The organism is Mesorhizobium sp. M1143, assembly GCF_040318435.1.
In the GTDB taxonomy this organism is placed as follows: Bacteria; Pseudomonadota; Alphaproteobacteria; order Rhizobiales; family Rhizobiaceae; genus Mesorhizobium.
Genome location: NZ_JAMYMJ010000005.1, coordinates 1 through 53,589, shown reverse-complemented (window position 1 = coordinate 53,589; position 53,589 = coordinate 1). Strand labels below are relative to the sequence as shown.

Here is a 53,589-nt window from a genome sequence, read left to right as displayed (position 1 = left end):
AGCCGCTGCAAATCGGCCTCGATGCTGGCGATGAGATCGAGGACGGGTTTCGGATCGAAGTGGTCGTGCGGCTTTGCCGTCATCTTGCTCATGCCTTTCGCTTGCGTGTCGCGACCGATATAGGCGAACATTTGCCGATAATGAAGGGCGCGCTGCAATTCGGCGCTTCAACATTTCTTGACTGGTGATTGACCGGAGAGACCGCAGCGCCTAGTTTAGAATTGTTCTAAACTGGGGTGAATTTCTCATGCTTTCCCGTGTCTTCGGTTTCGGCCGCCGTCCTTTCGAAACGCTGTCGGAACAGGAGATCCTGGCCCTGGCAATTTCATCCGAAGAGGATGACGGGCGCATCTACCGCGCCTATGCCGACGGGCTGGCGGACAGTTTTCCGCAATCGGCGAAAGTGTTCGAGGCGATGGCGGAGGAGGAGGACGGCCATCGTGATTCCCTGATCGAGCTCTACCGCAAGCGTTTCGGCGAGCGCATTCCGCTGCTGCGCCGCGAGCACGTGAAAGGCTATTACGAGCGCAAGCCCGACTGGCTGGTGCGGCCGCTCGGCATCGAGCATGTGCGGCGTCAAGCCGAAGCGATGGAGCAGCAGGCCTATCGCTTCTATGTCGAGGCGGCCAAGCGCACCAGCGATGCCTCGACGCGGAAACTGCTCGGCGACCTGGCCGCGGCCGAGCAAAGCCATGAGAATTCGGCGCACCGGCTGGAGCAGAAACTTGTGCCTGGCGAGGTGAAGGACGAGGAAGCCAGCGCCGAGCAACGCCAGTTCATCCTGACCTATGTGCAGCCGGGACTGGCCGGGCTGATGGACGGCTCGGTTTCGACATTGGCGCCGATCTTTGCCGCGGCGTTTGCCACGCACGGCACCTGGCAGACGCTGCTGGTTGGCCTCGCCGCCTCGATCGGCGCCGGCATCTCGATGGGCTTTACCGAAGTCGCTTCGGACGACGGCAAGCTGTCGGGGCGTGGCTCGCCGATCAAGCGCGGACTGACCGTCGGCATCATGACGACGCTGGGTGGGCTGGGCCACGCGCTGCCTTACATGATCCCGCATTTCTGGACGGCGACGGCGGTGGCGGCCGTCGTGGTGTTCTTCGAATTGTGGGCGATCGCCTTCGTGCAGAACCGCTACATGCAAACCCCGTTCCTGCGCGCGGCGTTTCAGGTGGTGCTGGGTGGGGCGCTGGTGTTTGCGGCCGGGGTGCTGATCGGGAATGCGTGAGCGCCAAGCGCCCCCTCACCCAGCCTCCGCTTCGCTCGGCTGACCTCTCCCCGAGGGGAGAGGAGATTTTCGACGCCTGCGCCAGTCTCTTCTCGCCAGCGGGGAGAAGGTGGCCGCGAAGCGGCCGGATGAGGAGGCCTGGCGCGACGCCGATACCTAGTCACCCATTCACCGCCCTGCTGTCCGCCGGCGCTTCATCCCGCTCCGTCAGCCCATAGTCCCGCAGCACATGCGCAATGCGCAGCCGGTAGCCGGCAAAGATTCCGCCACGGCCGGCCTTTTGCGCCTGCCGGTGCTCTTCCGTGTTGCGCCATGCCTCGACCGCTTCCTCGTCGCGCCAGAAGGACAGCGACAGGACGCGGTTCGGGTGGACCAAGCTTTGGAAGCGCTCGATCGAGATGAAACCGTCTATGCCGTCGAGCAGCGGCCTGAGTTCCGCGGCGATGCCGAGATAGGCATCGCGCTTTCCCTGCGCCGGTTGCACCTCGAAGATGACAGCGATCATATCTCCTCCTTGACCGCGGTCTGGAACAGCTGCCGCGGTCCATGCGGCCCCGACACCAGCTTCAGGAAGATGCGGTCCTCTTTCAAGATGAACTTTTCGCGGCGGGCGAATTCGTAATTGGCCTTGCCCGCCGGATCCGCGGCGAGGCGGGCGCGATATGCTTCGTAGGCGGCGAGGCTGTCGATGTTATAGGCGGCGTAGGCGGTGGTGGCCGAGCCCTCATGCGGGGCGTAGTAGCCGATCAGGTCGGCGCCGCAGCGCGGGATCGCCTGGCCCCAGGCCTTGGCATATTGCTCGAAGGCCGGCTTGCCGAACGGGTCGATCTCATAGCGGATGAAGCAGGTGATGGTCATCGTGATCTCCTTGGGTTCGCGTGGATAGTTCGAGCGGCGTCGAAACGTTGTGCCGCAGGGTCTGCTAAGCGAAAGCACTGGCGGTCAGGCCTGCCAGAAGGATTTCGCGCATTCGCGGCGCACATCCTCACGGGTCAGGCCGAGATCGCGCAGCAGATGGTCGTCGACCTCCGCGAGGTCGAGCCGCTGCAGATGGCGGTCGTACCAGCGGGCGAGCAGCCGCCGTTGCAGCCAGGTGACGAATGGAAACCGCCGGCGGCTGGCGAGTGGGGCGGAAGCGGTTGGCATCGGCGTTCTCCTTGATCCCGCCCGACAATAATGCTTATCTGACGAGAATGCTTCGATGGAGACCTAACTATGCGTGAAGGACCCGACATTGCCCGCATCGCCAGCCTGGTCGGCGATCCGGCGCGGGCAAACATGCTGAACGCGCTGATGGGCGGCACGGCTTTGACGGCTAGCGAACTGGCGCTGGAGGCCGGCGTGTCGCTGCCGACGGCGTCCTCGCATCTGTCGAAACTGATGGAGGGCGGGCTTTTAACTTTGGCCAGCCAGGGCCGGCATCGCTATTACGGCCTCGCAGGGCCGCAGGTGGCAGGCATGATCGAGGCGATCACCGGGGTGGCCGAAGCGGTCGGCCCCAAGCGGGTGCGGCCCGGCCCGCGCGACGGCGCCATGCGCGTCGCCCGTGTCTGCTACGACCACCTCGCCGGCGAACATGCGGTGGCGATGCTCGACCGCCTCGTCGCGCGCGGCATCCTGTTGCGCGACGACAATGAGATCAGGCTCGGGGAGATCCGGCCGGGGCAGATCCGGCCGGGGGAGATCAGGCTCGGGCCGTCGGCAGCATCGCATTTTTCCGCCATCGGCATCGATGTCGGCGCCAAGCCGCGCCGGCCGGTCTGCCGAGCCTGTCTCGACTGGAGCGTGCGCCGCTCGCACCTCGCGGGAACGCTCGGCGCGGCTATTCTGGACAAGATCCTGTCGGAGAAATGGGCAAGGCGGGAGAAGGACAGCCGCGCGGTGGTGTTTTCACCGCCGGGGAAGCAGGCGTTCGAGCGGGTGTTTTTGGGTTAGTTTGCAGGCGCTAATTGGGCGACGCTGGTGGGACAGCACCCCCCTCTGGCCTTCCGGCCATCTCCCCCTCAAGGGGGGAGATTGTACGCCTGGTCGCTTTCGCCAACCATCAACGCTGTAAGGCAGGAACGGCGAAACTGCTAATCTCCCCCCTTGAGGACAGAGGGGGGTGTGACGGAACGCTTGCGTAGCAGGTGAGGCGCGCGACGCTCACCCCCGCTTCAGCACCTTCGCCTGCTCGAAGAAATCCGCCCACGGATCGGCCTTCTCCAACTCCTTCAGCGTCGTCTTGTCGCCGATCGGGAAGGAATTCGGCGCCAGCCCCTTTTCAACCTCCGCCCACGTTACCGGCACCGACACCGTCGCGCCCTTCTTGGCGCGGGAAGAGTAGGGCGCGACCGTGGTCGAGCCCCTGCCGTTGCGCAGATAGTCGACGAAGATTTTTCCAGTGCGCGCCTTTTTCGACAGCGTCGCCGTGTAGCGGTCGGGCGCGGCCTGCTCTAGCGCCTTGGCGAAATCATGCGAGAAGGTTTTGACCGCCTCCCAATCCGCCGACGGCTTCAGCGGCACGAGCACGTGATAGCCCTTGCCGCCTGACGGCTTGACGAAATTCGGCAGCGACAGATCGTCAAGCTTGCCCCTGATGTCGAGCGCGGCCTCGCGCACCGCCTTGACGTCGACGCCTTCATCGGGATCGAGATCGAAGATGATCTGATCCGGCTTTTCCAGCTCATCGATCTTGCAGCCCCAGATGTGGACCTCGACCACGCCGTACTGGACCAGAGCGGCAAGGCCGTCGAAATCGCGGATGAACAGGATTTCCTCGCCATCGGTCGGGTCCTTCATGCGGGCAATCTTGTCGCTCATGCCGGCCGAAGCATGTTTCTGGAAGAAGCGCGGACCGCCGATGCCATCCGGCGCCCTGACTAGGCTGAGCGGCCGGTTGATGATGAACTGCTCCATGCGCGGCCAGACCAGCGCGTAGTGTTCGAGCAAAGCCTGTTTGGATATTTTTTCCTCGGGCCACAGCAGCTTGTCGGGATGGGATAGTTTTACCCTGGTCGTGATCGTCGCGGGCGCCTTAGCCCCGGCGGCCTTGCCGGCGCCGCTTGCCGCAGGCTTTGCCTTGTTCGCCGCCTTCGATGGCTTTTCCTGCACGACTTCCTCCGCCGGCTTGTCCTCGCGCAGTCCCTGGAACGACGCGTGGCGTATTATACGGTCCGACGTCCAGCTGCGGAACTCCACTTCGCCGACAAGTTCGGGCCTGACCCAGACCAAACCCTTGCCCTTCGGCACGGCGGCGGCAAAGGGCGAGGCGTCTGCCTTCAGCGCATCGAGTTTTTTCTTCAGATCGGTGGCGCTCCTGGCTGTGAAGCCCGTGCCGACGCGGCCGGCATAGTGGAGCTTGCCGCCCTCGTGGTAGCCGAGCAGCAGCGAACGCAGGCCGCGGCCGGTCTTGTCCGAGGGCAGATACCCGCCGATGACGAATTCCTGGCGGGCCGTGCATTTCGATTTCACCCAGCTTGGGCCACGGCCGCTGCGGTAGGGCGCATCGGCGCGCTTGGAGACGATGCCTTCGAGGCCCATGCGGCAGGCGTGCTGCAGCATGATCTTGCCGGGCTCAGCGAAATGGTCGCTGAAGCGGACGGCGGCATTTTCGGCCGTCTCGCCGAGCAACTCCTGCAGCGCCTGCTTGCGCTCGACCAGCGGCTCGCGGCGCAAATCCTTGCCGTCAAGCCGCATCAGGTCGAACACATAGTAGGTGAAGCGGTCGGTTCGATTGGCGGAGAGATCCTGCTGCAGCAGCGAGAAGGACGAAACGCCGCTGTCGGCGAGCACGACGATCTCGCCATCGATGATGGCGTCGCTGCATTTCAGCTGGGCGAGTTCCGCGACGATCTCGGGGCCGAATTTCCCCGTCCAGTCGAGGCCGGTGCGGGTCAGCAGCCGCACCTCCGTGCCGGCGATCTGCGCCTGCATGCGGTACCCGTCGAACTTCACCTCATGCAGCCAGTCCTCGCCGGGCGGCGCCTCGCGCTCCAGCGTCGCCAGCTGCGGCTCGACGAAGTCGAGGCGCTTGCCGGCTTTCGCCTTGCTGGATGCCGCGGGCTTGTTGGAGTGCCAGACCTTCGGCTTCTTGCCGTCGGCGGTCTTGCCTTCCGCGACCTCTTCGATGGTCAGGCCGGACTTCACCGATTTCGGTGCGTCCTTCAGGATATCCTCGCCGGGGCGGGCGGCGGCATCGTCGGATTTGATCAGCAGCCAGTTGTCGCGCTTTTCGCCCGGGCGGGGTCTTAACCTGACCAGATGCCACCGCCCATTCAGCTTCTGGCCGTTGAGTTCGAAGTCGATATGGCCCTTCTTCATCGCCTTGGCCGGGTCGATCTCTGGCGTCCATGTGCCTTCGTCCCAGACGATGACGGTGCCGCCGCCATACTCGCCCTTGGGAATGGTGCCCTCGAAGCCGGCATAGTCGATCGGGTGGTCCTCGACATGCACGGCCAGCCGCTTCTCGTGCGGGTCGAGGCTCGGGCCCCGCGTCACCGCCCAGCTCCACAACACGCCCTCATGCTCGAGGCGGAAATCATAGTGCAGCCTGGTCGCGTCGTGCTTCTGGACGACGAAGATGCCGCCGGGCTGCTTGCCGCGCGCGACCTTGCCCGCCGGCTCGGCCGTCTTCTTGAAATCGCGTTTGGACTGATATTGTTCGAGGCTGGCCACGGCGCCGACCCTCAAGCCGACTTGCGCTTGGGCGCAGAAGCTTTCGCCTTGCCGCTTTTTGCCGCCGGCTTGGCCTTCTTCGCCGGGCCTTCCGCCTGGCCGCCATCGGACAGGCTCTTCTTCAGCGCGTCGAACAGATTGACGACATTGGACGGCTTGGGCGCGGCCTGCGCTTTCGGCGCCTTCGTGCCGGCCTTCTTGGCGCGGATCAGTTCGAGCAGCGCGTCCTCATACTTGTCCTCGAATGTCGACGGATCGAACTTCCCCTTTTTCTTGTCGATGATGCGTTCGGCCATATCGGTCATCTCCTGGTCGGTCTTCACCGCCTTGATGTCGCCGAAGATGCTCTCCGGCTCCCGCACCGTGTTGCCGTAGCGCAAGGTGGTCAGCACCATGCCTTTGCCGCGCGGCTCGATGACCACGGGCCGCTCGCGGCTATAAAGCACGACGCGCGCCAGCCCGGCCATCTTCTTGTCCGCCATGGCATCGCGGATGACGGCAAAGGCCTCCTCCGACACCTTGTCGGCGGGCGTGACATAATAGGGCGTGTCGAGATAGATCTGCTCTATCGAGGCTTTGTCGACGAAGCCGTCCAGCGCCATCGTGTGCGAGGACTCGATCTGCACCGCTTCGATCTCTTCGTCCTCGATATGGACGAACTCACCGGGGCTCACCTCATAGCCCCTGATCTCGTCGCCATCGCCCAGCGGCTTGCCGGTTTCAGAATCGACATAGATGCGCTTGACCGTGTTGCCGGTCTTGCGGTTGAGCACCCGGAACGAAACTTTTTCGGCGTGGGTGACGACGTTGGTCAGTTCGACGGCGCAGGTGACCAGCGACAGTTTCAGATAGCCCTTCCAGGCGGGGCGAGGTGCCATGGCGAACTCCTGCGCGATGCGGTTCAAGCGAGAACGGGCAAGGCCCGTTCCGGTTCCGGGCGCGCAACCAGGGGCATTTCGGCAGCGAGCATGGAAATTTCGAGAGGCTCGCCAAATCTGAAACAGAACCGCGCTCAAGCGACATCCAGACGAAACATATGTGATGCAAAAGTCACAATGCCGGAAATGGCGACGAACCACACCGAAAGACCCCCAAACAGCCGCATTCCGGCCACGAAGCATGGGGTTTTCGACCAAAGATTAACATCGTGTTCACCGACTATTCACGCCTGGACGCTATGATCCCCGCAATCGGACGGGACATCCGAAAATCGGGACAGGGACTTGAGTAAAATGAAATTCTGGGGCCACATCGCCGGCTATGCCGCCGCCATCCGCGAGTTCATCGCGCCGACCTATCGGCCGGAGCGCTACTACATGCGCGGCCCGGGTCCGGCCTGCGCCCGTCGCGGCAGCTCGCTTGGCGCGCATTGATCATGACGTTCGAAACGCGTCACGACAGCCGGATCTGCAGACCGGAGGCCGATCCCCGCGCAACCACCTATCGCGCCGAGCGCCCCGCGCTGGCCGCGAGAAGCCGTGCGACAACGCCGCGGCTTTGATCCCGCTGCCGGCGGGCTTAGTGTCTGAAGACACAAGCTGCCGGACGTCCCGTGACTTCTTCTCCTGAACCCTTCGATGCCAGCCAGCCATTGATCGTTTTCGACGGCGTCTGCGTGCTGTGCTCGGGCTTCGTACGCACGGTGGTCGGGATCGACGGCAAAAACCGCTTCCGCTTCGCCACCGCGCAGTCGCCCTTCGGCGAGGCGCTGTTCCAGAGATACGGGCTGCGCACCGACAGCTACGAGACCAATCTGGTCCTTGTCGGCGGCGCTCCCTTCATCCGGCTGGACAGTTTCATCGCGGTGATGGCCGAACTCGGCTGGCCGTGGCGGGCGGCGAAGGCCCTGCTGCTCATCCCGCGCCCCTTGCGTGACTGGCTCTACGAACGCATCGCCAAAAACCGCTATGCCACGTTCGGCCGCAAGGACAGTTGCGAGATCCTGTCCGCCGCGATACGTGCGCGCGTGATCGGCTAATCGCATGTCACCCAAAAGTGACCTCGATTCCGGGAAAACGACATACGCAAAAGAGCGGCGCGATGAGGCTTCTGGTCGTTGGCGGCTATGGCATTTTCGGCGGCCGCATCGTGCAATTGCTGGAGAGCGAGCCACGCCTGATCCTGCTCGTCGCCGGGCGCTCACTGGCCAAAGCCGAGGCCTTGTGCAACGCCCGCACCGGCGCGGCGGCGCAGCTCGTGCCGGCGCGCGCGCTTCGGTCGCAACAGTGACCTCGCGCAAGGCCGGCCTGTTCGTTCGCGCCTCAGTCCGGCAGCGCCGCGACGGCGACGATCTCGATGACGATGTCTGCCTGGGCAAGCGCTGCGACGCCGATTACCTCCGAAGGAGGCGGATTGTTGTCGCTGCAATGCTTCGGACAATGCTCGGCGAAAAACGCGTCCAGCACGTCGAGACGAAAATTAGGCGAGCTGAGGACGCCGCCGTCGGGAAATGGCCCTTTGACGAAAAAGGTCAGCCTGATGAGATGGTCGAGCCCGCTGCCAAGTTCTTCCAGATCCGATTTGATGTTGCCGAGAACTTCCCGCCACTGCGCCGCGGCATCGCCGGCGAAGCCGCCACCCTTCTTGGCGGCCGGATCGTAGTCAGCCGATGTCGCGGTGTTGCCGCAGAGATAGACGGTGCCTTTCGCACCGCTGACGACCGTGCCTTTGCCCCATGGCATCAACCGGCCGTTCTTGAATTTCTTGTGGGTCACGAGTTCCATTCTCTTCTCCCATGCCTCGTGTGACGTGCCCGCCAACGACAGAGGATAGTGCTGTGCGGAGCCACGGCCAGTCCGCTGCCGGTCATCCGCCAGCAGACGGAGGAACATCTGGTCCTTGCGAAATCTCCTGGCGGAGGCGAAAGTTTTTTCTGAAGCCTGTCGAAATCGGCCGCCGCCGCGCGACATACGTCTGGCCCCGCTAGGACGCGGCCTTCGAAACCACGGGAGAAGACCCATGCGATACATGCTTTTGATCAACAGCGACGAAGCCGCGCAGGCGAACACGCCAATCGAGAAGGCTCAGCAGATGAGCGCAGCATATGCCGCCTATACCGAAGCGTTGAAGAAATCCGGCGCATGGCTCGCCGGCGAACGGTTGCGCCCGACCCAGGCGACCACCTCGGTGCGGATCACAGACGGCAAGACCAACGTGATCGACGGCCCCTATGCCGACACCAAGGAGCAGCTTGCCGGCTTCTACATGATCGAGGCGGCCGATATCGATACCGCCATCGACTGGGCGGCGCGCTGTCCGGCGGCGAGCGCCGGCACGGTCGAGTTGCGGCCGATCTGGGAAATGGCCGACTACATGCCCAAGAAATGACAATGTGATGGACAGTCGCCCGGAGATCGCGCGGGCGGCGGCCGAAGCGGCCGCCCGGCAGAGTTACGGCAAGCTGGTCGCCTGGCTAGCGGCGCGCACCCGCGACGTGGCCGGCGCCGAGGACGCGCTGGCCGAGGCCTTTGCCGCGGCGCTGGAGCGCTGGCCACAGACCGGCGTGCCTGAGAAGCCTGAGGCATGGCTGCTGGCCGTCGCGCGCCGCCGTGGTGTCGATGCGGTGCGCCGTCGGCTGACCAGCGAGGCGAGCCGCGACCATCTCAAGCTGATGGCCGAGGAGATGGAGGCGAGCATGGAAGACGAAGACCTGCCCGACGAACGTCTCAGGCTGATGTTTGCCTGTGCGCATCCGGCAATCGAAGCCAGCGTGCGGGCGCCGCTGATCCTGCAAACGGTTCTGGGTTTCGACGCGGCGACGATCGCCTCGGCCTTCCTGGTTTCGCCGGCGACGATGGGCCAGCGTCTGGTGCGCGCCAAGAGCCGCATCCGCGAGATCGGCATTCCGTTCCGCGTGCCGGATCGCGCCGAACTCGGCGAGCGGCTGGAAACGGTGCTGGAAGCGATCTACGCGGCTTTCGCCGAAGGCTGGACCGACCCGGCAGGGACCGAGACGAGAGCGCGCAATCTGGCGACCGAAGGCATCTGGCTCGGGCGGCTGGTGGCATCCCTGATGCCGGACGAACCGGAAGCGCTCGGCCTGCTGGCGCTGATGCTGTTTGCCGAGGCGCGGCGCTCGGCGCGGCGCGATGCGGCTGGAGATTATGTGCCGCTCGCCGACCAGGATTGTCTTCTTTGGGATCACGCGCTGATCGACGAAGCCGAGGCGCTGCTGGGCCGCGCCGCCACCATGGGCGTCATCGGCCGCTATCAGCTCGAAGCGGCGGTACAATCGGTGCATGCGACGCGGCGACGGACCGGCCAAACCGATTGGGCGGCGATCCGTAACTTCTACGATGCGCTGTCGGCGATATCAGGCTCGCCGGTGATTTCGATCAACCGCGCCGTGGCGATTGCCGAGGCCGATGGGGCGGCGGCAGGACTGGCGGCGCTCTACGTGCTGGGCGACGACAAGCGGCTCAACGACTATCAGCCCTATTGGGCCGCTCGCGCCGGCCTGCTGGCCAGGCTCGGCAATGCGGCGCAAGCGGTCGAAGCCTATGACCGGGCGATTGGCCTTGAACGCGACCCCGCCGTGCGCCGCTTCCTGCAGGCGAAACGGGCGATCCTGCGAAATTGAAGCGTCCGTTCAGGCCGGCCACATCTCATGCGTGGTGTTGAGCCGTTTCATCAGCGGATGCGCGCGCAGCGCCGACCATAAGCGTTCGATGTTCGGCCAGTCGGCTCGCGCCTTGTCCATATCGGGGTGCCAGGCCACCAGCATGACGAGGTAGATGTCGGCCAGCGACATCGCGTCGCCGACCAGCCAGCCGCGCCCCTCGAGAGCTGCATCGACAATGGCGAAGCCGCGGTCCATCTCGGCAATGGCTGCCTGCTTGACGGCTTTCTTGCCGTCGGCATCGGTGGTGTAGCGATGGGCATAGTAGAGGCGCAGGATGGCGGGGTAGAGCACCGATGACATGAACGCCATCCAGCGCAGGAAACCGGCGCGATCCGGCGATCCGGCGGCCGGCGCCAGACCCGCCTCCGGATGGCGCTCGGCAAGCAGGATGCAGATCGCCGCCGATTCGGTTATCGATTGACCGTTGGGCAAGGTCAGCACCGGAACCTGGTTCAACGGGCTGATGTCGAGGAAAGCCGGGTCCGGCGGATCCTTCTTCGGCACATCGATCTGGTCGAATTGCGCGTTTGCCAGCGCCAATGCGGCCTCGACGACGAAACCGCCACTGCCTGGGCGCGTGTAAAGCTTGTACATGTGATTCTCCCCCTGCCCGCGCGAAGCAGGCCGGGGCGATTTGACCCTGAAGCCGCCTCCCGCTCAAGCCGGTGGCGGACGCCACAGCCGGGTTTTCTGCGGTCCAGCCATGAGACTTCCGATGTAGGAGGGACAGCACCCCCCGATGCCCGGCAGGGCAGAGGGGGGTGCGAAGGATCGCCGCCTATCTCGTTGAGACGTTAAGCGCCCAGCCCGTCGAACAGGATCGTCGACAGATAGCGCTCGGCGAAGGACGGGATGATCACCACAAGGTTCTTGCCCTTGTTCTCCGGCCGCGACCCGACGGCGATGGCGGCCTGCAGGGCAGCGCCCGACGAGATGCCGACCGGCACGCCTTCAAGGCGGGCGACGAGGCGGGCGTTGGCGACCGAATCCTCGTTGGAGACCTTGACGATCTCGTCATAGATCGAGGTGTCGAGGATCTTGGGCGCAAAGCCGGCGCCGATGCCCTGGATCTTGTGCGGGCCGGGCTGGCCGCCCGACAGCACCGGCGAGGCCTCCGGCTCGACGGCGACGACATGCACCGAGGGCTTGCGTTGCTTCAGCACCTGGCCGACGCCGGTGATCGTGCCGCCGGTACCGATGCCGGCGACGAAGATGTCGACCCCGCCATCGGTGTCGTTCCAGATCTCCTCGGCGGTGGTGCGGCGGTGGATCTCCGGGTTGGCCGGGTTTTCGAACTGCTGCGGGATGACGGCGTCAGGCAGGGTGGCGGCCAATTCGTCGGCCTTGGCGATGGCGCCCTTCATGCCTTTCGGCCCTTCCGTCAGCACCAGTTCGGCGCCGAGCAGCGCCAGCATCTTGCGGCGCTCCACCGACATGGTTTCGGGCATGGTCAGGATCAGCTTGTAGCCCTTGGCGGCGGCGGCGAAGGCGAGCGCGATGCCGGTATTCCCCGAGGTCGGCTCGATCAGCGTCGTCTTGCCGGGTTTGATCCGGCCCGACGCTTCCAGCGCCTCGATCATGGAAACGCCGATGCGGTCCTTGACCGAGGCGATCGGATTGAAGAATTCGAGCTTGGCAAGAAGGTTGGCAACGACGCCCTTCTCCTTGGCGAACTTGTCGAGCCGCACCAGCGGCGTGTCGCCGATCGTCTCGGTGATCGAGTTGTAGACACGGCCGCGGCCGGGCACGCGCGCGGAAGGCTTGTTCATTGGTTTCGCTCCCAAATCAGATCAGGCAATTGGCGTCGGCGGACAGAATAGGGCTTTCGCCCGCGCAAGATAGGCTGCCGGCCGAAAATATCGAGTGGGCCGCTTGCTGAAAACGCTTGTCTCCTCAAGCCGCATTTTCCGGATGGACCGATCGGCGGAATGGATGGGCCTGAACCGATCTACTGACGTGCGGCAATGGCAGCGGCCGCGCCCACCATGAAGCCGGCGGCGGTGCGGTTCAGCGCCTTCAGCGCGCGTGGCGATTTCAGGAACCAGCGCGCCTTGGCGGCCAGCGCAAGATATGGCACCAGCACCACGAAGAGCACGATGACGGTGAGCGCGACCAGGATGCCGTAGTCGGCGAGCGTGATGGTCTTCAGGTCGACGATGGTCGGCGTGATGGCGAGGTAGAAGATCATCGTCTTCGGGTTGCCCAGCGTGACGGTGAGGCCGGCAAGGAAGCTCGATACCAGGCCGCCCTTGCCTTTCCTGGCCTCGACAGTCTCGGGCGTGATCCCGGCCGTCCAGAAACGCCAGCCGAGGAAGGCGAGATAGGCGACGCCCAGCCATTTGATGGCGAGAAACACCATGCCGAAGCTTTGCGCGACAAAGGCAAGGCCGAGCACCACCGCGGTGAGATAAATGAGATCGCCGAGCATCAGGCCGAACGACATGGCCAGCGACGAGCGGAAGCCGGATCCGAGCGCCCGCGCCACAAGCGCGGTGACGCCGGGGCCGGGAATGGCGGCGGCGATGCCCAGCGCAGCACTGTAGGCAAGGAAGCCGGTGAGGGTCATGACGGTCGCACCTCGTGAAACGACTCTGATGCCATGAAAGCCTGCAACGGCAAAACGGATTCGATTGCGCCAAGCAGGACATGAAAGCCGGTCATCCTCGCCTGAAAGCGAGAGATGGTTCACTTACGTCCCGAAGGCGGTCGGCTATCTCGCATGGCTCCGAACGGCAGGAGCACCCATGTTAGCCAAAAGACTTCACATCCAGCTCATGAAGTGGATGCCCAACAACTATTCCGAAGCACGCGGTCACGTCCACGAGCTGGAATGGTATCTGTGGTTCGAGGGGCGTCAGGCTTTCAGCCTGTTCGACAAGGGCGATAGCGATGTCGTTCCGCAGACTGGATATTTTACCGACAGCCGAAACCCTGGCGCTCACCCCATTCGTCCGATGATCTATCCGCTGGTCGTCAACAACCCCTTCAAGGTGCGGCTGGTGGCGATCGAGCGTGACGGACCGCAAAAGATAGACCCCGACGACACCGCCAAAGGCGAATTCTACATCGACCTCGACACCAAATATCCGCCGGTCTCCGACTGGCGCATCATCGCTGCCGATCCGCGCAATACCGACCTCAACGTGGAAGCGTCGTTCCAGCTGCAATGGCTGGACTATGTCGATACCGCCGAGATTGCCGAGGATGGCCCGCCACGCATCATCGACAAATCCAACTATCCCTATCCGTGGGGCGCCAATGTGATGGTGTTCGAGCACTGGCTCGGGCTTGGCCGCAAGGCGCCGCTCAAACTCATCGACCCGAACCGCGCTTCGCGCCGCGAATACTGGATGATCAATGGCAATGCGGCCCGGCGCATGGTGCAGGACCTCTATCGCTTCAACGTCAACCAGCTTGGCCTCGCCAACGACACCATCAGCAGTGTTTACGTGCCGAAGCTCAATGCCGGCCACGTCACGGTGACGCTTTACGAACACGATTTCAGCGACGGCCGCTTCGCGCAAGGGGCGAAGAAGTCCTTCGGCTCGGTCGGCCTCTTCAATCTCAGGGATACCGGTTTCGATGACCGTGTCTCATCGGCCGAGGTGATCCATACCTATCCCAAGGTGATCCATCGGGACGTACATTAGGGCCGGTTGCGCAGTTCGCCGGCTCAGGACGGGCCGTCGACATGGGTGATGCGCCAGATGGTGCCGTTGCCATCCTCGGTGACGATAAGCGCGCCGTCCTTGGCCACCGCGACGCCGACCGGCCGGCCCCAGACGGCGTCGTCGGAGAGGACGAAGCCGGTGATGAAATCCTGGTACTCGCCGGTCGGCTTGCCGTCGCTGAATCTCAGCCGCACCACCTTGTAGCCGGTCCTCATACCACGGTTCCAGGAGCCGTGCAGGGCGACGAAGGCGTCATCCTTGTACTCTGCCGGGAAATTGCCGCCGTCATAGAAGGCGATGTTGAGCGGCGCCGAATGCGCCTGCATCAGCACGTCGGGCACGGTGACCGAGCCGGCGAGGTCTGGGCGCGCGCCCTCGTGACGCGGGTCCTCGTTGGCGCCGATATAATACCAGGGCCAGCCATAGAAGGCGCCGTCCTTGACTGAGGTGGCATATTCGAACGGCACATCGTCGCCGAGACCGTCGCGCTCGTTGACGACACACCACAGCGCGCCGGTGGCCGGTTGCACGGTCATGCCCGAACAATTGCGCAGGCCGGTAGCGAGGATGCGGCCATTCTTGCCGTCGGGGCCGAAGGCCAGCACGTCGGCACGGCCATCCTCGGAACCCCAGGTGGCGCCGAGTGGCTGTGATTTTGCCCAGGCGTCAAGGCCGCCCTTCGGTGCCTTCTGCATGCCCTCCGCGACGTTCGATCCGGAGCCGACCGAGAGATACAGCGTCTTCCCGTCCGGCGAGAAGGCGATATCGCGGGTCCAGTGGCCGCCGGTAGGGATGTCGGAGACAATCGTCTCCGGTTCGCCGGAGGCTTTAAGGTCGCCGTCGCGATAGGCGTAGCGGACCACGCTGTCGTTGTTGGCGACGTAGACCCATTGCGGCTTGTCGCCAGGCGGGTAGAAGGCGATGCCATAGGGCTGGTTGAGATTGTCGGCAAAAATGCCCTCTTCGGCCGGCTTCGCGCTACCCTTGGCCAGCCGATAGACGCGGATCTGGTTGGCGTCACTGTCGGCGACGAACAGGTCGCCGTTCGGCGCCACGCGCACGACCCGCGGATTGGAAATGCCGGAAGCAACCAGTTCGGCCGAAAACCCAGGCAGCAGGACGGGCTTCGCGCCCTCGGGCCGATCGCCAAGGCCGGCGCTGTTGGAGGCGGATTCGGTGATGTTGGGTCTTTTCAGATCATCCGGCCTAATCAGCCGGCGCACACCTGGCTTGTCGGCCTTCCAGTCGCCGAAAGCGTCCTTGCCGGTCAGCAGCAGTTGATCAGCCTGCTGGGCGAAGGCGCTGGTGGCCAGAAGCAGGGCAAGGCCTGCGAAGCCGGCAATCCGGATCATGCTGTTCTCCTCGAACTCGCGCCGGTCGGCGCGTCACGACAAGGGAGATATTGTGCGGCCGCCGCAAAAGAGAAGCGTGCGCGCGCAGATTCGACGAGAGAACCGCTCAACTTTCCTCTTCGACGTCCAGATCGTCGTCGAGACGCTTTTCCAATGCGACGAGATCTTCCGGCAGCGGCAAGCCCATGGCGCGCATTTCGCGCAGTTTTTCGCGCAGCTGCTCCTGGATTTCGTGCTCGTCCTCCGGCTGGTTGACCATTTCTTCGAGCAGCATGCTGATCTGGGCCTTGAACGATTCAAGCGCCATTCTGCGCCCTCCTTTACGGTGATCCCGGCTTCGGAATTATCTTAACATCCGGGTAATCAATTGCGCAGTGTAGTCGACCATAGGCACGATGCGGGCATAATTCAGCCTGGTCGGGCCGATGACGCCGAGCGCGCCGACGACGCGGGCGTCCTTGTCGCGGTAAGGCGCCACGACCAGCGACGAGCCGGAGAGCGAGAACAGCTTGTTTTCCGAGCCGATGAAGATCCGCACGCCGGGGCCGTCCTCGGCGAGGTCAAGCAGCTGGATCAGCCCGTCCTGCGTCTCCAGATCCTCGAACAGGTGGCGCAGCAATTCGATATCGGCCTGGGCGGTGACGTTTTCGAGCAAATTGGCGCGGCCGCGCACGATAAGGCGCGCCGGCAGGCCGCTATCGGCGCCGGCCCACACCGCCAGGCCTTTCTCGACCAGATCCTGCGACAGCGTGTCCAGCGCTGCCCTGGTCTCGTCCTTGATGCGGGCGATCTCGATGCGCGCCTCGGCGAGCGTGCGGCCCCTGATATGGGCGTTGAGGAAGTTGGAGGCCTCGTGCAGCTGCGAGACGGTGATGCCGGCCGGCAGGTCGACGACGCGGTTCTCGACATCGCCATTCTGCGACACCATCACCGCCAGCGCCTTGGTCGGCTCGAGTTGGATGAACTCGATGTGCTTCAGCGCCACCTCGTTCTTGGTGGCGAGCACCAGGCCGGCGCCGCGCGACATGCCCGACAGCATCTGGCTGGCCTCGGTCAGCATGTGTTCCAGCGTCGCGCCCGAGCCGGAGGCGCGCACCTGCGCCTCGATGACCCGGCGTTCCTCGTCGGAGAGATCGCCAAGCTCCATGAAGGCATCGACGAAGAAGCGCAGGCCGGTCTGGGTCGGCAGGCGCCCGGCCGAGATGTGCGGGGCATAGATCAGGCCGAGATGTTCGAGGTCGCTCATCACATTGCGGATGGTGGCCGGCGACAGCGACGACGGCAGGATGCGCGACAGGCTGCGCGATCCCACAGGCTCACCGTCCTTCAGATAGGATTCGACGATGCGCCTAAAAATGTCGCGCGAACGCATGTCGAGCGATTGCAGCGCGGGCGCCAGCAGACTGGGTTCGGTGACTGCCTTGGTCATTCGAGCCAAAAACCTCCGGCCCAAGGATATAGACTTCCCTCGCCCCCGCGCAACCCGGCGTCTGTATGGGGGCCTTTTCCTTTGCGCCATGGGCTGCATGCGTCTACAAGCCGCCGACGAAACCATAAAAGAACAGAAAGAGGCCTCGATGCGCCCTTCCAAACGCCAAGCCGACGAAATGCGCGCCATCTCCTTCGAGCGCGGCGTCTCCAAACACGCCGAAGGCTCGTGCCTGGTGAAATTCGGCGACACTCATGTGTTGTGCACGGCGAGCCTGGAGGAAAAGGTGCCGGGCTGGATGCGCAATTCCGGCAAGGGCTGGGTGACGGCGGAATACGGCATGCTGCCGCGTTCGACCGGCGAGCGCATGCGCCGTGAAGCTTCGGCCGGCAAGCAAGGCGGCCGCACGCTGGAAATCCAGCGGCTGATCGGCCGCTCCTTGCGCGCCGTTGTCGACCTGCAGGCGCTGGGCGAACAGCAGATCACCGTCGACTGCGACGTCATCCAGGCCGATGGCGGCACCCGCACGGCGTCGATCACCGGCGGCTGGGTGGCGCTTTACGATTGCCTGCGCTGGATGGAAGCGCGGCAGATGGCCAGCGTTGCCAAGGTGCTGAAAGACCATGTCGCGGCAATTTCCTGCGGCATCCATGACGGCCAGCCGGTCATCGACCTCGACTATATCGAGGATTCATCTGCCGGCACCGACGCCAATTTCGTCATGACCGGCAAGGGCGGCATCGTCGAGATCCAGGGCACCGCCGAGGGCGAGCCGTTCTCGGAAGGGCAGTTCGCGGAGCTGATGGGCCTGGCAAAGAAGGGCATTCAGCGGCTGGTGAGCTTGCAGCAGATGGCTGTGGCCTGATTGAATTTAACGTGATGACGTCGGCGATCCTTCACACCCCCCTCTGGCCTGCCGGCCATCTCCCCCGCAAGGGGGGAGATCAGAGGTCGCTACCGTTTTCGCCAACCATCAACGTTGAGACGCCGCCAGCGGAACTGCCAATCTCCCCCCTTGCGGGGGGGATGCCCGGCAGGGCAGAGGGGGGTGCCTGATGCAACCCTCCGCTATTCTTGAGTCAGCGCTTTACGTCACGGATCTCGCCGCTGCCGAAGCCTTCTACTCCAACGTCCTCGGCCTCCCTCTCCTCGGCAAGGTCGACGGCCGCCATCTCTTCTTCCGCTGCGGCCCGGGCGTGCTGCTGGTCTTCAATGCCGAAGCCACCAAAATCCCCCCGGCGCCGGATGCGCGGCTGAAAGTGCCGCCGCATGGCACGGTCGGCGGGGGCCATCTCTGCTTTGCCGCAAGTGCGGATGAACTCGCACAGTGGAAGGCGCAACTTGAGGCGAAAAACATCGCCATCGAAAGCGAATTCGAATGGCCGCAGGGCGGGCGTTCGATCTACATACGCGACCCCTCGGGCAATTCGATCGAATTCGCCGAGCCAAGGATCTGGGGCCTTTGATGCATTCTCTCGATGGAAAGAAGATCGTCGTTGCCAGCCACAATGAAGGCAAGCTGCGCGAATTCGCCGATTTGATGGGTCCGTTCGGCTTCGAGGCGAAGTCGGCCAAGGACTACGGCCTGCCGGAACCGGAGGAGACCGGCACCACCTTCGAGGAAAACGCCTACATCAAGGCCTTCGCCGCGGCTAAGGCGACCGGCCTGCCGGCGCTGTCGGACGATTCGGGCCTGTGCGTCGACGCGCTCGACGGCGCCCCCGGCGTCTACACCGCCAATTGGGCCGAAGCTCCCGATGGCAGCCGCGACTTCGGGATGGCCATGCAGCGCACCGAAGTGGCCTTGCAGGAGGTCGGCGCCGCCAAGCCAGCGCAGCGCAAGGGGCGGTTCGTCGCCGTCATCTGCCTGGCCTTCCCCAATGGCGAGGCTGAATATTATCGCGGCGAAGCTGAGGGAACGCTGGTGTGGCCGCCGCGCGGCGAACTGGGCTTCGGCTACGACCCGGTGTTTTTGCCCGACGGTTTCGACAAGACGTTCGGCGAGATGAGCGCTGAGGAAAAACACGGCTGGAAGCCCGGTCAGCCGACGGCGCTGTCGCACCGCGCCCGCGCCTTCCAGAAATTCGCCCGCGCCAGGTTAGGCTCAGCTTAATGTCGCTGGACCGCAGCCCGGGCTTCGGGGTCTACATCCATTGGCCGTTCTGCGCGGCCAAATGCCCGTATTGCGACTTCAACAGCCATGTCCGTCACCAGCCGGTCGACCAGGAGCGCTTTGCCCGCGCCTTCGAGAACGAGCTGAAGACCATGAGCGAGCGGACCGGGCCGCGCGAAGTGACCAGTATCTTTCTCGGCGGCGGCACACCGTCGCTGATGCAGCCGCAGACGGTGGCGGCGGTGCTGGACGCCGTGGCGAAGAACTGGACGGTGCCCGACGGCATCGAGGTGACGCTGGAAGCCAATCCGTCCTCGGTCGAGGCCGAGCGATTTCGCGGCTACCGCGCCGCCGGCGTCAACCGTGTGTCGCTCGGCGTGCAGGCGCTGAACGACAAGGATCTGCGCTTCCTCGGCCGGCTGCACAATGTCGACGAGGCGCTGCATGCAATTGGCCTGGCACGGGACATATTCCCAAGACTTTCCTTCGACCTGATCTACGCCCGCCCCGGCCAGACGCTGGACGACTGGCAGGCGGAGCTCGAACAGGCGATCGGCCATGCCGCCGACCATCTGTCGCTCTACCAGCTGACCATCGAAGAAGGCACGCCGTTCCATGCCCTTCATGCGGCGAACAAATTCATCATCCCCGATAATGACCGGGCCGCCGATCTCTATGCGCTGACGCAGGAGATCACCGCAGCGCATGGCCTGCCGGCCTATGAGATTTCCAACCACGCCAGGCCGGGCGCCGAGAGCCGGCACAATCTGACCTATTGGCGCTATGGCGAATATGTCGGCGTCGGACCGGGCGCGCATGGCCGCTTTATCGAGAACGGCCACCGCACCGTGACGATCGCCGAGCGGATGCCGGAGACCTGGGCCAATCTGGTGGAGGCCAGGGGCCATGGCGTCACCGGCGGCGAGATCCTGACGCGCTCCGAAGAGGCCGACGAGTTCCTGCTGATGGGGCTGAGGTTGGCCGAAGGCATCGACCTTTCCCGCTACGAGGCGTTTTCCGGGCGCGGCCTGTCGAGCGCCCGGCTCACCGTGCTGCAGGATGAGGGGCTGGTGGCGCCGATCGGCAATGCCAGGCTACGCGCCACGCCAGCCGGCATGATCGTGCTCGATGCCGTGGTGGCGGATTTGGCGCGGTGAGCCCACAGGGCAAATGGCCGGGCTGTTGGACGATTTATCGGCTTGAGCAAGGATGTTAGAAAGTCGACTTGTTGAACCGCTGGCGTGCCAGCGCCGCATCCGAGGTGACTCCTGCGATGACGTTCCTGATCCACGAGACCTTGATGACATTGAACACGGATGATGTGTTCGAGTTTGGATTGACCGAAATCTTGAGATCTCCAGAGCAAGACGACCTCTTTGAGGCTCAGGCGATTTTCATCAGGAACGCAACGGTCACATCGAAACTAAAATTGACCCACTTGAGCGAATTCAGCGTTGTCCTCAGTTTCATAACATATATTGGAAATAAGCTTCGCGGAATCGCCAAGGATGAGTTGCTCGAGTTTGATCTGAATGGACTCACATTTGATCAGTACATCCCTCTCAGCAAAAATCTGCGTAAGATCTGGGATGAGTAGTCGGTGAAGAACGTCCTGTTCGTCTGCAGCCAGAACCGCTTGCGCAGCCCGACCGCCGAGCAGGTGTTCTCCAAACGTAGGGATATCGAGGTCGAGTCGGCCGGCACCAATCACGATGCAGACACGCCGCTGACGCATGAGCTGGTCGCCTGGGCCGACATCGTCTTCGTGATGGAAAAGGCGCACCGCACCAAGCTGCAGAAGAAATTCAAGGAGAGCCTGAAGAAGGCCCGCGTCATCTGCCTCGACATCCCGGATGATTACGGATTCATGGATCCGGAGTTGGTGCGATTGCTGGAGGTGAGGGTGACGCGATACCTGGGCTGACTGATGTGGTTGGGGCGTTCCACGCCCGCGTTCGCCATCCTCGGACTTCACCCGAGGATTCATGCCGCGAGGTTAAGGCGCTGCAGCGGTTCAGAATTCTGCGCCGCTGCATCCTTCGGCAGAGGTCACGGAATGGATCATAGGGTCTGCGCCGCGTCACTTCGCTCCTTGCTTCGCCCTAGGATGACGATGTTGCACCGATCGACAAACTAAGCGTCGTGCTTGAAGCGGCGCTTGCCGCGGTGTTTCTCGGCATGCGCCTCTCCGGTCCGGGCCGGCTTGGCGTCGCTCTTGTCCCGGCGGACGCTGTTCTGGTCGTTCATCGGATGCGGCGGCGCGCCTTCGCGGGCGCTCTTCGTTTCAAGACGGGTGATGAAGATATCGAAACGATTGGGCATCGTACGGTCAGTGCTCCGTCGTGCTGTCCGGTTTGTTGTCCGAAAGCCTGACATTCGTCGGCAAGGCGGTGGCCGCCCGACTGGCCAGGCCGGTGTCGCTTTCGGCGAGCGCACGCTTGCCCTTTCGCGCAGTGAAGCGCTTGCGCTCGGCATAATAGGGCTCGAAAACGTCCTGCAATTCCAGGCTGTCCATCCTGTCCTCCTCCTCAAGAGACTCAGGTATTCAATCCGCCAGCCACGCTTTCGTTCCCCACTGTGGCAAAGACATGGCCGCCGGGTTACATCGGCGTCAGGTTTGGCTCGACGTTCGGGAGTTTTGCAACCCGGCGCGCGCCGTGCCAAACAGGGCGAAATGGAGAGACCCCGGTGACCGGCGAGAAGCGCAGCTATGTGATCGGGCAGACCGAGATCGCGGTCCGGTCGCTGGCGCCGGCGCTGTATCTGGTGGCGACGCCGATCGGCAACCTCTCCGACATCACGCTGCGCGCCTTGGAAACGCTGGCTGCCGCCGACATAGTCGCCTGCGAGGACACCCGCGTCTCACGCGTGCTGCTCGACCGATACGGCATCCGCAGGCGCACAACCGCCTATCACGAACACAATGCCGGCGAGGCGGGACCGAAGCTGATCGCAGCACTCGAGGCCGGGCAGAGCGTGGCGCTGATTTCGGATGCCGGCACGCCGCTGATCTCCGACCCAGGCTACCGGCTGGTCGGCGAAGCGCTGGAGCGCGGCCTGCGCGTGGTGCCGATCCCCGGCCCATCGGCGCCGCTGGCGGCGCTGACGGCGTCGGGCCTGCCGTCCGACGCCTTCCTGTTTGCGGGGTTTTTGCCGGTGAAAGCAGGGCAGCGGCTCACAAAGCTCGAAACGTTCAGGACGGTGTCGGCAACGCTGATCTTCTTTGAGTCGCCACGCAGGCTGGCCGATACGCTGCTTGCGATGGTCGAGGCGCTGGGTGATGGGCGCAAGGCGGCCATCGGCCGCGAGCTTACCAAGACTTTTGAAGAGATGCGGACGGGAACGCTGCAGGCGCTGGCCGACCACTATGCGGCGGCTGACACGCCGAAGGGCGAGATCGTCATCTGCGTCGGGCCCGCCGAGATCAAGGCCGAGCAACCCGCCGACATCGACAGGCTGCTGCTGTCGCTGGCCGCCGAAATGCCGGCGTCCAAGGCGGCGGCGGAAGCGGCGAAGATGACAGGCGGGCAGAAGCAGTCGCTCTACCGCCGGCTGCTGGAACTCAGGAATGCGGGTGGAGAAGGCGAAGGTGGCTGAGCGCCCGGCCGCCAGCCGCCAAAAAGCCTATCGGCGCGGCCATCGCGGCGAGTGGCTGGCGGCGGCGGCGCTGATGCTGAAAGGTTATCGCATCCTCGCCCGCCGGCATCGCACCCGCTTCGGCGAAATCGACCTGATCGCCAGGCGCGGCGACCTGGTGCTGTTCGTCGAGGTCAAGGCGCGGCGCACGCTGATGGAAGCGATGGAGGCGATCGGCCACGAATCGGAGCGCCGCATCGAGGGCGCCGCCGACATCTGGCTGTCGCGGCAGCCGGACTACGGCAGATTGTCGATGCGCTTCGACATGATCGCGGTGCTGCCCTGGCGCTGGCCGGTGCATGTCGAGAACGCGTTTTTTGGGAGGAGTTAGCGGCCTTTACCCTCCCCCTTGTGGGGAGAGTCGGTGAGCAAGCGACGCGACGCGTCGTTGGTGGGGCGGGGTGTGGCGCCCCCACCCCGATCCGCTTTGCGGATCGACTGACCGGGGCGAGCCGCCTGTCTCGCCCGTCCTTCGGACCCCTACAAGGGGGAGGGTAAAGCTCACCCCCAGATCATCAACGCCACCAGCCCGACGCCACCCACGACCAGGCGCCACCAGCCGAACAGCGAATAGCCGTTGCGCGAGACGTAATCGAGCAGGAAGCGCACGACGATCAGCGCGGTAACGAAGGCGGCGACGAAGCCGATGGCGATGATCGGCAGGTCGGCGCTGCTCAGCACGTTGCGGTTCTTGAACAGATCGAAGGCGAAGGCGCCGACCATGGTCGGGATGGCGAGGAAGAAGGAGAATTCCGCCGCCGCGCGCTTGTCGACGCCCAGCAGCAGCGCGCCGACGATGGTCGAACCGGAGCGCGACGTCCCGGGGATCAGCGACAGGCACTGGAACAGGCCGATCTGCAAATAAAGCCTTGTCGGGAAGCGCTCGACGTCGCGGTAGACCGGCTGCAGCTTCATGCGGTCGACGGCCAAGAGCACGACGCCGCCGACGATCAGCATGATGCAGATCAGCCTTGGCGATTCGAACAGCACCGTCTTGATGAAATCATGCGCCAGCGCGCCGATGATGGCGGCCGGCAGGAAGGCAATCAGGATGCCGAGGACGAAATGCCGCGTCAGCCGGTCATGCGGCAGGTCGAGCAGCATCTGCCACAGGCGGCGGAAATAGACGCTGAGGATCGCCAGGATGGCGCCCAGCTGGATCAGGATCTCGAACGCCTTGCCGGTGGAATGGAAGCCGAGGAAATGGCCGGCGAGCAGGATATGGCCGGTCGAGGAGACCGGGATGAACTCGGTCAGCCCCTCCAGCAGGCCGAGCAGCAGGGCTTCGACAATGGTATGGCTATCCATATGGCAACCTCGGCATTCAAGGGACGGAAGGAAACGGCTGGCAAAAGGGCTTGCTTGTCACGGCGCGGAAGTCCCCCTATAGGTCGCAGCACCGTGACGGCCGCATGACGGGCCGCCAAGACTTACCGGTGCGGACGGCGATTCGCCAGTGCGCCTTAATATCGCGGAATCATGCTGACGCTTTTCCATCACCCGATGTTCGCCACCTGCCGCTTCGTGCGCCTCGCCTTCGGCGAATATGGCGAGGAGCTGGCGCTGATCGAGGAAAAACCGTGGACGCGGCGCAAGGAGTTTCTGGCGCTGAACCCAGCCGGCACCTTGCCTATCCTGCTGGCCGAAGGCGACGTGCCGATCGTCGGCGCCATGGTGATCGCTGAATATCTCGACGAAACACGTGGCGTCCTGAAGCGCGACAAGCGCCTGTTTGCCGAAGACCCGATGCAGCGCGCCGAAATCCGCCGCCTGACCGACTGGTATCTCAACAAGGCCGAAGGCGAAGTGACCCGGCATCTGGTGCGCGAGCGCGTGCTGAAGCCGGTGATGCCGGAAACGGCGGGCGGCGGCTCCCCCGATTCGGCGGCGATCCGCGCAGCGCGCGCCAACATTCGCCAGCACATGAAATACACCAACTGGCTGGCCGGCACCCGTCATTGGCTGGCCGGCAGCAAGGTCACCTATGCCGACCTGGCGGCGGCCGCGACGCTGTCGGTGCTGGATTATCTCGGCGAGATCGACTGGCGCGAGCATGCCGCGGCGCGCGAATGGTACACGCGGGTGAAATCGCGGCCGTCGTTCCGGCCGCTGCTCTCCGACCGGGTTCGCGGCCTGTCGCCGGTTTCGCATTATGCGGACCTCGACTTCTAGAAGCCAAACCCTGCGCGCGCTGATCGACGCCGAGGCGCGGCGCGCCGGCTTCGATGCGGTTGCCGTCACCACGCCCGATGCGATCCCGCTGGCGCCGGCCAGATTGGCAGAATTCGTCGCCGATGGTTTTCACGGTTCGATGGCGTGGATTGCGGAGACGCTTCAACGCCGCAGCGAGCCTTCGACGCTGTGGCCCGAGGTGCGCTCGATCATCGTGCTGGCAATGAATTACGGCCCCGACCACGATCCGCGTGCGCTGCAGGCAAGGCGCGATCTCGGCGCGATCTCGGTCTATGCGCAAAACCGCGACTATCACGAAGTGATGAAGGGCCGGCTGAAGGAGATCGCCGGCAAGATCGTCGCGCGGGCCGGCGGCGACGTGAAGGTTTTCGTCGATACGGCCCCGGTTATGGAAAAGCCGCTGGCTGAGGCCGCCGGGCTCGGCTGGCAAGGCAAGCACACCAATCTGGTCAGCCGCGAGCACGGCTCCTGGCTGTTTCTCGGCACCATCTTCACCACGGCGGAGCTCACGCCAGATGCGACCGAGGTAGACCATTGCGGTTCCTGCCGCGCCTGTCTCGACGCCTGCCCGACCGATGCCTTTCCGGCGCCCTATCGGCTCGATGCCAGGCGCTGCATCTCCTACCTGACCATCGAGAACAAGGGGCCGATCCCGCAAGAATTCCGCGAAAAGATCGGCAACCGCATCTATGGCTGCGACGATTGTCTCGCCGCCTGCCCGTGGAACAAGTTCGCCCGCGCCGCCTCGGAGGCCAAGCTCGCCGCGCGCGATGAACTGCGCGAACCGCCGCTGGCGGAACTGTTGCAGCTGGACGACACGGCGTTCCGGACCTTTTTCTCCGGCTCGCCGATCAAGCGCATCGGCCGCGACCGCTTTGTCCGCAATGTGCTGACCGCCGCCGGCAATTCCGGCGATGTTTCGCTGGCCGGCCCGGTGCGCGATCTGCTTGGCGATGCCTCGCCGCTGGTGCGCGGCGCGGCGATCTGGGCGCTGGCGCGGCTGGTGACGGCCGCCGAATTCAACGGGCAGGCGGCGATCTACTTGAAAACCGAAACCGACACTACAGTGCAGGACGAATGGCTGTCCGCATTGCCAATCGAGGCGCATGCATGAGCGAAAAACAGGTTTTTATCTTCGGCGCCGGCTATTCGGGCAAAGCCTTTGCACGGGCCAATGCGGAGGCGATTACGATCTTCGGCACCACGCGCTCATCGGAAAAATTCGACGCGCTGCGGCAGGTCGGCATCGCGCCGCTGCTGTTCGACGGCGCCCTGACCCCTGAAATCGGCGATGCGCTGGAAAAGACCCCCCATCTCATCGTCTCCGTGGCACCGGAGGAGGCCGGCGACCCTGTGCTTCTCGCCGCGCGAAAGGCGATCGAGGCGATGCCGGCGCTTCGCTGGATCGGCTATCTCTCGACCGTCGGCGTCTATGGCAATTATGACGGCGCCTGGGTCGATGAAACGGCCGAGTGCCGGCCGGTGTCGAAACGCTCGTCGATGCGAGTGGCGGCCGAGCGGGACTGGCTGCAGCTTGGCCTCGAGACCGGCAAGCCGGTGGCGATCCTGCGGCTTTCCGGCATTTATGGGCCGGGACGCAACGCGCTGGTCAATCTGGAAAACGGCACGGCCAGGCGGCTGGTCAAGCCCGACCAGGTGTTCAACCGCATCCATTGCGACGACATCGCCGGTGCGCTCTGGCACCTCATCGGTGGCAATAGAGGCGGCATTTTCAACGTCACCGATGACGAGCCGGCGCCACCGCAGGATGTCGTCACCTATGCCGCTTCGCTGATGGGCGTCGAGCCGCCGCCGGAGATTCCTTTCGAGACCGCCCAACTTTCGCCCATGGCGCGGTCCTTCTATGGCGAGAACAAGCGCGTCGCCAACGCCGCGATCAAGGCAGCGGGCTACCGGTTCCGCTATCCGGACTACCGCCAGGCGTTCGATCGGATGTGGGCCGACGGCGGCTGGCGCGACGGCGAGCCGCGCAGCCCGATGAAGGTAGATAATCGAAACGCGAGCCCGAGGGTGATATGATTCGATTGTGTTGCGGACTTTTGCAGTGGGGTTCATGACGATTTCGATGCGATCCTTGACCGGCAGACGGCCGTTCCTGACGGCGGCGCTGGCGATCGTGGCGCTGGCCGGGCTGGTGGCGGGCGCAATCACGGCCGAGCCACGGGCAAAAGACCTGTTCGGCGCCAAGAAGCTGCCGGCGGTGGCTGCGGCGCAATCCTTCGGCTTCTATTCAAAGGGCTGCTTCACCGGCGGCGTCGCCATTCCGATGGACGGCCAGAACTGGGAGGTGATGCGCCCCTCGCGCAACCGGCGCTGGGGTCATCCAACGATGATTGCGCTGATCGAGAAGCTGTCGCGCGATGCCGCCGCCGACGGCTGGCCGGGGCTTCTGATCGGCGACATCTCTCAGCCGCGCGGCGGCCCGATGCTGACCGGGCACGCCTCGCACCAGATCGGCCTCGACGCCGACATCTGGCTGACGCCGATGCCCGACCGCAAGCTTACGACCCAGGAGCGCGAAAACATCAGCGCCACGCTGATGGTCGACGACAAGACGCATCTGGTGAAGGACAGGCTGTGGAAGCCGATACATACCAAGCTGTTGAAGCGCGCCGCGAGCTATCCGGAAGTCGAGCGCATCCTGGTCAATCCAGGCATCAAGAAGAAGCTGTGCGACACCGTCACCGGCGACCGTACCTGGCTGAGAAAAATCCGGCCGTTCTGGGGCCATGACTATCATTTCCACATCCGCATCGGCTGCCAGCCGGGTTCGCCCAACTGCAAGGGACAGGAAGCGACGCCCGACGATGACGGCTGCGGCAAGCCGCTGGCCTGGTGGTTTACCGAGGAGCCGTGGCGCCCCAACAAGAACCCGGATGCGCCCAAGGCGCGCGACCTGATGACGATGGCGAACCTGCCGAAACAATGCCAGTTCGTGCTTGACCAGCCCGACGCGGACTCGGCGGAAGCCGTCACCTATCGCGGCGGCGGCGTGCCGATCGCCGCCAGGGCGCCGGAACCCGACGCGCCTCCGCCTATTGCGGGCAATGCGGGCGGCTTGCCAAACGCAGCCAACGCCTTCACCGCCACGCCGGAGATCGGCATTCCCCTGCCAAGGCGACGGCCGCCGGCAAACGTCGGACAGTGATGGCGAACTGACGCTTTCCCTTTCCGGGGCCATGCGCTAGTCAATCGATTGAACACCGGGCGATTGAACACCGGGCGATTGAACACCGGGCGATTGAAAAACCGGGCGATTGAAACGGTCGCAACGGCGCCGCAAAGGGGACGAGCAAGAGCATGTCAGGCGACGACGACACCGCGTTGCGGTTTCCAGTGCTGATCGGCGACATCGGCGGCACCAATGCGCGCTTTTCGATCGTGCTCGACGCAAATTCGGAAGCCGGTGAGCCGCATATCGTGCAAACCGCCAATTTCGCCACCATAGACGAGGCGATCCAGGCGGCGGTGCTCGACCGGTCGTCCATCCGGCCGAATTCGGCAGTGCTGGCGATCGCCGGACCAGTCGATGGCGACGAGATCCCGCTTACCAACTGTCCCTGGGTGGTGAAGCCGAAGCAGATGTTTGCCAATCTGGGCCTGGGCGACATCGTCGTGCTCAACGATTTCGAGGCGCAGGCGCTGGCCGTCGTGGCGCTCGGCGAAGAGCACATGGAAAAGATCGGCGGCGGCACGCCGGAGGAGAATGCCGGGCGTGTCGTGCTCGGTCCCGGCACCGGCCTCGGCGTCGCCGGGTTGGTTCATGCCCTCCACCACTGGATACCGGTGCCTGGCGAAGGCGGCCACATGGATATCGGTCCGCGGACGCCGCGCGATTTCGAGGTGTTCCCGCATATCGAAAAGCTGGACGGCCGCATTTCGGGCGAGCAGATCCTGTGCGGGCGCGGTCTGGTCAATGTCTACCGGGCGGTCGCCAAGGCCGACGGCAAGCCGGCGCCGTTCACCACGCCGGCCGAAATCACCGGGGCGGCCCTGGCCAAGACCGATGCGGTCGCCGAGGAAGCGCTGGCGCTGTTCGTCACCTGCCTCGGCCGCACCGCCGGCGACCTCGCGCTGGTGTTCATGAGCCGCGGCGGCGTGTTCTTGACCGGCGGCATCGCGCAGAAGATCGTTCCGGCACTGAAGGAAGGCAATTTCCGCGCCGCCTTCGAAGACAAGGCGCCGCACAGCGCGCTGATGGCCTCGATGCCGGTCTATGTCATCACCCACCCTCTGGCGGCACTTCTGGGCCTTGCCGCCTATGCCCGCAACCCGTCGCTGTTCGGCGTCCAGACGGCGGGGCGGCGCTGGCGGGCATGATCCATTTCGTCCCGAAAACGGGTATTTTCCTGGAATGGCTGCCGCTCTCGTGACCCTAACCTCGGGCCGCGACGAAGTTTCGCCATAGGCAAGCCGTAGCCGGGGCGCTAAGAGGGGGCCGAATTCCAGCCTGGCATCCCTAGAGCCGGATGATCTCAGATCGAATCGACCTGAAATCTGAATCCGGCTCTAAATCAAAGAGATAGAGCATGATGTCGTCCGAAAACCGCTTCACACTTTTCGGCATCATGCTCTAGCAAACCACGAAGCGCCCGCGATTTGACCGCTCAAAGTCCACTCAAACTGAAAGTCCAGCCAGCTGAGGTCACTGCGGTGCTGCGCCGCATCCTGGCCGAAAACGGTAGTGAATATCGCTGGACCTATGTCGTTGCCGTCGGCTGCCTGCTGATTGTTTCCGCCACCACCGCCTTCACGGCGTGGATCATGGCCCCGATGATCAACGAGATCTTCTACGAACGACGCGGCGACATGATCGTCTGGATCTGCGCCGGGTTCATGGCCGCCTCCGTGCTGCGCGGCTTCGCCGGTTACGGCCAGGCGGTCGCGTTGGCCAAGATCGGCAACAATCTGGTCGCCCGCTACCAGAAGCGCAGCTTCGACCATCTGATGAAGCTCGGCGTCGACTTCTTCAACGATACGCGTTCCGGTCGGCTGGCGGCACAGGTCAACGAGAATGTCGGCGGCGTTCGCGATCTGCTGTCGCTGACGCTGACCTCCATCAGCCGCGACGCGGTCTCGCTGATCGCCCTCGTCGGCGTCATGATCTACCAGGATCCGGTGTTGTCGCTCAGCTCGCTGCTGATCGGGCCGCCGCTGATCTGGGCCGTCGTCTACATCACCCGCCGATTGCGGCGCATCAACCGGGAATCGGTGCTGATCAACTCGCGGCTGAACGGGTCGGTGCAGGAGGCCACGCAAGGCATCGCCATCGTCAAGGCCTTCACCCTGGAAGCCGAGCTGGCGCGCCGGATCGGCATCATGGCCGATACGGCCGAGCAACGTAACAACAAGATCGCCCGGGTCGCGGAGCGGCTGTCGCCGATTTCCGAGATTTTGGGCGGTCTCGCCATTACCTCCGTCCTTGCCTATTCCGGCTACCGGGCGCTGGTGCTCGGACAGCCACCAGGCGCGGTGTTTTCCTTCATCACCGCGCTGATCATGGCCTACGATCCGGCACGGCGCCTGGCTCGTACGCAGGTCGGTATGGAACGTGCCCTGGTCAACGCCCGGATGATTTACGAGCTGCTCGACCTGGAGCCTAAACAGGGCGATGCGCCCGACGCGGTCGAAGCCAGGATCACCACCGGCGAGGTTCGCTTCGACAATGTGACGTTCGGCTACAGCGCCGACATGCCGGTGATCAGGAACCTGAGTTTCACTGCCGCGGCCGGCAAGGTTACGGCGGTGGTCGGGGCCTCGGGTGCCGGCAAGACGACGCTCGTGGCGCTGCTGCAGCGCTTCTACGATGTCGACAAGGGTTCGATCGAGATCGATGGCCAGGACATTTCCAAAGTCACCAAGCACTCGCTGCGCGGCTCGATCGCCTATGTCTCGCAGGCGCCCTATCTGTTCGAAGGCAGCATACGCGACAACATCCGTTTTGGCCGACTTTCGGCGACCGACGCCGAGATCGAGCGGGCGGCGGTGCTGGCGGCGGCCGACGAGTTCATCCGTCAGCAGCCGCAGGGTTACGATACGCCCGTCGGCGAGGGCGGCTCGACACTTTCCGGCGGCCAGCGCCAGCGCGTCTCGATTGCGCGGGCGATCGTGCGCAACGCGCCGATCCTTTTGCTCGACGAAGCGACCTCGGCGCTCGACAACGAGGCCGAGGCGCGCGTCCAGGAGGCGCTGACCCATGTGATGGAAGGGCGCACCACCATCGTGATAGCGCATCGCCTGTCGACGGTCGTCAACGCCGACCACATTATCGTGCTTGAAGAGGGGCGCCTGGTCGAGGAAGGCACCCATGCCGCACTGATGGCCGATCCAAACAGTGTCTACGCCCGCTTCCACCGGATTCAAGGCAAGAACGGACTGGGGCTTGTCGACGACTCGAAGCCCGTCCAAACTCCGGTCCGGCGCAGCCGCGCCAAGAAGGCGGTGGGGAGAACAGCATGAGCGAATCCGGCGAAATGGGCCTGGTGGTGGTGGGGGCGGCCGGCCGCATGGGCCAGACGCTGATCCGCGCCATCCATTCGATCCCCGGCGCCCGCGTCGTCGGCGCGGTCGAACGAACCGGATCGCCCTATCTCGGCAGGGATGCGGGCGAGCTTGCCGGCATCGGCATCATCAATGTGACGATCGGCGACGATCCGCTGCCGGTGTTCGCCAAGGCCGACGGCGTGCTCGATTTCACCATGCCGGCAGCCACCGTCGAATTCGCAGGCTATGCCGCGCAGGCACGCATTGCCCATGTCATCGGCACCACCGGCTGCTCGGCGGAAGACGACGCCAGGATCGAGGCCGCGGCGCGCCACGCGACGATCGTCAAATCCGGCAATATGAGCCTCGGCGTCAATCTTCTGGCGGTGCTGGTCGAGCAGGCCGCGCGCGCGCTCGGTCCAGAGGATTTCGACATCGAGATCCTCGAAATGCATCACAAGCACAAGGTCGACGCGCCCTCGGGCACCGCCTTGCTGCTCGGCGGAGCGGCGGCGGCGGGACGCGGCATTTCCCTTGCCGGCAACGATGTGCGGTCACGCGACGGCCATACCGGCGTGCGCAAGCCAGGAACCATCGGCTTTGCCAGCTTGCGCGGCGGCTCGGTGGTCGGCGACCACAGCGTCATCCTGGCCGGAACCGGCGAGCGCATCACGCTGTCGCACCATGCCGAGGACCGCGCCATCTTTGCCCGCGGCGCGGTCAAGGCCGCGCTCTGGGCGCGCGGCAAGAAGCCCGGACTTTATTCCATGCGGGACGTGCTCGGCTTGAGCTAAACTATCCATAATTTTGAAGGAGCAAACATGTCGGGAACTCTCGTGCTCGTGCGCCACGGCCAGAGCGAATGGAACCTGAAGAACCTGTTCACCGGCTGGCGCGATGTCGACCTTACCGAGCAGGGCCACAAGGAGGCCAAGGAAGCCGGCCAGAAGCTCAAGGCACGCGGCTTGAAATTCGACATTGCCTTCACCTCGGCGCTGATCCGGGCGCAGAAGACCTGCCAGCACATTCTCGACGCGGTCGGCCAGAGCGATTTGAAGACGATCCGCGACCAGGCGCTGAACGAGCGCGACTACGGCGACCTCTCCGGTCTCAACAAGGACGACGCGCGTCAGAAGTGGGGCGAAGAGCAGGTGCATATCTGGCGCCGCTCCTACGACGTGCCGCCGCCCGGCGGCGAAAGCCTGAAGGACACCGGCGCCCGCGTCTGGCCCTATTACCTGCACGACATGCAGTCGCATGTTCTGAAAGGCGGCACCGTGCTGGTCGCCGCGCATGGCAATTCGCTGCGCGCACTGATCATGGCGCTGGACGGCAAGAGCGGCGAGGAGATCGTCAAGCTCGAGCTCGGCACCGGCGTGCCGGTGATCTACAAGCTCAACGCCGATTCCACCGTGGCGTCGAAGGACGTGCTGGAGGGGTGAGGTTTTCGGCCAACGCATTCGCCAAGTCGGCGCTGCCCCTCATTGCCCTGCCGGGCATTTCTCCCCGTATAGTGACGGGGAGAAAGGGCTGGCCGCAGCCTCGGCGCTCTTCTTGTGACGCAGGTGACCGGCGAAAATCATCGATGAGAGCGCCCCTCTCCCCGTCACTGAACGGGGAGAGGATGCCGGCAGGCAGGTGAGGGGCGGCGCTGACCCCCGGGAAACTAAGCCGGCAGGCAGCGGCCCTCGAAAAAGCGCGTTGACACATATCGTTTGCCCGCTTACATGAGCCCGCACCAGCCCAGATGGCGGAATTGGTAGACGCGCACGGTTCAGGTCCGTGTTCCGCAAGGAGTGGAGGTTCGAGTCCTCTTCTGGGCACCAAATTCCCGTTTCGGATAAGTCCGAAATGATTTAGACGCGAAGCAAAAAAGCCCGGTTTCCCGGGCTTTTTTGCTGATGGATGACAGATAGTCCGGCGGAGGGTCAATGCGGCGGGCGAACCGCTTTCATTGCTTCTTCTTCGAGTGTCTGGAGCTTCTCCCGAATCTCCTCCGGCTCGGCATGCTCCAAGCCGACGACATCGTTTCTGGTCTCATTCAGCGAAACGATAATCTCATCAAGCTTGGCGTGGATGGCGGCCGTGTCGCGGTAACCCTGGATCAGCACAACGCCGGTGATCACGATGGCCGCTACCGACAATGCGTAGGTGACCACATTGGTCAGGCCGAATGGCACCAACGCAGTACAGAGCAGCATGGCTACAAGAAGGACATAGAAGCCCGGTGGCCGGGATAGAAAGTCGCCCATCACAAAGAGGAAGCGGTTCATATCCAGGCCGCGGTCAAAAATGCCACGAGTGCGGTGACGGCTACGCAAATTGGAATTGCCGCGAGTAAGGCAGCTTCCAGGACCCAAGTTTCCTTGTCGCTAAACATCAGACATCCTCCCGTTGAGAAAAGGCTGCCCGTAGACTTTCACAGGGCAGCCACAGCCCGCCCCGCCAGCCCGGGGCGGCGGGCTCGCGCGTTATTCGATGATCTGCACGATCTTGCGCGTGTCGGGATCGACGAGAACCGCATGATCTCCGACAACCGTATACTTGTAGCGGACATCCGGAACGTCGATTGCGTGGAGCTCGACAGTGTCTGGAAGTGCCGTGCCGACATTGAGTTCGACGCCGAGCAAACTGACTGAGGCCAGCTTCTGCTTATGGATATATTCGCGAACGACCGTCTGTTGTTCGGGCTTGAGAACAATAACATCCTCGGCAAACGAGGTGCCGATGCCCGCCATAAGGACGAGGGCGCCAGCGGCGCCGACGAAATATCTGGTCATGGGAATTTCCTTTTCATAGGTCAGTTCGGAAGCGTGGATACGAGCAGATCAGCCGCCACTCGCAGGGGCTGGGGCAGGTGCCGCAGGCTTTGCAGGTGCAGCCGGAGCTTCCACCTTTGGCGCTTCAACCTTGACGTTGATATCCTTGCCGCCGTCGCCGCGAATATTGATCACGCCGGTAAAAATAAGCAACACTACGACCGCAATAAGTGCAAGAACAACAGCAATCGCAGTGCCGCCGCCACCCCCAGAATTAACAACAGTTGGGCCGTCTGCCATGTGTTCCTCTCCTGTTTTATTTAGTTGCATTTGGGAAACGCCTGCCCCGCTTGAACGTTCCGCCTCGGGACTTGGGTCTTAGCTGATATCCGACTTTGGTCTGGTTCGCCGCGGACTGAAGTCACAGGAACAATCTGGCTGATCTCAAGTTCGGTCCCTCGGCGAACAGGCGTGGTGCCGTCGCCGGATTACGCGAGGAGAAAACCATGAAAATCCACTTTGCAAGTGCCGCTGCAGGCTTGTTGCTTTTGGCTGGGGTCGGCGCCGCCGCAGCTCAGGATGTCGTCATCACACCGGAGCAGGATACGGTCGTCCGCGAATACGTGAAAAAGCAGCCGCTGGCTTCGGTGAAGATCCCGGGCGTGGAGCTGAACGTCGGCAGTGCCTTGCCTGATACGGTCGAGCTGCACGAAGTTCCCAACGTCAAATACCGCTATGTCGTGGTCGACAACCGCACCGTCCTGGTCGACCCCGGCACCCGGAAAATTGTGAAGGTCTACGACTGATCGAATAGCTGCCGCCCGCCGCCGGCCATGGCGGCGGGCAGCGGATTTCACATTGCGCTCCAGGATGATCGAAGATGATCGATGACGTCGAGACATCGCCAGCCCTTGATACCCGCCTGGGTTCTCTCAGGGCGAGAATGCGCGATGCGCGCATAACAGAGGCCGACATGAAGACCTTTCAGAAAGTCGCATCCATCATGGTTGGCGGCAGTGGCCGCATCAGCGGCGATGACCTGATTGCAGCGTCGTTCGTCCTCGAGGACCAGCCGGAAGGCTTGTGAGGCGGAGTACTCACGTGTGCAGGCGCCCGCAACGCTGATCCCAAGTGTTCTGGTGCTGAACACATTCCTGCTACGGGCCGGCGTCGAAGGCGTGCCCGCTGGCGAGGTCGCGTCGCGCTCAAGCATCGTCCAGAACACCATGTCGCCGCATGTGACGATACTCGGCCATGCTAGCCGATGCGGGCGCCATAGAAAATCACCGCGGTCGGCAGAACCGGGCAGGCCGGTCCAGAGCGTCGCCACGCCTGTGGTCAGAAATGTCACCGAGGCCAGTTTGGTGCAGATCGGATGATGGTAGCGAGCGATCGCCATATCGACCGTACGGGCGCCGGCCTGGGAAGGACCCACCAGCGCGCCAAGGCCGACCGCCGCGCCCAGCGTGGTCGGCGCGCTGTTTGCCCTGCAACGCGGGGCTATGCTGCATGCTCGCACAAGTTAGCTCCAACTTGAGGCACGGCGTGAAGTCTCGGTGCTTGCCCCCATGATGGCGAGGTACGAAGTCAAAAGCGGTCAATGTGCTTAGCGATCTACAGTCGACTTCAGCCGCCGTTTCGAATGATGGCGCCCCGCAATCACGAGATTTGTCGATAATAATCGATATTAGGCTGTATCCGCGACTATCCCTCATAGTGGGCGATTAGATAAAGTTGATATGATATCCCAGATCGGAGGAGATCGATCCATTCGGGCCGGCATCAGCATGATTGAACCGCAGCTACCGCAAGTTGACAGCGATCATCGGGCGGATCTGGTTTGGTACGAAGTCTTAATACGTCTCACCTAAGGTCCAACTTTGACTTCGGGAGCGCGACGTTCGACAGACATATCTCCGCAGGTTACATTCGCCAGTCAGACAGCGCTCCGCACTCGAATGGATGTCTCTGAATGCCGGGCCTCACGCCTTCACGACCGCACCCGAGAACCTTGGGATGGATGGGCACGACAGCGCTCGCCATGGGTGGCAGCAATCAAAGCCTGTTTCTGATTGCCGCCCTTTTTGTCGGTCAGGGGAATATTCCCGGTCAAGGAAGCGCTGCGGTTCCTTTGCTCGTTGTTGGTCTGCTTCTAGGCTGGGCCGCCGCGCCTGCGTGGACCGAATTGGTTCTCATGTGGCCAAACCGCGTCGGCGGTATCTCTGCAGCGTGCGCCGAAGCCTTCCGACCTTACAGTCCCGTTCTCTCGGCTCTGACGGGCACCTGCTATTGGTGGGGTTGGGTGCCGACCTGCGGACTGACAGCGGTTCTTTCAGCGTCTGCAATCCAGCAATGGTACCTGCCGGGCCTCCCCGTGGAGGCGGTCGCCTGCGGGCTCATCGCATTCTTTACGGCGGTCAACCTGTGTGGAATCAAGTGGGTGGTCCAACTGGCGATCCCGATCGCCACTGCCTCCGCGACGCTTGCGTTTCTCTCATCCCTCGTCCCGGTCATCAGTGGCTCGGTCGACTGGCGGCAGGCGACGGATTTTGCCCTGACCAGCCCGTTTACCGGCCTGTTCGGCGATATCACGTCGGTGATGGCGGGACTGTACCTGATCGGGTTTGCCGCACCGGCATTTGAGGCTGCAGCCTGCCATGTTGGCGAAACCATCGATCCCAACCGCAACATTCCTCTGGCGATGTGGGCCAGCGCCGCAATGGCCGGCGTCTATTTCCTGGTCCTGCCGGTTGTCTGGCTGGGTGTGCTCGGGCCGGAGCCGCTCGGCACCGACCTCGCCATAGCTCTCGGGCCCACCTTTGCGCCCTTGTTGGGGAGTTTCGGCAAGGCGGCCGCCATCTGGCTCATCATGCTGAACATGTTCCATGGAACGTTGCAGCCATTGGCAGGCGCCGCGCGGACCCTTGCGCAGCTGAGCGAAGACGGCCTGCTGCCGAGCTTCCTGGCCAGGCGCACCTCAACAGATTGTCCCTGGGCGGCAACGCTGCTCACAGCTGCTGCGGCAATCGGCTTCATGCTGTGCGGGTATCCGCTCTGGATGATCGCCGCGGCCAATTTTACGTACCTGATCAGCATCTGCATGCCAAACATCGCAGTCTGGCTATTGCGCCGTGACAGTCCCGAAGCCGAGCGACCCTTCCGGGCTCCCAGGGGAACCATCATCCTTGGCGTAGGCGCGGCTGCAATATGGCTGTTGACCGCCATACTGGGATTTCAGCAATTTGGCCTTCCTACCGTCCTGTTCGGTCTGGCTTTGGCATATTCGGGTGCTGCGCTCTACGCCTGGCGCACGATGGAGGATCGATACGCACTCGGTCTACAGTTGCTGCCACATACGCTTCACCTGAAGCTTACCGGAGCCATGCTTTTTGTGCTCGTGCTTGACGGTGCCGGCTATTTCCTGGCGATCGGCAGCGTTCCCCAAGGCGACACTTCATTGGTCGCCGCGCTGGAGGACATTTTTGTCGTTGTCGCGCTGCTGACCATCAGCGTTGGCCTGATTTTGCCGGGAATGATCACCCACTCGGCAACCGAGGTGAGCAACGCGGCAAAGCGTCTGACATCCGGAACGCTGAAGGACTTCTCTCTCGCCATGGTCGCCTTGGGGCGGGGAGACCTCGCGGCGGCGCACGCCTCCGTGAACATCATGCCGGTTACCGTAAACTCTCGTGACGAACTTGGAGAGATGGCCGAAAGCTTCAATCTGCTCCAGGACAAGGTGAGGGAAGCCGCCCACGGCCTGGACGACGCGCGCGAGAACATGAACGTAGCGCGCACCGAACTGATGGCACGGCACGAGGAAATCGCGCATCTCGCGCACCACGATCCGCTTACCGGCCTGGCGAACCGAGCCGCGCTTGCAGCACACCTGGCCACGACGCTCGAGCGTGCAAAAGCAACGCACGCCAGCTTTGCCGTCTTCAGCATCGACCTTGACCATTTTAAAGAGGCGAACGACGTTTTCGGGCACGCCGCCGGCGACGATCTGCTTTGCACCATTTCCCGGCGTCTCCAAACCGCGGCGCCTGAGGCCTTTATCGCGCGCATGGGTGGCGACGAATTCACGGTTGTCCTGGCCATGGATGACCGGTCCGCGAGTGCCAAGGACGTTGCGGACCGTCTGTTCGAATCGGCGGCAGGCAAATTCGAAATCCGGGGCCAGCACATTTCGATCGGGGTGAGCATCGGGGCGGCGATCTATCCGAAAGACGGAGAGAATGCAGCGGCGCTGATGGCAAATGCCGACGCAGCGCTCTACCGGGCCAAGGCGGACGGTCGTCGAATGGTGCAATTCTTCGATCCTGAGATGGATAAGCGGCTAAGAGAGCGCTACGCCTTGCAGCGAGATTTGCGCTCTGCGGTCGCCCATGGCGAACTTGTGCTTCATTATCAGCCGCAAGCCAGGATGGACGGCGAAATCTTCGGCTTCGAGGCACTCGCCCGATGGCACCATCCAAAGCATGGGCTCATCTCCCCAAACGCGTTTGTCTCGCTTGCCGAACAGGATGGAACGATCGTTGAGATAGGTGAATGGACGCTCAGGCAGGCGTGCAGAGACGCGGCCTCCTGGCCCTCACCGCTGCAGATCGCCGTGAACCTCTCTCCCGTGCAATTCCGTTTCGGGGACCTGGTAGGCCTCGTTCACTCTATCCTCTACGAGACCGGCCTTGCTCCGGGGCGGCTGGAACTGGAAATCACGGAAGGGGTTCTCATCCGCGACCGGGCAACTGCCTTGTCGGTTTTGCGGAGGTTGAAGGCGTTGGGCGTCAGGGTCTCGATGGATGATTTTGGCACGGGATATGCCTCGCTGTCCTCGTTGCAGGCGTTTCCATTCGACAAGATCAAGATCGATCGCAGTTTTGTTTCGGGTGTCGGTTCGAATGTCCAATCGGCGGCCATCGTGCGCACGATACTCAGCCTGGGGAATGCGCTGGCCTTGCCTGTCATCGCGGAGGGTGTCGAAACAGAGGACGAGCGTGCCTTCCTGATGAGGGAAGGATGTCCCGAAATCCAAGGATATCTGGTGGGGCGCCCGCATCCGATAGCGCTCTACAAAGATGTGACGAATGGGCTTTCGCCAGGATCTGCCTTCGGGGAGCCCGAGGATACCACCGCACCTCAGGCGCTTGGCGTAACGCGATAGCCGCGGCGCCGTCCGTCGGCGCGCTGCTCTTGCAGCATACTGGTGAGCGAGGACTGCTGGCGGTACTGCTCGGGCTCGCCCTTATAAAGGTCGCACTTGTCGGCGCACTGTTTGCCTTGCAGCGCGGGGCATGCGAAGCATCCGCACCAGCTGGCGCGGGAGCCACCTCCCCTTCCGGCCAGTCCCCGAACAAACCACTTCAAACCCGGCCGTCTCGGCGCTACGTTCGCACCTATGGCCCCACCCACCCAGCCGATCACCGTCACCCGCCGCGACCAGATGTTTCCCATCCTGGGCGACGCCGATATCGAGCGCATGCGCCGGTTCGGCGAGGCAAGTTCCTATGCCGCCGGCGAGCATATCGTCACCGCCGGCACCGTGGCGCCGGGGCTGATCGTCATCCTGTCGGGCACGGTCGATATCACCCAGGATGTCAGGCCCGGCCGGCGCGAGACCATCGTCACCCATGGCCCAGGCAATTTCATCGGCGAGCTGGCGCAGCTTTCCAGCCGGCCGTCGCTGGTCAATGCGGAGGCGGCCGAGCCGGTCGAGGCCTTCGTCATCCCCTCGCAGCGGCTACGCGACCTGATGGTGCAGGAGGCAAGCCTTGGCGAGCGGATCATGCGGGCGCTGATCCTGCGCCGCGTCGGGCTCCTGGAAAGCGGCAGCAGCGGACCGATCGTCGTAGGCCCGGCCGGCAATGGCGACACGCTGCGGCTGCAGGGGTTTCTGCGCCGCAGCGGCCAGCCGCACCGCGCGCTCGATTCCGACAGCGACCCGTGCGCCAAGACGCTGATTGAGCATTTTCATGTCGACCCGCATCATCTGCCGATCGTGCTCTGCCCCAACGGCAAGCTGATGCACAATCCCGGCGAAACCGAACTTGCCCGCTGCATCGGCCTGCTGCGGCCGATCGATCCCGACATGGTCTATGACGTCGCCATTGTCGGCGCCGGGCCGGCGGGGCTGGCGGCCGCGGTCTATGCGGCATCCGAAGGGCTGTCGACCATCGTGCTCGATTGCCGCGCCTTCGGCGGCCAGGCCGGCGCCTCCGCGCGCATCGAGAACTATCTGGGTTTCCCCACCGGCATTTCCGGCATGGCGCTGATGGCGCGCGCCTATAACCAGGCGCAGAAATTCGGCGTCGAAATAGTCATCCCGGACGAGGCCAAGCTGCTCGGTGCAGCAGGCGAGGGCTACACGCTCACCGTCGGCGACGGTGAAAGCCTGCGCGCACGCACCGTGGTGATCGCCAGCGGCGCCCGCTACCGCCGCCTCGGCATCGCCAAGCTGGCCGAGTTCGAGGGCACGTCGGTGCATTACTGGGCCTCGCCGATCGAAGCGCGGCTATGCACAGGGCAAGAAGTGGCGCTGGTCGGCGCCGGCAATTCGGCGGGGCAGGCGGCGGTCTATCTCGCCAGCCAGGTGCGCAAGGTGACGATGCTGGCGCGCCGCGGCGGCCTCAGGGAAACCATGTCGCGCTATCTGGTCGAGCGTATCGAGGCGCAACCCAACATCGAGGTGCTTGGCGAGACCGAGATCGAGGCGCTGGAAGGCGAAGGCGGCAATCTCACCCGGTTGCGTTGGCGCAACCCCGGCGGCGTCGAGACGCGGCCGATCCAGCATCTCTTCCTGTTCATCGGCGCCGACCCCAACACCGATTGGCTGGCTGGGTGCGATATCGCGCTCGACGCCAGGGGCTTCGTGCGCACCGGCGCCGACATAGGGGCGGGCCAGATGGAGACCAGCCGCAGCGGCGTGTTCGCCATCGGCGACGTGCGCTCCGGCTCGGTCAAGCGGGTCGCCGCCGCCGTCGGCGAAGGCGCCCAGGTGGTGGCTGCCTTGCACGCGTATCTCGCGCGACCCAACGCAGCAGCGCCCGAACTGGCCAGGAGAGCATAATGGATGAATGCAAACACACGCGCGACATCAAGACGGTGACGCCGAGCGCGCTCGGCTGCGAGGAGTGCCTGAAGAGCGGCTCCATGTGGGTGCATCTCAGGCTGTGCCGCACCTGCGGCCATGTCGGCTGCTGCGACGACTCGCCCAACCGCCACGCCACCAAGCATTTCCACGCCACAAAGCACCCGATCATCGAAGGCTACGACCCGCCGGAAGGCTGGGCATGGTGCTTTGTCGACGAGGCGTTCATCGACCTGGAAGGCGACGTGACGCCTCAGAACGGCCCGATCCCGAAGTTTTTCTGAGGCGGCCGACTGTCGGCCGACCGCTGCGCCTATTTCACCGAGCCAGTAACCGTGCGGTCTATGGCATTGGGATTGTGGTCGTTGCCGGCAAGTGCGGCAATGATCAGAAGACTGGCGACGACCGGGACGAACAGGATGGCCACGCGGGCCTGCACATAAAAAATGGCGCGCCATTCGCTGCGCTTTTCCGGGTTGTTGTCCATCACACTCACTCTCGCCATGCCTCCCCAGGCGGGACATAGCGGCGAAGGGTTAAGCAAAGGCTGCTGAATGTGTTAACGCGCGGCGGATTGGGATTAATCTCCACGGTCAGCGCCGCCCCTCATTGTCATCGGTACGCATCCGGTACGCCTACCCCCGCAGCGCCTGGTCCAGGTCGGCGATCAGATCATCGCCATCCTCTATCCCCGCCGACAACCGCACCAGCGAATCCGAAATGCCGATTTCCGCGCGCTTTTCGGCCGGGATCGAGCCGTGGGTCATCAGCGCCGGGTGTTCGATCAGGCTTTCGACGCCGCCGAGGCTTTCAGCCAGTGTGAACAGTTGCGTCCGTTCCAGGAAGCGTTTGGTGCCGGCGAGGTCGCGGTCGAGGTCGACCGAGATCATGCCGCCGAAGGCATGCATCTGTTGGACGGCGATGGCGTGCTGCGGATGGCTGGCCAGGCCGGGATAGACGACGCGGCGCACATCTTTTCGCGCCTCCAGCCACTGCGCAATCTTCAGGCCGTTCGTGGAATGCCGCTCCATCCTGAGCGCCAGTGTCTTGATGCCGCGCAGCGCGAGAAAACTGTCGAAGGGACCGGAGATGGCTCCGATGGCGTTCTGCAGGAATTTCAGCTGGGCGGCGAGGTCCTTGTTGTCGCCGACGATGGCGACGCCGCCGACCATGTCGGAATGGCCGTTGAGATATTTCGTCGTCGAGTGCACGACGATGTCGATGCCGAGTTCCAGCGGCCGCTGGATGTAGGGGCTGCAGAACGTGTTGTCGGCGACCGTCAATACGCCCTTGCGCCTGGCGAGTGCCGCAACGCCTTCGAGGTCGACGATGCGCAGGAGCGGATTGGTCGGGGTTTCAACCCAGAGCAGTTTTGTCTCCGGACGGATCGCTGCTTCCACCGCCGCCAGATCAGTGAAGTCCACAAAACTCACCTGCAGATTGGCCGAGCGCTTGCGCACCCGCTCCATCAGCCGGAACGAGCCGCCATAGATGTCGTCGGTTGCAACGATATGGGCGCCGCTGTCGAGCAGCTCGAGCACGGTCGAGATCGCCGCCAGGCCGGAAGCGAATGCAAAGGCGGCCGAGCCGCTTTCGAGATCGGCCACCCCGCGCTCGAAGGCGAAGCGGGTCGGGTTCTGGCTGCGGGCGTACTCAAACCCCTTGTGCACGCCGGGCGACTGCTGGCCATAGGTCGAAGTCGCGTAGATCGGCACCATCACCGCGCCGGTCAGCGGGTCATGGCTCTGGCCGCCATGGATGGTGCGCGTGGAAAAAGCCAGGCGGTTCTTGCCCGATGGGGATGTTTCAGCAGTCATCGTGCGCGCCTCAAATGGTTGATCAGGTCGATACGGGTTATCAGGCCGACGAACTCGTCGCCATCGAAGATGATGGCGACCTCGTTGCGGTCGAACACCGGCAGCAGCGCATCCAGCGTCTGGCTGGCCTGCAGCGTGTGCAGATTGGAGGTCATGGCGGTGCGCACCGGGGCGTTGAAGCGGTCCCAGCGGCCGTCATAGGGGCCGTCGACCTTGGCCAATATATCGCCCTCATCGATAATGCCGACCAGCTTGCCATTGTCCAGCACCGGCAGCTGCGAGACATCGGAGCGGCGCATGCGGCCATAGGCGTTGAGCAGGCTTTCGTCGGGGCCGACATAGACGGTGTCGCCGGTGCGGTGCGAGCGCATGACAAGGTCGCGCAGATCGCCATGCTGTTCCTGTTCGGCCAGCCCCTGTTCGGCCAGCCAGAAATCGTCGAACACCTTGGACAGATATTTGTTGCCGCTGTCGCAGACGAAGGTGACGACGCGTTTCGCTGTCGTCTGCTCGCGGCAATAGCGAAGCGCGGCCGACAGCAGCGTGCCGGAAGACGAGCCGGCGAGAATGCCTTCCTTCGAAAGCAGGTCCCGCACGGCCAGCATGCTCTGCTTGTCTGGGATGGAATAGGCTTTCCTGACCAGCGACAGATCGGCATTGGGCGGCACAAAATCCTCGCCGATGCCTTCGACGGTCCAGCTGCCGGCCTCTTCCATCTTGCCGGTCTTGATCAGCGGCGCCAGCACCGACCCCACCGGATCGGCCAGCACCATTTCGGTCTTCGGCGATGTTCTGGCGAAGTAGCGGCCAAGCCCGGTCAGCGTGCCGCCGGAGCCGACGCCGACGACCACGGCGTCGAGGTCGCCATCGAGCTGGGCAAGGATTTCCGGTCCGGTGGTGGTCTCATGCGCCTCGGGGTTGGCCGGGTTGGCGAACTGGTTGGCGTAGAAGGCGCCGGGCGTTTCCGATGCGATCTTCTCGGCCATGTCCTGGTAATATTCGGCATGGCCCTTGCCGACATCGGAGCGCGTCATGCGCACTTCGGCGCCGAGCGCGCGCAGATGCTGGATCTTTTCGCGCGACATCTTGTCGGGCACGACGAGGATGATGCGGTAGCCCTTGGGGATGCCGACCTGGGCGAGGCCGAGACCGGTATTCCCGGCGGTCGCCTCGACGATGGTGCCGCCGCGCTTCAGCTTGCCTTCCTTCTCGGCCGCGGCAATCATCGACAGCGCAATGCGGTCCTTGATCGAGCCGCCGGGATTCTGGCTTTCGAGCTTGATGAACAGCCGGCACTTGCCGGTGTCGAATTTGGTCAGTTCGACCACCGGCGTCTGGCCGATGAGGTCGAGCACCGAGGCGTATGGCGGACGCAGGCGCGATAACGTGCCGTCCGAACTGCCTGGCGCAGCTTTTCCGTGCTCGCTCATGTCGATGTGCTCCCTTGAACAAGCGACCGCCTCGGGGGCAGAGCGGCAGCGTAGCTTCTTTTCCGGCCGTTTGCAGTCGGAAAGAAGGTAGATCGTGCCAATCAACCGGCGAGAGGGGGAATGGAATTCCAGTTTGAAGCCGGCTTTGGACTCAAGCCCAACACCCTCCGTAGCGATCCTTCCCACCCCCCTCTGAGGGGCGTGCTATCCCGCCGACGTCAACAGCTTTACCCTAGCAGCTGCTTGCTCAGCCTAGCGCATTGCACGCGGATGTCGGGGATGGCGTCGATCTCGAAGAAGGTGCCGCGGGTCAGCGGCCCGACGGCGAGGATCTTGGCCGATGCGGTGCCGTCGCCGGCGATGATTTCGCACTTGGCTGTGACATCGAGACCAAGCCGCAGCGGGTCGGGCCGCGCCAGGCCGCGGTCGACCAGCGAGCGCACGACGCTGTTCGACGTCGTCGAGATGTCGCGGGCGATGCCGGTGCAATCATAGATGCGCGCGACCTGCAGCGTTTCCAGCGCCTTTGTGTGGCGAGACTGGATGCCGACGGTGAATCCATCGCCAGCCTCGATGCCGACGACACGGCCGGCGACCGGGCGGATGCGGCCGGTGCGCACCGCTTCGGTGACGCGGGCATGCACCTCGGGCGCCAGCCGATGGCGATGGATGTCCCACCAGGCCTTGGTGTGCTCAACGAAGCGGCGCTTGGCCGAGGACGGCCAGTTCTGCCAGATCTTCTGATTGAAGGGTCGCAGCCCATCGACGACGTCGCGCCAGTCGATGCCGGCCTTCTGGTTTTCGCGGATCAGATCGCGGAACCAGCCGACGAAATAGGAGAGCTGCGTGCCGAGCGGAATGTCGGCGACGTCGAGCTTGATCGGGTTGCCCTTGCGGTGCGGCGACGGCAGCAGCCCGCGCCGCGATACGGCGACGATCTCGCCGCGATGGCCGCGCTGCTCGAGCGACAGGAAGGCGTCGACCATGCTGAGCCCGGTGCCCAGCACCAGCACGCGGGCTTCAGGATCGAGCGCGGTGTCGGCCTCGGTGCCCATGCGGATTGCGTGCCCTTGGCCGGCGCCGGGCTGCTCGTCATGGCCGGTGGCAAGCACCGCCAGATGCGCGACGACGCTGGTGCCGTTGGCCAGCACAACTTCGACGCCGGACGATGTCGGCGAGATCGACAGGCTTTCCTCGCGAATCAGCCTGAGACGGCCGGTTTCCTTTTCGCGCGCTTCGAGTTCGTCGAGCACTTCCTTGAGGTAGCGGGCATAGACGCTGCGCGGTGCATAGAAGGGTGTCTGCGGCGTCTGTTCCTGGCTTATCAGGCCGCGCCCCTGCAACCAGCGCCAGAAATTCAGGGGATCGTCGGCATAGGCGCTCATCCCCGCAGCGCTGACATTCAGCACGTGCGCCGACAAAAGCGTCGAATAGGCGATGCCCTGGCCGAAATGCGGACGCTTTTCGATCAGCGTGACGCGAAGGTCCGGGTTGGGCGACTTCAGCAGATGCGCGGCCAACACGACGCCGCTGGCGCCGCCACCGACGATGATGATCGAGCTGCGGATGATCGAATTGGCGCGCGCGACGCTCATGCGAGCACGCTCAGGATCAGGCGGGGACCTTTTGCGCCGGCGCAAGCTCGTCGATGTCCCTCGCGACCGGAAGGTCGTCGAGGACGATGTCGCGCATCTCGGCCAGCGTGCGCTGGTCGAGCACCTCGGCGATCGCCTGCCGGACCTCGAGCATCAGATGTCGGACTTGGCATGTCGCCTCATTGCAGTCTTCACAGCGCTGATACTGAGTGCGGCTGGCGCAGGGGATGGGCGCCAGCGGTCCGTCGAGGACGCGCACGACATGGCCGACCTTGATCTCGTCGGCCGGGCGCGCCAAGCGATAGCCGCCATCCTTGCCCTTGCGGCTCTGGACGAAACCGGCATTGCGCAATTCGCCCAGAATGGCGTCGAGGAATTTCTTCGGAATGTTGTTGCCGCTGGCGATGTCGCCGACAAAGGCGAGCTGTCCCGTCGGCAGTTGCGCCAGATGGACCAGCGCCTTGAGGCCGTACTTGCCTTTTTTGGTGAGCATAGACCGAATGTTTCTCTGTCAGGCGATGGCCCAAAACCATCGGTTGCGAAACGCCTGACGTGCCTCCCCGCCGCGTGCAAGCTGCTTCGACACATAAATTCTACTGACATGATATACAAGCCGAGAAACCTTGATTTTGCTTCGTTTTCACGCCGCAGGGGCCACTTTGGCAAGGCTTTGTGCCGTTAAGGTCACAGCCAGCCGCGAGCGATAGCGGCGATGAGCGGCGGCTCCTGCTCCCAATGTCGATAAGATTACTATACTTACCGTCGAACACGCGGAACGTGTTTTCAAATCAACCGTCTTTTACAGCATGGATTTGCGCCATTTGGGGCTTTGCCAGGAATTTTGGGTCGCAGCCCGCGGATCGGCGAAACATGACTCCCGACAACTCGGGCGCCGCCCTGCGCCCGATATCAGGACGCCGCGTTGTCGCTCTGAGACCGGGCGGCCTTGGCGGCCACCGGCACGCCGCTTGAGCGCAGCATCCAGCGGTGGCCGTCGCTGCGGAAGTCGGTGAGGCTCAACGGCTCGACATCGATCCTGCGGCAGGCCGCAAGCGGCGCGCCGAGCACCAAATCAGGCCTCTTCCGTAGCCAGGGTTGGCAGGACCACCAACTCTTCAGCACCTTTCGGGCGCCGTTTGCGTTTGCGCACGGTTCGACACGGGCCGGTCACCGCGCCCGCATCAGCCGGTGGTTTTTTTCTAACAAGTGCTTCTTGCTTGGAAGGATTTAACTCTACAAGAATGATAGAATTAGCTGACTATGAACAGGCATCCGGTTTTTCTCATTTTTCATGGAGCCTTTCATGTCCAGCATTTCGCGACGCATTGTCCTCCTGTCGTCGGCAGCTTTGGCGGGTGCGGCCTTCCTCGGCCCGGCCCAGGCGCAGGACCTCAACATCACCATCGGCTACCAGACGGTGGTCGAACCTTCCAAAGTAGCGCAGGCCGACGGCGCCTATGAAAAGGCGACCAAGGCCACGATCGACTGGCGCAAATTCGATTCGGGCGCCGATGTCATCGCCGCCGTTGCATCCGGTTCGGTCGATATCGGCTATGTCGGCTCGAGTCCGCTGGCCGCGGCCGCCAGCCGCGAACTGCCGATCCAGACCATCTTTGTCGTCGGCCTGATCGGCCAGTCCGAGGCGCTGGTCGCCCGCAATGGATCCGGCATCGAGAAGATCGCCGACCTCGCCGGCAAGAAGGTGGCGGTGCCGTTCGTGTCGACCACGCATTACAGCCTGCTTGCCGCGCTGAAGCACGAAAACGTCGACCCGAAGTCGGTCGAAATCCTTAATCTCAGGCCACCGGAAATAGCCGCCGCGTTCGCTCGCGGCGACATAGACGCGGCCTATGTCTGGGATCCGGCGCTCGGCCAGATCAAGACGACAGGCAAGGTGGTGCTGGATTCCTCGCAGGTTGCCGCCTGGGGCGCGCCGACCTTCGACGCCTGGATCGTGCGCACCGACTTCGCCGAAAAGAACCCGGACGCCGTGCGCGATTTCGTCAAGGTGACCGGCGAATCCTATGCCCAGTTCCTGGCCAAGCCCGAGGCATGGTCGGTTTCGTCGCCGGAAGCGGCCAAGATCGCCAAGATCACCGGTGCCAAACTGGAAGAGGTGCCGCAGCTCCTCAAGGGTTACGTCTTCCCGACATTGGAAGAGCAGGCTTCCGACAAATTCCTCGGCGGCGGCACGGTCAAGGCGATCGAGGCAGCTTCGGCCTTCCTCAAGGAGCAGGGCAAGATCGACGCCGTGCTGCCCGACTATTCGAAATACGTGTCGTCGAAATACGTGACCGAGGCTCTGGCCTCGAACTGATCTTCTGTTTTACGCAATTCCGGACGGAAAACCGCTTCACACTTTTCCTGGAATGCTCTGAACACGCGCGGGTTCCTCTTCCCTGACGCCGCGTGCTGCCTGTCCCGGATCCGCTTAACGAGGGCCGGGGCAGGCTGATTTTCTTCCGGAGCCCCTTTTCATGCCGCATCTCGTACTCGACCCGCATCTCGTACTCGACAAGGTCTCGGTTCACTATGACGGCCAGGCAGCGCCGGCGGTCGACCGAGTTTCCATCGATGTCGCCAAGGGCGATTTCGTCGTGCTGGTCGGCCGCTCCGGCTGCGGCAAGACCTCGCTGCTCAATGTCGCCGCCGGCCTGGTCGAGCCCGCGCGCGGAGTCGCCACGATCGGCGGCAGGCCGATCACCGGCCCAGGCTCCGACCGGGCGGTCGTGTTCCAGAACGATGCGCTGTTTCCCTGGCTGACGGCTCGTGAAAACGTCGCCTTTGCGCTCAGGCTGCGCGGCGTGCCGCGAGCCGAGCGGGCGCGCCGCGCCGACCAGTTGCTGGCGCTGGTCAAGCTTGACGGCGTCGGCGACAAACGCATCTGGGAATTGTCCGGCGGCATGCGCCAGCGCGTCGGACTCGCCCGTGCACTCGCCGCCGAACCGGAATTCCTGCTGCTCGACGAACCGCTCGGCGCACTCGATGCGCTGACGCGCGAGCGCATGCAGACGACGCTGCTCGACCTGTGGACCGCAAGCCGGGTCGGCGTGCTGATGGTCACGCACGGCATCGAGGAGGCGCTGGTGCTGGCCACAAGCATCGTCGTTTTGGCGCCCGGACCGGGCCGCGTGGTGCGGACATTCGAGACCAGTTTCAGCCGCCGCTATGCCGCAGGCGAGCCGATCCGCGCCATCAAGGCCGATCCAGTCTTTGCCGCGGCGCGCGGCGAGCTGACCGATGCGATCTTCGAAGGAGAGGCGGCATGAGCGTCACCTCCTACAGCGAGCGGCCGGCCACCGGGACCGGCGAGGCCGATGCCATTTCGGTGCCGTGGTCGCGGCCGGTGCGGAAGCGGCGCGGGGTTTCCTCGCGGGCGATCAGCGCCGTCACCATCCTGGTCGTGCTGGCGGCATGGGCGCTGTCTGCGCGCCTGCAACTGGTGTCGCCGGTGTTCCTGCCGTCGCCCGCCGCCGTGTGGACCAAGTTCATCGTGGTGATCAAGGACGGCTTCGTCGACGCGACTTTGCTCCAGCATATCGTCGCCAGCCTCGGTCGCGTGTTCGCGGCGCTGCTCGCGGCCATCGTCATCGGCGTTCCGGTTGGGCTGGCTATCGGCATTTGGACGGTCGGGCGCGGCATCTTCGATCCCTTGCTCGAATTTTTGCGGCCGATCCCGCCGCTCGCCTATCTGCCGCTGGTCATCATCTGGTTCGGTATCGGCGAACCGTCAAAGATCCTGGTGATCGCCATTGCCATGCTGGCGCCGGTGGCGCTGTCGACGGCCTCGGGCGTGCGCGGTGTCTCAAAGGAGCGCATCGATGCGGCCCGTTCGCTTGGTGCGACGCAGCGCCAAGTGGTGCGCCATGTCATCCTGCCCAGCGCGCTGCCGTCGATCCTCACCGGCCTGCGCATCGCGCTCGGCGCCGGCTGGTCGACGCTGGTTGCAGCCGAGCTGGTGGCGGCAACGCGCGGCCTCGGCTTCATGATCCAGTCGGCCGCCCAGTTCCTGGTCACCGATGTCGTGGTGATGGGAATAGTGGTGATCGCGACAATAGCCTTCGTGCTGGAATTCATCATCCGCCGGATCGAGCGTCAGCTGGTTCCGTGGGCGGGAAAGGAATGACAACAAGTTTCTGCCGGTTTGACCGGCTGCTTCCCTTCGCAGCACGGCGACCGCCGACCCCGGAACAGAAGGAGTGATGTCATGACCCAGTCCACCTTGGTGCTGTTCGCCCATCTCGGCAACTGGCTGCTCGCCTGGCGGGAGAACTCGTCGTCGCAGCCGCAGCCGAAATCGCCGGCCCCCGTGCAACTCGACGCCGAACGCGACCGCCTGCCGCCACGCGACGAGGGATTTTACTGGGCCTGGCAGTATTGGTCGCAGTGAGGTGATGGTGATTAGCGCCAGCCTTCGCGATTTCGTCATCCTAGGGCGAAGCAAGGAGCGAAGCGACGCGGCGCAGACCCTAGGATCCATGCCGAGACGCTGATGCTACGCTCCAGGGGAGCAACAAACCGGGCGCCTACCACCCGGTTCCGCCAAACAGCTCAAACCACTCCGGATTGGCCTTCTCTATCAGTTCGATCTTCCACTGTCTCGGCCATCGCTTCAGCGACTTCTCGCGTTGAATGGCATCGGTGATGTCGAAGAATTCCTCATACCAGACCAGCCGTTGAACACCGTAGCGGCTGGTGAAGCCTGCGCCCTGGCCGGATTTGTGTTCAGGCATGCGGCGGGCGAGATCGTTGGTGACGCCGATGTAGATCGTGCCGCGTTTTTGGCTTGCAGTCATGTAGACGTAGCCGGTCATGGTTTCAGGGTATCGAGCCTCGGTTCGCGCACAAGCGACATTCTGATCCGTTCCACTCTACGGCAAACGTCACGGCATGGATCCTAGGGTCTGCGCCGCGTCGCTTCGCTCCTTGCTTCGCCCTAGGATGACGAGCGCTGGGTTCTGAAGAAAATATTTCCACGTCAAGCAGCCAACTCGCAAAATCGTTTCTCTACTAAATTTATAGACCTACCTAGCCTTGTCTCTCATCCACGGCAGGGAGCCCTTCCCGGCGCCGGTTCGCAGCGAAGGAAGAGGGATCATGTTCAGCCTGACCAGACGCGTTTTCGGCCTTGGCCTTTTGGCGGCGGGCATTGCTGCCTCGCTCAGTGCCTCGGCGCAGGAGTTGAAGCAGCTCAACATCGGCTATCAGAAGACCGGCCTGCCGGTCATCGCCCGGCAGCAGCAGGTGATCGAGAAGGCGCTGAGCGACAAGGGTGTCGCGGTGAAATGGGTCGAATTCACCGCCGGCCCGCCGCTGGTCGAGGCGCTCAATGTCGGCGCCATCGATGTCGGCTGGACCGGCGACGCACCGCCAATCTTCGGCCAGTCGGCCGGCGCCAACATCGTCTATGCGGCGGCACTGCCGGCCAATGGCGACGGCGAAGCGATCTTCGTCAAGCCGGCATCGCCGATCCAGTCGCTCGCCGACCTCAAGGGAAAGCGCATCGGCGTCGGCAAAGGCACCAGCGCGCACAATCTGCTGGTCGCGGCACTCGAAAAAGCAAACATCCCCTTCGACCAGATCACCCCGGTCTATCTCAGCCCGGCCGATGCTGCGGCGGCTTTCGCCAGCAACCAGATCGATGCCTGGGCTGTCTGGGATCCGTTCTACGCCATCGCCGAGACACGCTACCAGCCGCGCGTACTGGCGCGCTCCAGCGAGGTGCTCAAGGTGAACACCTATTTCCTCGCCAACAAGGATTTCGCCAAGGCGCATCCGGAGACGATCACCACGACGATATCGGCGCTCGGCGTGGCGGCGAAATGGGCGGACGCGAACCGCGACAAGGTGGCCGCCGCCCTGCATGAGGTGACCGGCGTGCCACTCGATGCACAGACCATCGCCGCCAACCGCACCAAATTCGGCATCTTCCCAATCACCGACGAGATCATCGCCGGCCAGCAGGCGACCGCCGACCGCTTCTACAAGCTCAAGCTGATTCCGAATGCGGTGCGGATCTCCGACGCCGTGTGGACCGCACCGGGCAATTGATTTTTCTCATGCGGCGCCGGGCGGAAACGTCCGGCGCCTTTGCCGTTTCTGCCTTCAACCTTGGGATTTCGCCATGACCGCTCCAGCCAATCCGCAAGCCGGGCCGCTCGATTTCTTCTGGTTCATTCCGACGCATGGCGACGGCTCCTATCTCGGCTCCGAGCAGCAGCAGCGCCCGCCTGAATTCGCCTATTTCAAGGAGATCGCGCAAGCCGTCGACCGGCTCGGCTTTCCCGGCGTGCTGCTGCCGACCGGGCAGAATTGCGAGGATTCCTGGATCACCGCTTCCGGACTAGCGGCGCTGACCGAAAAGCTCAAATTCCTGGTGGCGCTGCGGCCCGGCGTGACGCTGCCGACCTTCGCGGCGCGCCAGACCGCGGCGCTCGACCGGCTGAGCAATGGCCGCCTGCTGCTCAACGTCGTGGTCGGCGGCAACCCGACCGAGCTTGCCGGCGACGGTGTCTTCCTGCCGCATGACGAGCGCTATGCCCAGGCGCAGGAGTTTCTGACCATCTGGCGCGCGCTGGTGTCGGGCCAAAGCGTCAATTTCAACGGCAAATATTACCGCGTCGACAATGGCCGCCTCGACCTGTTGCCGAGCCAGGAGCGGCCGCCGCTCTATTTCGGCGGCTCGTCGGATGCGGGCCAGGAGCTCGCCGCCGATCTGGTAGACATGTACCTGACCTGGGGCGAACCGCCGGCACAGGTGGCCGAGAAGCTCAGTGCTGCGCGCAAGAAAGCCGAACGGCGCGGCCGCAAACTGCGTTTCGGCATCAGGCTGCATTTCATCGTGCGCGAGACCGAGGAAGAGGCCTGGCGCGCCGCCGACCGGCTGATCAGCCACGTCACCGATGCCCAGATCGAAAATGCCCAGGCCCGCTTCACCAGGGAGATGGACTCTGTGGGACAGCGGCGCATGGCCGAACTGCATGGCGGCCGCCGCGACAGGCTGGTGGTTTCGCCCAATCTGTGGGCCGGCGTCGGCCTGGTGCGCGGCGGCGCCGGCACAGCTTTGGTCGGCTCGCCCGAGCAGATCGTCGAGCGCATCCGCGAGTATCAGGCGATCGGCATCGACACCATCATCGGCTCCGGCTACCCGCATCTCGAGGAAGCCTACCGCGTCGCCGAGCTTCTGTTCCCGCGTCTCGGCCTGGGCACCAGGCGGGCACGGGCGCATGAGCACATCGCCAATGAATTCGCCGTCGGGTTCCACGGCGCCAACCGCCTTCAGGCGTCGTCATGAGCCTGGCTCAACGGGTCAAACAGAACGGCATCGGCTGGCTGCTGCCGGCGTTGGTCATAATTGGCTGGGAAGCCGCCAGCCGCGCCGGCGTGATGCCGGCCAATGTGCTGCCGGCGCCGAGCGCGGTGGCCGAGGCCTTCTGGCGGCTGACGCTGTCGGGCGAGCTGATACAGAACATCGGCGTCAGCACCCAGCCGCGCC

The 53,589-nt window shown here is 63.8% G+C and carries 60 protein-coding genes, 1 tRNA gene and 2 pseudogenes (1 of these 63 only partly in view); 38 read left to right on the top strand and 25 right to left on the bottom strand.

The features are described 5' to 3' along the window. Nucleotides 1-83 carry the start of a hypothetical protein gene (locus tag NKH35_RS06070; protein WP_023681249.1) on the bottom strand. 238 nt of this gene lie to the left of the window's left edge, so the window shows 83 of its 321 coding nt (coding positions 1-83); it begins with the start codon at nt 81-83; its stop codon lies beyond the left edge, outside the window. A gap of 164 nt (nt 84-247) precedes the next feature. Between NKH35_RS06070 and mbfA the strand changes: the two genes are divergently transcribed. After that, nucleotides 248-1,231, top strand: a complete 984-nt coding sequence (mbfA, locus tag NKH35_RS06065; protein ID WP_352913776.1) for an iron exporter MbfA — start codon at nt 248-250, stop codon at nt 1,229-1,231. 160 nt (nt 1,232-1,391) lie between these two features. Here the strand turns inward: mbfA and NKH35_RS06060 are convergent, their stop codons facing one another. The 3 genes from NKH35_RS06060 to NKH35_RS06050 form a co-directional block, all read right to left on the bottom strand. Next, nucleotides 1,392-1,736 carry an antibiotic biosynthesis monooxygenase family protein gene (locus NKH35_RS06060; protein WP_023834565.1) on the bottom strand — a complete coding sequence of 115 codons (345 nt, stop codon included), beginning with the start codon at nt 1,734-1,736 and terminating at the stop codon, nt 1,392-1,394. Beyond that, nucleotides 1,733-2,089: an NIPSNAP family protein gene (locus NKH35_RS06055; RefSeq protein WP_023673248.1), complete on the bottom strand. Its 357-nt coding sequence runs from the start codon at nt 2,087-2,089 to the stop codon at nt 1,733-1,735. Before NKH35_RS06055 ends, NKH35_RS06060 begins: the two co-directional genes overlap by 4 nt. An 84-nt stretch (nt 2,090-2,173) precedes the next feature. Continuing rightward, the gene (locus tag NKH35_RS06050; protein ID WP_023834564.1) at nt 2,174-2,377 is read right to left on the bottom strand and encodes a DUF1127 domain-containing protein; all 204 of its coding nucleotides are present in this window, start codon (nt 2,375-2,377) and stop codon (nt 2,174-2,176) included. Between the two features lie 69 nt (nt 2,378-2,446). Between NKH35_RS06050 and NKH35_RS06045 the strand changes: the two genes are divergently transcribed. Further along, a complete protein-coding gene (locus NKH35_RS06045; RefSeq protein ID WP_023752377.1) occupies nt 2,447-3,166 on the top strand; it encodes an ArsR/SmtB family transcription factor in 720 nt (239 codons plus the stop codon). 210 nt (nt 3,167-3,376) lie between these two features. Here NKH35_RS06045 and ligD read toward each other — a convergent pair whose 3' ends face one another. Both ligD and ku read right to left on the bottom strand, forming a co-directional pair. After that, a complete protein-coding gene (gene ligD / locus NKH35_RS06040; RefSeq protein ID WP_023834563.1) occupies nt 3,377-5,887 on the bottom strand; it encodes a DNA ligase D in 2,511 nt (836 codons plus the stop codon). Between the two features lie 11 nt (nt 5,888-5,898). After that, the gene (gene ku / locus NKH35_RS06035; protein ID WP_023825849.1) at nt 5,899-6,765 is read right to left on the bottom strand and encodes a non-homologous end joining protein Ku; all 867 of its coding nucleotides are present in this window, start codon (nt 6,763-6,765) and stop codon (nt 5,899-5,901) included. Between the two features lie 345 nt (nt 6,766-7,110). Here ku and NKH35_RS06030 point away from each other — a divergent pair, with 345 nt between their 5' ends. The 3 genes from NKH35_RS06030 to NKH35_RS06020 all read left to right on the top strand — a co-directional run bounded on the left by NKH35_RS06030 (nt 7,111) and on the right by NKH35_RS06020 (nt 8,116). Further along, nucleotides 7,111-7,260, top strand: a complete 150-nt coding sequence (locus NKH35_RS06030; RefSeq protein ID WP_196813601.1) for a hypothetical protein — start codon at nt 7,111-7,113, stop codon at nt 7,258-7,260. A gap of 179 nt (nt 7,261-7,439) precedes the next feature. After that, nucleotides 7,440-7,865, top strand: a complete 426-nt coding sequence (locus NKH35_RS06025) for a thiol-disulfide oxidoreductase DCC family protein (RefSeq protein ID WP_352520693.1) — start codon at nt 7,440-7,442, stop codon at nt 7,863-7,865. 62 nt (nt 7,866-7,927) lie between these two features. Beyond that, on the top strand, nt 7,928-8,116 hold the full coding sequence (locus NKH35_RS06020) for a hypothetical protein (RefSeq protein ID WP_352520694.1): 189 nt from the start codon (nt 7,928-7,930) through the stop codon (nt 8,114-8,116). 32 nt (nt 8,117-8,148) lie between these two features. On the opposite strand, the gene NKH35_RS06015 is transcribed toward NKH35_RS06020, so the two are convergent. Further along, nucleotides 8,149-8,610: a RidA family protein gene (locus tag NKH35_RS06015; protein ID WP_352520695.1), complete on the bottom strand. Its 462-nt coding sequence runs from the start codon at nt 8,608-8,610 to the stop codon at nt 8,149-8,151. A 235-nt stretch (nt 8,611-8,845) separates the two neighbouring features. Here NKH35_RS06015 and NKH35_RS06010 point away from each other — a divergent pair, with 235 nt between their 5' ends. Together NKH35_RS06010 and NKH35_RS06005 are read left to right on the top strand one after the other, a co-directional pair. Beyond that, the gene (locus tag NKH35_RS06010) at nt 8,846-9,214 is read left to right on the top strand and encodes a YciI family protein (RefSeq protein ID WP_023681239.1); all 369 of its coding nucleotides are present in this window, start codon (nt 8,846-8,848) and stop codon (nt 9,212-9,214) included. Between the two features lie 7 nt (nt 9,215-9,221). Next, nucleotides 9,222-10,466, top strand: a complete 1,245-nt coding sequence (locus tag NKH35_RS06005) for an RNA polymerase sigma factor (protein WP_023732802.1) — start codon at nt 9,222-9,224, stop codon at nt 10,464-10,466. Nucleotides 10,467-10,475: 9 nt separating this feature from the next. Here the strand turns inward: NKH35_RS06005 and NKH35_RS06000 are convergent, their stop codons facing one another. The 3 genes from NKH35_RS06000 to NKH35_RS05990 form a co-directional block, all read right to left on the bottom strand. Then, nucleotides 10,476-11,102, bottom strand: a complete 627-nt coding sequence (locus NKH35_RS06000; RefSeq protein ID WP_023706962.1) for a glutathione S-transferase family protein — start codon at nt 11,100-11,102, stop codon at nt 10,476-10,478. Between the two features lie 200 nt (nt 11,103-11,302). Next, nucleotides 11,303-12,277 (bottom strand): cysteine synthase A, encoded by a 975-nt coding sequence (gene cysK / locus NKH35_RS05995; RefSeq protein WP_023672045.1) that lies wholly within the window; start codon nt 12,275-12,277, stop codon nt 11,303-11,305. Nucleotides 12,278-12,456: 179 nt separating this feature from the next. After that, nucleotides 12,457-13,074, bottom strand: a complete 618-nt coding sequence (locus NKH35_RS05990) for a LysE family translocator (RefSeq protein WP_023698059.1) — start codon at nt 13,072-13,074, stop codon at nt 12,457-12,459. Between the two features lie 178 nt (nt 13,075-13,252). Here NKH35_RS05990 and NKH35_RS05985 point away from each other — a divergent pair, with 178 nt between their 5' ends. After that, complete coding sequence (locus NKH35_RS05985) at nt 13,253-14,158, top strand: hypothetical protein (protein WP_156937162.1); 906 nt, start codon at nt 13,253-13,255, stop codon at nt 14,156-14,158. A 23-nt stretch (nt 14,159-14,181) separates the two neighbouring features. Here NKH35_RS05985 and NKH35_RS05980 read toward each other — a convergent pair whose 3' ends face one another. The 3 genes from NKH35_RS05980 to hrcA form a co-directional block, all read right to left on the bottom strand. Next, on the bottom strand, nt 14,182-15,531 hold the full coding sequence (locus tag NKH35_RS05980; RefSeq protein ID WP_023732804.1) for a PQQ-dependent sugar dehydrogenase: 1,350 nt from the start codon (nt 15,529-15,531) through the stop codon (nt 14,182-14,184). A 106-nt stretch (nt 15,532-15,637) separates the two neighbouring features. Continuing rightward, entirely contained in the window at nt 15,638-15,838 is a 201-nt protein-coding gene (locus tag NKH35_RS05975; protein WP_023672050.1) for a hypothetical protein, read from the bottom strand. A gap of 36 nt (nt 15,839-15,874) precedes the next feature. Then, nucleotides 15,875-16,960 carry a heat-inducible transcriptional repressor HrcA gene (hrcA, locus tag NKH35_RS05970; RefSeq protein ID WP_023681233.1) on the bottom strand — a complete coding sequence of 362 codons (1,086 nt, stop codon included), beginning with the start codon at nt 16,958-16,960 and terminating at the stop codon, nt 15,875-15,877. Between the two features lie 148 nt (nt 16,961-17,108). Between hrcA and rph the strand changes: the two genes are divergently transcribed. The 7 genes and pseudogenes from rph to NKH35_RS05935 form a co-directional block, all read left to right on the top strand. Continuing rightward, on the top strand, nt 17,109-17,825 hold the full coding sequence (gene rph, locus NKH35_RS05965) for a ribonuclease PH (protein WP_023672052.1): 717 nt from the start codon (nt 17,109-17,111) through the stop codon (nt 17,823-17,825). Nucleotides 17,826-18,015: 190 nt separating this feature from the next. Beyond that, complete coding sequence (locus NKH35_RS05960; RefSeq protein ID WP_023732805.1) at nt 18,016-18,426, top strand: VOC family protein; 411 nt, start codon at nt 18,016-18,018, stop codon at nt 18,424-18,426. Then, complete coding sequence (gene rdgB / locus NKH35_RS05955) at nt 18,426-19,073, top strand: RdgB/HAM1 family non-canonical purine NTP pyrophosphatase (protein WP_023692946.1); 648 nt, start codon at nt 18,426-18,428, stop codon at nt 19,071-19,073. Before NKH35_RS05960 ends, rdgB begins: the two co-directional genes overlap by 1 nt. Continuing rightward, the gene (hemW, locus tag NKH35_RS05950) at nt 19,073-20,230 is read left to right on the top strand and encodes a radical SAM family heme chaperone HemW (RefSeq protein ID WP_023681230.1); all 1,158 of its coding nucleotides are present in this window, start codon (nt 19,073-19,075) and stop codon (nt 20,228-20,230) included. Before rdgB ends, hemW begins: the two co-directional genes overlap by 1 nt. Before the next feature lie 71 nt (nt 20,231-20,301). Then, nucleotides 20,302-20,670: a hypothetical protein gene (locus tag NKH35_RS05945; RefSeq protein WP_155923877.1), complete on the top strand. Its 369-nt coding sequence runs from the start codon at nt 20,302-20,304 to the stop codon at nt 20,668-20,670. A gap of 3 nt (nt 20,671-20,673) precedes the next feature. Next, the gene (locus tag NKH35_RS05940; protein WP_023698066.1) at nt 20,674-20,997 is read left to right on the top strand and encodes a low molecular weight protein tyrosine phosphatase family protein; all 324 of its coding nucleotides are present in this window, start codon (nt 20,674-20,676) and stop codon (nt 20,995-20,997) included. 191 nt (nt 20,998-21,188) lie between these two features. Beyond that, nucleotides 21,189-21,323 (top strand): annotated as a pseudogene (locus tag NKH35_RS05935) (EamA family transporter); the annotation flags it as partial. Between the two features lie 79 nt (nt 21,324-21,402). Here NKH35_RS05935 and NKH35_RS05930 read toward each other — a convergent pair. Continuing rightward, complete coding sequence (locus tag NKH35_RS05930) at nt 21,403-21,588, bottom strand: hypothetical protein (protein WP_023687558.1); 186 nt, start codon at nt 21,586-21,588, stop codon at nt 21,403-21,405. A 173-nt stretch (nt 21,589-21,761) separates the two neighbouring features. Between NKH35_RS05930 and rsmI the strand changes: the two genes are divergently transcribed. Further along, complete coding sequence (gene rsmI / locus NKH35_RS05925; protein WP_352764682.1) at nt 21,762-22,670, top strand: 16S rRNA (cytidine(1402)-2'-O)-methyltransferase; 909 nt, start codon at nt 21,762-21,764, stop codon at nt 22,668-22,670. Beyond that, a complete protein-coding gene (locus tag NKH35_RS05920) occupies nt 22,663-23,040 on the top strand; it encodes a YraN family protein (RefSeq protein WP_023698068.1) in 378 nt (125 codons plus the stop codon). The genes rsmI and NKH35_RS05920 overlap by 8 nt, the downstream gene beginning before the upstream one ends. A gap of 170 nt (nt 23,041-23,210) precedes the next feature. Here the strand turns inward: NKH35_RS05920 and NKH35_RS05915 are convergent, their stop codons facing one another. Beyond that, complete coding sequence (locus NKH35_RS05915; RefSeq protein WP_352595257.1) at nt 23,211-24,017, bottom strand: undecaprenyl-diphosphate phosphatase; 807 nt, start codon at nt 24,015-24,017, stop codon at nt 23,211-23,213. A 171-nt stretch (nt 24,018-24,188) separates the two neighbouring features. On the opposite strand from NKH35_RS05915, the gene NKH35_RS05910 reads away from it, so the two are divergent. The 9 genes from NKH35_RS05910 (at nt 24,189) to NKH35_RS05870 (ending at nt 33,232) form a co-directional block, all read left to right on the top strand. After that, entirely contained in the window at nt 24,189-24,881 is a 693-nt protein-coding gene (locus tag NKH35_RS05910) for a glutathione S-transferase family protein (protein ID WP_023728745.1), read from the top strand. Further along, a complete protein-coding gene (gene queG, locus NKH35_RS05905) occupies nt 24,862-26,016 on the top strand; it encodes a tRNA epoxyqueuosine(34) reductase QueG (protein WP_352913765.1) in 1,155 nt (384 codons plus the stop codon). The genes NKH35_RS05910 and queG overlap by 20 nt, the downstream gene beginning before the upstream one ends. Next, complete coding sequence (locus tag NKH35_RS05900) at nt 26,013-26,942, top strand: SDR family oxidoreductase (protein ID WP_352913762.1); 930 nt, start codon at nt 26,013-26,015, stop codon at nt 26,940-26,942. Before queG ends, NKH35_RS05900 begins: the two co-directional genes overlap by 4 nt. Nucleotides 26,943-26,988: 46 nt before the next feature. Continuing rightward, nucleotides 26,989-28,071: a penicillin-insensitive murein endopeptidase gene (gene mepA, locus NKH35_RS05895; RefSeq protein WP_373420153.1), complete on the top strand. Its 1,083-nt coding sequence runs from the start codon at nt 26,989-26,991 to the stop codon at nt 28,069-28,071. A gap of 152 nt (nt 28,072-28,223) precedes the next feature. Continuing rightward, nucleotides 28,224-29,243, top strand: a complete 1,020-nt coding sequence (locus NKH35_RS05890) for a glucokinase (protein WP_023710339.1) — start codon at nt 28,224-28,226, stop codon at nt 29,241-29,243. A gap of 279 nt (nt 29,244-29,522) precedes the next feature. After that, nucleotides 29,523-31,382: an ABC transporter ATP-binding protein gene (locus tag NKH35_RS05885; RefSeq protein WP_023681221.1), complete on the top strand. Its 1,860-nt coding sequence runs from the start codon at nt 29,523-29,525 to the stop codon at nt 31,380-31,382. Next, the gene (gene dapB, locus NKH35_RS05880) at nt 31,379-32,200 is read left to right on the top strand and encodes a 4-hydroxy-tetrahydrodipicolinate reductase (RefSeq protein ID WP_023728741.1); all 822 of its coding nucleotides are present in this window, start codon (nt 31,379-31,381) and stop codon (nt 32,198-32,200) included. Before NKH35_RS05885 ends, dapB begins: the two co-directional genes overlap by 4 nt. 27 nt (nt 32,201-32,227) lie before the next feature. Continuing rightward, nucleotides 32,228-32,848, top strand: coding sequence for a 2,3-bisphosphoglycerate-dependent phosphoglycerate mutase (locus NKH35_RS05875; protein ID WP_023672068.1), 621 nt, complete (start codon nt 32,228-32,230; stop codon nt 32,846-32,848). A gap of 299 nt (nt 32,849-33,147) precedes the next feature. After that, a tRNA-Leu gene (locus NKH35_RS05870) sits at nt 33,148-33,232 on the top strand. A gap of 102 nt (nt 33,233-33,334) precedes the next feature. Here NKH35_RS05870 and NKH35_RS05865 read toward each other — a convergent pair. The 3 genes from NKH35_RS05865 to NKH35_RS05855 form a co-directional block, all read right to left on the bottom strand. Beyond that, complete coding sequence (locus tag NKH35_RS05865) at nt 33,335-33,679, bottom strand: low affinity iron permease family protein (protein ID WP_023672069.1); 345 nt, start codon at nt 33,677-33,679, stop codon at nt 33,335-33,337. A gap of 198 nt (nt 33,680-33,877) precedes the next feature. Beyond that, entirely contained in the window at nt 33,878-34,186 is a 309-nt protein-coding gene (locus NKH35_RS05860; RefSeq protein ID WP_352913759.1) for a DUF1236 domain-containing protein, read from the bottom strand. Between the two features lie 48 nt (nt 34,187-34,234). Next, nucleotides 34,235-34,465, bottom strand: a complete 231-nt coding sequence (locus NKH35_RS05855) for a hypothetical protein (protein WP_033001362.1) — start codon at nt 34,463-34,465, stop codon at nt 34,235-34,237. Between the two features lie 206 nt (nt 34,466-34,671). Here NKH35_RS05855 and NKH35_RS05850 point away from each other — a divergent pair, with 206 nt between their 5' ends. From NKH35_RS05850 to NKH35_RS05830, 5 genes are all read left to right on the top strand, one after another. Beyond that, nucleotides 34,672-34,971, top strand: coding sequence for a DUF1236 domain-containing protein (locus NKH35_RS05850; RefSeq protein WP_023672073.1), 300 nt, complete (start codon nt 34,672-34,674; stop codon nt 34,969-34,971). 74 nt (nt 34,972-35,045) lie between these two features. After that, the gene (locus NKH35_RS05845; protein WP_023681214.1) at nt 35,046-35,252 is read left to right on the top strand and encodes a hypothetical protein; all 207 of its coding nucleotides are present in this window, start codon (nt 35,046-35,048) and stop codon (nt 35,250-35,252) included. A gap of 885 nt (nt 35,253-36,137) precedes the next feature. Further along, entirely contained in the window at nt 36,138-39,329 is a 3,192-nt protein-coding gene (locus NKH35_RS05840; RefSeq protein WP_084023693.1) for an amino acid permease, read from the top strand. A 234-nt stretch (nt 39,330-39,563) separates the two neighbouring features. Continuing rightward, complete coding sequence (locus NKH35_RS05835) at nt 39,564-41,231, top strand: FAD-dependent oxidoreductase (RefSeq protein ID WP_023732814.1); 1,668 nt, start codon at nt 39,564-39,566, stop codon at nt 41,229-41,231. Further along, nucleotides 41,231-41,536, top strand: a complete 306-nt coding sequence (locus NKH35_RS05830) for a UBP-type zinc finger domain-containing protein (RefSeq protein WP_023672079.1) — start codon at nt 41,231-41,233, stop codon at nt 41,534-41,536. Before NKH35_RS05835 ends, NKH35_RS05830 begins: the two co-directional genes overlap by 1 nt. A 29-nt stretch (nt 41,537-41,565) precedes the next feature. Here the strand turns inward: NKH35_RS05830 and NKH35_RS05825 are convergent, their stop codons facing one another. The 6 genes from NKH35_RS05825 to NKH35_RS05800 all read right to left on the bottom strand — a co-directional run bounded on the left by NKH35_RS05825 (nt 41,566) and on the right by NKH35_RS05800 (nt 47,165). Continuing rightward, entirely contained in the window at nt 41,566-41,757 is a 192-nt protein-coding gene (locus NKH35_RS05825; RefSeq protein ID WP_196814107.1) for a hypothetical protein, read from the bottom strand. A gap of 130 nt (nt 41,758-41,887) precedes the next feature. Continuing rightward, the gene (locus tag NKH35_RS05820) at nt 41,888-43,069 is read right to left on the bottom strand and encodes a trans-sulfuration enzyme family protein (protein ID WP_023681210.1); all 1,182 of its coding nucleotides are present in this window, start codon (nt 43,067-43,069) and stop codon (nt 41,888-41,890) included. After that, nucleotides 43,066-44,499 carry a pyridoxal-phosphate dependent enzyme gene (locus tag NKH35_RS05815; protein ID WP_023687574.1) on the bottom strand — a complete coding sequence of 478 codons (1,434 nt, stop codon included), beginning with the start codon at nt 44,497-44,499 and terminating at the stop codon, nt 43,066-43,068. The genes NKH35_RS05820 and NKH35_RS05815 overlap by 4 nt, the downstream gene beginning before the upstream one ends. A gap of 227 nt (nt 44,500-44,726) precedes the next feature. Then, a complete protein-coding gene (locus NKH35_RS05810; protein WP_023672083.1) occupies nt 44,727-46,094 on the bottom strand; it encodes an FAD/NAD(P)-binding protein in 1,368 nt (455 codons plus the stop codon). Between the two features lie 16 nt (nt 46,095-46,110). Further along, a complete protein-coding gene (locus NKH35_RS05805) occupies nt 46,111-46,587 on the bottom strand; it encodes an RrF2 family transcriptional regulator (RefSeq protein ID WP_023692934.1) in 477 nt (158 codons plus the stop codon). A gap of 416 nt (nt 46,588-47,003) precedes the next feature. Then, nucleotides 47,004-47,165 (bottom strand): hypothetical protein, encoded by a 162-nt coding sequence (locus tag NKH35_RS05800; protein WP_023740227.1) that lies wholly within the window; start codon nt 47,163-47,165, stop codon nt 47,004-47,006. A 232-nt stretch (nt 47,166-47,397) separates the two neighbouring features. Here NKH35_RS05800 and tauA point away from each other — a divergent pair, with 232 nt between their 5' ends. The 4 genes from tauA (at nt 47,398) to NKH35_RS05780 (ending at nt 50,484) form a co-directional block, all read left to right on the top strand. Then, nucleotides 47,398-48,411 carry a taurine ABC transporter substrate-binding protein gene (gene tauA / locus NKH35_RS05795; RefSeq protein ID WP_023710332.1) on the top strand — a complete coding sequence of 338 codons (1,014 nt, stop codon included), beginning with the start codon at nt 47,398-47,400 and terminating at the stop codon, nt 48,409-48,411. 160 nt (nt 48,412-48,571) lie between these two features. Beyond that, complete coding sequence (locus tag NKH35_RS05790; RefSeq protein WP_023732816.1) at nt 48,572-49,363, top strand: taurine ABC transporter ATP-binding protein; 792 nt, start codon at nt 48,572-48,574, stop codon at nt 49,361-49,363. Then, on the top strand, nt 49,360-50,220 hold the full coding sequence (locus NKH35_RS05785) for an ABC transporter permease subunit (protein ID WP_023687579.1): 861 nt from the start codon (nt 49,360-49,362) through the stop codon (nt 50,218-50,220). Before NKH35_RS05790 ends, NKH35_RS05785 begins: the two co-directional genes overlap by 4 nt. An 81-nt stretch (nt 50,221-50,301) precedes the next feature. Beyond that, nucleotides 50,302-50,484 carry a hypothetical protein gene (locus NKH35_RS05780; RefSeq protein WP_023687580.1) on the top strand — a complete coding sequence of 61 codons (183 nt, stop codon included), beginning with the start codon at nt 50,302-50,304 and terminating at the stop codon, nt 50,482-50,484. A 136-nt stretch (nt 50,485-50,620) separates the two neighbouring features. On the opposite strand, the gene NKH35_RS05775 is transcribed toward NKH35_RS05780, so the two are convergent. Next, a complete protein-coding gene (locus tag NKH35_RS05775) occupies nt 50,621-50,908 on the bottom strand; it encodes a GIY-YIG nuclease family protein (protein WP_023687581.1) in 288 nt (95 codons plus the stop codon). A 283-nt stretch (nt 50,909-51,191) separates the two neighbouring features. On the opposite strand from NKH35_RS05775, the gene NKH35_RS05770 reads away from it, so the two are divergent. From NKH35_RS05770 to NKH35_RS05760, 3 genes and pseudogenes are all read left to right on the top strand, one after another. Continuing rightward, complete coding sequence (locus tag NKH35_RS05770; protein WP_027048693.1) at nt 51,192-52,145, top strand: sulfonate ABC transporter substrate-binding protein; 954 nt, start codon at nt 51,192-51,194, stop codon at nt 52,143-52,145. Nucleotides 52,146-52,218: 73 nt separating this feature from the next. Beyond that, nucleotides 52,219-53,388 carry an FMNH2-dependent alkanesulfonate monooxygenase gene (gene ssuD / locus NKH35_RS05765; protein WP_027048692.1) on the top strand — a complete coding sequence of 390 codons (1,170 nt, stop codon included), beginning with the start codon at nt 52,219-52,221 and terminating at the stop codon, nt 53,386-53,388. After that, a pseudogene (locus NKH35_RS05760) lies at nt 53,385-53,589 on the top strand (ABC transporter permease); the annotation flags it as partial. The gene ssuD and the pseudogene NKH35_RS05760, both read left to right, overlap by 4 nt.

What these genes read in the sequence shown, in the direction of transcription:
- NKH35_RS05805 (WP_023692934.1), bottom strand. Translation starts at nt 46,587, where the DNA reads ATGCTCACCAAAAAAGGCAAGTACGGCCTCAAGGCGCTGGTCCATCTG.
- NKH35_RS06010 (WP_023681239.1), top strand. Translation starts at nt 8,846, where the DNA reads ATGCGATACATGCTTTTGATCAACAGCGACGAAGCCGCGCAGGCGAAC.
- NKH35_RS05815 (WP_023687574.1), bottom strand. Translation starts at nt 44,499, where the DNA reads ATGAGCGAGCACGGAAAAGCTGCGCCAGGCAGTTCGGACGGCACGTTA.
- NKH35_RS05985 (WP_156937162.1), top strand. Translation starts at nt 13,253, where the DNA reads ATGTTAGCCAAAAGACTTCACATCCAGCTCATGAAGTGGATGCCCAAC.
- ku (WP_023825849.1), bottom strand. Translation starts at nt 6,765, where the DNA reads ATGGCACCTCGCCCCGCCTGGAAGGGCTATCTGAAACTGTCGCTGGTC.
- NKH35_RS05975 (WP_023672050.1), bottom strand. Translation starts at nt 15,838, where the DNA reads ATGGCGCTTGAATCGTTCAAGGCCCAGATCAGCATGCTGCTCGAAGAA.
- queG (WP_352913765.1), top strand. Translation starts at nt 24,862, where the DNA reads ATGCGGACCTCGACTTCTAGAAGCCAAACCCTGCGCGCGCTGATCGAC.
- NKH35_RS05980 (WP_023732804.1), bottom strand. Translation starts at nt 15,531, where the DNA reads ATGATCCGGATTGCCGGCTTCGCAGGCCTTGCCCTGCTTCTGGCCACC.
- dapB (WP_023728741.1), top strand. Translation starts at nt 31,379, where the DNA reads ATGAGCGAATCCGGCGAAATGGGCCTGGTGGTGGTGGGGGCGGCCGGC.
- rph (WP_023672052.1), top strand. Translation starts at nt 17,109, where the DNA reads ATGCGCCCTTCCAAACGCCAAGCCGACGAAATGCGCGCCATCTCCTTC.
- NKH35_RS05840 (WP_084023693.1), top strand. Translation starts at nt 36,138, where the DNA reads ATGCCGGGCCTCACGCCTTCACGACCGCACCCGAGAACCTTGGGATGG.
- NKH35_RS05825 (WP_196814107.1), bottom strand. Translation starts at nt 41,757, where the DNA reads ATGGCGAGAGTGAGTGTGATGGACAACAACCCGGAAAAGCGCAGCGAA.
- NKH35_RS05865 (WP_023672069.1), bottom strand. Translation starts at nt 33,679, where the DNA reads ATGAACCGCTTCCTCTTTGTGATGGGCGACTTTCTATCCCGGCCACCG.
- NKH35_RS06050 (WP_023834564.1), bottom strand. Translation starts at nt 2,377, where the DNA reads ATGCCAACCGCTTCCGCCCCACTCGCCAGCCGCCGGCGGTTTCCATTC.
- hrcA (WP_023681233.1), bottom strand. Translation starts at nt 16,960, where the DNA reads ATGACCAAGGCAGTCACCGAACCCAGTCTGCTGGCGCCCGCGCTGCAA.
- NKH35_RS06005 (WP_023732802.1), top strand. Translation starts at nt 9,222, where the DNA reads ATGGACAGTCGCCCGGAGATCGCGCGGGCGGCGGCCGAAGCGGCCGCC.
- NKH35_RS06015 (WP_352520695.1), bottom strand. Translation starts at nt 8,610, where the DNA reads ATGGAACTCGTGACCCACAAGAAATTCAAGAACGGCCGGTTGATGCCA.
- NKH35_RS05890 (WP_023710339.1), top strand. Translation starts at nt 28,224, where the DNA reads ATGTCAGGCGACGACGACACCGCGTTGCGGTTTCCAGTGCTGATCGGC.
- mepA (WP_373420153.1), top strand. Translation starts at nt 26,989, where the DNA reads ATGCGATCCTTGACCGGCAGACGGCCGTTCCTGACGGCGGCGCTGGCG.
- NKH35_RS05930 (WP_023687558.1), bottom strand. Translation starts at nt 21,588, where the DNA reads ATGGACAGCCTGGAATTGCAGGACGTTTTCGAGCCCTATTATGCCGAG.
- NKH35_RS05875 (WP_023672068.1), top strand. Translation starts at nt 32,228, where the DNA reads ATGTCGGGAACTCTCGTGCTCGTGCGCCACGGCCAGAGCGAATGGAAC.
- NKH35_RS05990 (WP_023698059.1), bottom strand. Translation starts at nt 13,074, where the DNA reads ATGACCCTCACCGGCTTCCTTGCCTACAGTGCTGCGCTGGGCATCGCC.
- NKH35_RS05780 (WP_023687580.1), top strand. Translation starts at nt 50,302, where the DNA reads ATGACCCAGTCCACCTTGGTGCTGTTCGCCCATCTCGGCAACTGGCTG.
- NKH35_RS06055 (WP_023673248.1), bottom strand. Translation starts at nt 2,089, where the DNA reads ATGACCATCACCTGCTTCATCCGCTATGAGATCGACCCGTTCGGCAAG.
- NKH35_RS05835 (WP_023732814.1), top strand. Translation starts at nt 39,564, where the DNA reads ATGGCCCCACCCACCCAGCCGATCACCGTCACCCGCCGCGACCAGATG.
- NKH35_RS05850 (WP_023672073.1), top strand. Translation starts at nt 34,672, where the DNA reads ATGAAAATCCACTTTGCAAGTGCCGCTGCAGGCTTGTTGCTTTTGGCT.
- ssuD (WP_027048692.1), top strand. Translation starts at nt 52,219, where the DNA reads ATGACCGCTCCAGCCAATCCGCAAGCCGGGCCGCTCGATTTCTTCTGG.
- NKH35_RS05855 (WP_033001362.1), bottom strand. Translation starts at nt 34,465, where the DNA reads ATGGCAGACGGCCCAACTGTTGTTAATTCTGGGGGTGGCGGCGGCACT.
- NKH35_RS06000 (WP_023706962.1), bottom strand. Translation starts at nt 11,102, where the DNA reads ATGTACAAGCTTTACACGCGCCCAGGCAGTGGCGGTTTCGTCGTCGAG.
- NKH35_RS05785 (WP_023687579.1), top strand. Translation starts at nt 49,360, where the DNA reads ATGAGCGTCACCTCCTACAGCGAGCGGCCGGCCACCGGGACCGGCGAG.
- NKH35_RS05820 (WP_023681210.1), bottom strand. Translation starts at nt 43,069, where the DNA reads ATGACTGCTGAAACATCCCCATCGGGCAAGAACCGCCTGGCTTTTTCC.
- rdgB (WP_023692946.1), top strand. Translation starts at nt 18,426, where the DNA reads ATGCATTCTCTCGATGGAAAGAAGATCGTCGTTGCCAGCCACAATGAA.
- NKH35_RS05790 (WP_023732816.1), top strand. Translation starts at nt 48,572, where the DNA reads ATGCCGCATCTCGTACTCGACCCGCATCTCGTACTCGACAAGGTCTCG.
- NKH35_RS05915 (WP_352595257.1), bottom strand. Translation starts at nt 24,017, where the DNA reads ATGGATAGCCATACCATTGTCGAAGCCCTGCTGCTCGGCCTGCTGGAG.
- NKH35_RS05845 (WP_023681214.1), top strand. Translation starts at nt 35,046, where the DNA reads ATGATCGATGACGTCGAGACATCGCCAGCCCTTGATACCCGCCTGGGT.
- tauA (WP_023710332.1), top strand. Translation starts at nt 47,398, where the DNA reads ATGTCCAGCATTTCGCGACGCATTGTCCTCCTGTCGTCGGCAGCTTTG.
- NKH35_RS06060 (WP_023834565.1), bottom strand. Translation starts at nt 1,736, where the DNA reads ATGATCGCTGTCATCTTCGAGGTGCAACCGGCGCAGGGAAAGCGCGAT.
- NKH35_RS05775 (WP_023687581.1), bottom strand. Translation starts at nt 50,908, where the DNA reads ATGACCGGCTACGTCTACATGACTGCAAGCCAAAAACGCGGCACGATC.
- NKH35_RS05900 (WP_352913762.1), top strand. Translation starts at nt 26,013, where the DNA reads ATGAGCGAAAAACAGGTTTTTATCTTCGGCGCCGGCTATTCGGGCAAA.
- cysK (WP_023672045.1), bottom strand. Translation starts at nt 12,277, where the DNA reads ATGAACAAGCCTTCCGCGCGCGTGCCCGGCCGCGGCCGTGTCTACAAC.
- NKH35_RS05860 (WP_352913759.1), bottom strand. Translation starts at nt 34,186, where the DNA reads ATGACCAGATATTTCGTCGGCGCCGCTGGCGCCCTCGTCCTTATGGCG.
- hemW (WP_023681230.1), top strand. Translation starts at nt 19,073, where the DNA reads ATGTCGCTGGACCGCAGCCCGGGCTTCGGGGTCTACATCCATTGGCCG.
- NKH35_RS05960 (WP_023732805.1), top strand. Translation starts at nt 18,016, where the DNA reads ATGCAACCCTCCGCTATTCTTGAGTCAGCGCTTTACGTCACGGATCTC.
- NKH35_RS05810 (WP_023672083.1), bottom strand. Translation starts at nt 46,094, where the DNA reads ATGAGCGTCGCGCGCGCCAATTCGATCATCCGCAGCTCGATCATCATC.
- NKH35_RS05830 (WP_023672079.1), top strand. Translation starts at nt 41,231, where the DNA reads ATGGATGAATGCAAACACACGCGCGACATCAAGACGGTGACGCCGAGC.
- NKH35_RS05770 (WP_027048693.1), top strand. Translation starts at nt 51,192, where the DNA reads ATGTTCAGCCTGACCAGACGCGTTTTCGGCCTTGGCCTTTTGGCGGCG.
- NKH35_RS06020 (WP_352520694.1), top strand. Translation starts at nt 7,928, where the DNA reads ATGAGGCTTCTGGTCGTTGGCGGCTATGGCATTTTCGGCGGCCGCATC.
- NKH35_RS05910 (WP_023728745.1), top strand. Translation starts at nt 24,189, where the DNA reads ATGCTGACGCTTTTCCATCACCCGATGTTCGCCACCTGCCGCTTCGTG.
- NKH35_RS06045 (WP_023752377.1), top strand. Translation starts at nt 2,447, where the DNA reads ATGCGTGAAGGACCCGACATTGCCCGCATCGCCAGCCTGGTCGGCGAT.
- mbfA (WP_352913776.1), top strand. Translation starts at nt 248, where the DNA reads ATGCTTTCCCGTGTCTTCGGTTTCGGCCGCCGTCCTTTCGAAACGCTG.